Origin of the sequence: Brevibacterium sanguinis, assembly GCF_039528855.1 — a bacterium.
Classification (GTDB): domain Bacteria; phylum Actinomycetota; class Actinomycetes; order Actinomycetales; family Brevibacteriaceae; genus Brevibacterium; species Brevibacterium sanguinis.
On sequence record NZ_BAAAMB010000005.1, the window covers coordinates 250,651 to 307,021 of the forward strand.

The 56,371-nt window shown below is 69.1% G+C and carries 44 protein-coding genes; 17 read left to right on the plus strand and 27 right to left on the minus strand.

Features of this window, described 5'->3' with window-relative positions; all coding sequences use genetic code 11:
• Positions 1-155 precede the first annotated feature (155 nt).
• From holA to ABD154_RS06040, 5 genes are all read right to left on the minus strand, one after another.
• Entirely contained in the window at positions 156-1,139 is a 984-nt protein-coding gene (gene holA, locus ABD154_RS06020) for a DNA polymerase III subunit delta (protein ID WP_198498926.1), read from the minus strand.
• A 9-nt stretch (positions 1,140-1,148) separates the two neighbouring features.
• The gene (locus ABD154_RS06025; RefSeq protein WP_198498927.1) at positions 1,149-3,563 is read right to left on the minus strand and encodes a ComEC/Rec2 family competence protein; all 2,415 of its coding nucleotides are present in this window, start codon (positions 3,561-3,563) and stop codon (positions 1,149-1,151) included.
• Between the two features lie 196 nt (positions 3,564-3,759).
• A complete protein-coding gene (locus tag ABD154_RS06030; protein WP_198498928.1) occupies positions 3,760-4,623 on the minus strand; it encodes a ComEA family DNA-binding protein in 864 nt (287 codons plus the stop codon).
• A gap of 680 nt (positions 4,624-5,303) precedes the next feature.
• Complete coding sequence (locus ABD154_RS06035; RefSeq protein WP_198498929.1) at positions 5,304-6,179, minus strand: DegV family protein; 876 nt, start codon at positions 6,177-6,179, stop codon at positions 5,304-5,306.
• Entirely contained in the window at positions 6,176-7,483 is a 1,308-nt protein-coding gene (locus tag ABD154_RS06040; protein WP_198498930.1) for a UDP-glucose dehydrogenase family protein, read from the minus strand. The genes ABD154_RS06035 and ABD154_RS06040 overlap by 4 nt, the downstream gene beginning before the upstream one ends.
• Positions 7,484-7,589: 106 nt before the next feature.
• On the opposite strand from ABD154_RS06040, the gene ABD154_RS06045 reads away from it, so the two are divergent.
• Positions 7,590-8,285, plus strand: a complete 696-nt coding sequence (locus ABD154_RS06045; protein ID WP_198498931.1) for a hypothetical protein — start codon at positions 7,590-7,592, stop codon at positions 8,283-8,285.
• Between the two features lie 27 nt (positions 8,286-8,312).
• Here the strand turns inward: ABD154_RS06045 and nadE are convergent, their stop codons facing one another.
• Together nadE and leuS are read right to left on the minus strand one after the other, a co-directional pair.
• Entirely contained in the window at positions 8,313-9,149 is an 837-nt protein-coding gene (gene nadE, locus ABD154_RS06050) for an ammonia-dependent NAD(+) synthetase (protein ID WP_198498932.1), read from the minus strand.
• A gap of 46 nt (positions 9,150-9,195) precedes the next feature.
• On the minus strand, positions 9,196-12,144 hold the full coding sequence (gene leuS / locus ABD154_RS06055) for a leucine--tRNA ligase (protein ID WP_198498933.1): 2,949 nt from the start codon (positions 12,142-12,144) through the stop codon (positions 9,196-9,198).
• A gap of 195 nt (positions 12,145-12,339) precedes the next feature.
• Between leuS and ABD154_RS06060 the strand changes: the two genes are divergently transcribed.
• Both ABD154_RS06060 and ABD154_RS06065 read left to right on the plus strand, forming a co-directional pair.
• On the plus strand, positions 12,340-14,148 hold the full coding sequence (locus tag ABD154_RS06060; RefSeq protein WP_232623615.1) for an AMP-dependent synthetase/ligase: 1,809 nt from the start codon (positions 12,340-12,342) through the stop codon (positions 14,146-14,148).
• A gap of 130 nt (positions 14,149-14,278) precedes the next feature.
• Complete coding sequence (locus ABD154_RS06065) at positions 14,279-15,337, plus strand: glutathione S-transferase family protein (RefSeq protein WP_198498934.1); 1,059 nt, start codon at positions 14,279-14,281, stop codon at positions 15,335-15,337.
• Positions 15,338-15,413: 76 nt separating this feature from the next.
• Here ABD154_RS06065 and ABD154_RS06070 read toward each other — a convergent pair whose 3' ends face one another.
• Positions 15,414-16,151 (minus strand): DedA family protein, encoded by a 738-nt coding sequence (locus ABD154_RS06070; RefSeq protein ID WP_198498935.1) that lies wholly within the window; start codon positions 16,149-16,151, stop codon positions 15,414-15,416.
• 93 nt (positions 16,152-16,244) lie between these two features.
• Here ABD154_RS06070 and ABD154_RS06075 point away from each other — a divergent pair, with 93 nt between their 5' ends.
• Complete coding sequence (locus ABD154_RS06075) at positions 16,245-17,294, plus strand: YhjD/YihY/BrkB family envelope integrity protein (RefSeq protein ID WP_198498936.1); 1,050 nt, start codon at positions 16,245-16,247, stop codon at positions 17,292-17,294.
• A gap of 45 nt (positions 17,295-17,339) precedes the next feature.
• On the plus strand, positions 17,340-18,779 hold the full coding sequence (locus tag ABD154_RS06080; protein ID WP_198498937.1) for a glyceraldehyde-3-phosphate dehydrogenase: 1,440 nt from the start codon (positions 17,340-17,342) through the stop codon (positions 18,777-18,779).
• 153 nt (positions 18,780-18,932) lie between these two features.
• On the opposite strand, the gene ABD154_RS06085 is transcribed toward ABD154_RS06080, so the two are convergent.
• From ABD154_RS06085 to ABD154_RS06125, 9 genes are all read right to left on the minus strand, one after another.
• A complete protein-coding gene (locus ABD154_RS06085) occupies positions 18,933-19,529 on the minus strand; it encodes a hypothetical protein (RefSeq protein ID WP_198498938.1) in 597 nt (198 codons plus the stop codon).
• On the minus strand, positions 19,526-20,491 hold the full coding sequence (locus ABD154_RS06090; protein ID WP_198498939.1) for a D-2-hydroxyacid dehydrogenase: 966 nt from the start codon (positions 20,489-20,491) through the stop codon (positions 19,526-19,528). Before ABD154_RS06090 ends, ABD154_RS06085 begins: the two co-directional genes overlap by 4 nt.
• On the minus strand, positions 20,433-22,202 hold the full coding sequence (locus ABD154_RS06095) for an MDR family MFS transporter (RefSeq protein ID WP_198498940.1): 1,770 nt from the start codon (positions 22,200-22,202) through the stop codon (positions 20,433-20,435). The genes ABD154_RS06090 and ABD154_RS06095 overlap by 59 nt, the downstream gene beginning before the upstream one ends.
• A gap of 76 nt (positions 22,203-22,278) precedes the next feature.
• Positions 22,279-22,917 (minus strand): TetR/AcrR family transcriptional regulator, encoded by a 639-nt coding sequence (locus tag ABD154_RS06100; protein WP_198498941.1) that lies wholly within the window; start codon positions 22,915-22,917, stop codon positions 22,279-22,281.
• 113 nt (positions 22,918-23,030) lie between these two features.
• Entirely contained in the window at positions 23,031-25,121 is a 2,091-nt protein-coding gene (gene dnaG / locus ABD154_RS06105) for a DNA primase (RefSeq protein ID WP_344250585.1), read from the minus strand.
• Between the two features lie 3 nt (positions 25,122-25,124).
• Positions 25,125-26,432, minus strand: a complete 1,308-nt coding sequence (locus ABD154_RS06110) for a deoxyguanosinetriphosphate triphosphohydrolase (protein WP_344250587.1) — start codon at positions 26,430-26,432, stop codon at positions 25,125-25,127.
• A 2-nt stretch (positions 26,433-26,434) separates the two neighbouring features.
• Entirely contained in the window at positions 26,435-27,619 is a 1,185-nt protein-coding gene (gene dusB, locus ABD154_RS06115; RefSeq protein ID WP_344250589.1) for a tRNA dihydrouridine synthase DusB, read from the minus strand.
• 85 nt (positions 27,620-27,704) lie between these two features.
• On the minus strand, positions 27,705-29,384 hold the full coding sequence (locus tag ABD154_RS06120; protein ID WP_344250591.1) for an ATP-binding cassette domain-containing protein: 1,680 nt from the start codon (positions 29,382-29,384) through the stop codon (positions 27,705-27,707).
• 215 nt (positions 29,385-29,599) lie between these two features.
• Positions 29,600-30,148 carry a helix-turn-helix domain-containing protein gene (locus ABD154_RS06125; RefSeq protein ID WP_198498946.1) on the minus strand — a complete coding sequence of 183 codons (549 nt, stop codon included), beginning with the start codon at positions 30,146-30,148 and terminating at the stop codon, positions 29,600-29,602.
• Positions 30,149-30,202: 54 nt separating this feature from the next.
• On the opposite strand from ABD154_RS06125, the gene ABD154_RS06130 reads away from it, so the two are divergent.
• On the plus strand, positions 30,203-31,717 hold the full coding sequence (locus tag ABD154_RS06130) for an L-lactate permease (protein WP_344250593.1): 1,515 nt from the start codon (positions 30,203-30,205) through the stop codon (positions 31,715-31,717).
• A 498-nt stretch (positions 31,718-32,215) separates the two neighbouring features.
• On the opposite strand, the gene ABD154_RS06135 is transcribed toward ABD154_RS06130, so the two are convergent.
• Positions 32,216-33,544: a M24 family metallopeptidase gene (locus ABD154_RS06135; RefSeq protein WP_344250595.1), complete on the minus strand. Its 1,329-nt coding sequence runs from the start codon at positions 33,542-33,544 to the stop codon at positions 32,216-32,218.
• A gap of 293 nt (positions 33,545-33,837) precedes the next feature.
• On the opposite strand from ABD154_RS06135, the gene ABD154_RS06140 reads away from it, so the two are divergent.
• A complete protein-coding gene (locus tag ABD154_RS06140; RefSeq protein ID WP_137827067.1) occupies positions 33,838-34,323 on the plus strand; it encodes an Lrp/AsnC family transcriptional regulator in 486 nt (161 codons plus the stop codon).
• Entirely contained in the window at positions 34,320-35,711 is a 1,392-nt protein-coding gene (locus tag ABD154_RS06145) for an aspartate aminotransferase family protein (RefSeq protein ID WP_198498950.1), read from the plus strand. The genes ABD154_RS06140 and ABD154_RS06145 overlap by 4 nt, the downstream gene beginning before the upstream one ends.
• A gap of 189 nt (positions 35,712-35,900) precedes the next feature.
• On the opposite strand, the gene ABD154_RS06150 is transcribed toward ABD154_RS06145, so the two are convergent.
• Positions 35,901-37,283, minus strand: a complete 1,383-nt coding sequence (locus tag ABD154_RS06150; protein ID WP_198500985.1) for a glycine--tRNA ligase — start codon at positions 37,281-37,283, stop codon at positions 35,901-35,903.
• A gap of 340 nt (positions 37,284-37,623) precedes the next feature.
• Between ABD154_RS06150 and ABD154_RS06155 the strand changes: the two genes are divergently transcribed.
• Positions 37,624-39,417: a DEAD/DEAH box helicase gene (locus tag ABD154_RS06155; protein ID WP_198498951.1), complete on the plus strand. Its 1,794-nt coding sequence runs from the start codon at positions 37,624-37,626 to the stop codon at positions 39,415-39,417.
• Between the two features lie 562 nt (positions 39,418-39,979).
• Here ABD154_RS06155 and ABD154_RS06160 read toward each other — a convergent pair.
• Together ABD154_RS06160 and recO are read right to left on the minus strand one after the other, a co-directional pair.
• A complete protein-coding gene (locus tag ABD154_RS06160) occupies positions 39,980-40,768 on the minus strand; it encodes an isoprenyl transferase (RefSeq protein WP_198498952.1) in 789 nt (262 codons plus the stop codon).
• Positions 40,765-41,493, minus strand: coding sequence for a DNA repair protein RecO (gene recO / locus ABD154_RS06165; protein ID WP_198498953.1), 729 nt, complete (start codon positions 41,491-41,493; stop codon positions 40,765-40,767). Before recO ends, ABD154_RS06160 begins: the two co-directional genes overlap by 4 nt.
• On the opposite strand from recO, the gene ABD154_RS06170 reads away from it, so the two are divergent.
• Entirely contained in the window at positions 41,488-41,688 is a 201-nt protein-coding gene (locus ABD154_RS06170) for a hypothetical protein (protein WP_344250600.1), read from the plus strand. The genes recO and ABD154_RS06170 overlap by 6 nt on opposite strands.
• A 23-nt stretch (positions 41,689-41,711) precedes the next feature.
• Here the strand turns inward: ABD154_RS06170 and leuA are convergent, their stop codons facing one another.
• Together leuA and ABD154_RS06180 are read right to left on the minus strand one after the other, a co-directional pair.
• Positions 41,712-43,481 (minus strand): 2-isopropylmalate synthase, encoded by a 1,770-nt coding sequence (gene leuA, locus ABD154_RS06175; protein WP_198498955.1) that lies wholly within the window; start codon positions 43,479-43,481, stop codon positions 41,712-41,714.
• A 258-nt stretch (positions 43,482-43,739) separates the two neighbouring features.
• The gene (locus ABD154_RS06180) at positions 43,740-44,930 is read right to left on the minus strand and encodes a DUF6636 domain-containing protein (RefSeq protein WP_344250603.1); all 1,191 of its coding nucleotides are present in this window, start codon (positions 44,928-44,930) and stop codon (positions 43,740-43,742) included.
• A gap of 61 nt (positions 44,931-44,991) precedes the next feature.
• Here ABD154_RS06180 and ABD154_RS06185 point away from each other — a divergent pair, with 61 nt between their 5' ends.
• Both ABD154_RS06185 and ABD154_RS06190 read left to right on the plus strand, forming a co-directional pair.
• Positions 44,992-45,804, plus strand: coding sequence for a L,D-transpeptidase family protein (locus ABD154_RS06185; protein ID WP_344250605.1), 813 nt, complete (start codon positions 44,992-44,994; stop codon positions 45,802-45,804).
• A gap of 11 nt (positions 45,805-45,815) precedes the next feature.
• A complete protein-coding gene (locus tag ABD154_RS06190) occupies positions 45,816-46,364 on the plus strand; it encodes a dihydrofolate reductase family protein (protein WP_344250607.1) in 549 nt (182 codons plus the stop codon).
• A gap of 89 nt (positions 46,365-46,453) precedes the next feature.
• On the opposite strand, the gene ABD154_RS06195 is transcribed toward ABD154_RS06190, so the two are convergent.
• Together ABD154_RS06195 and ABD154_RS06200 are read right to left on the minus strand one after the other, a co-directional pair.
• Positions 46,454-47,161 (minus strand): NAD-dependent epimerase/dehydratase family protein, encoded by a 708-nt coding sequence (locus ABD154_RS06195; protein ID WP_344250609.1) that lies wholly within the window; start codon positions 47,159-47,161, stop codon positions 46,454-46,456.
• Positions 47,162-47,279: 118 nt separating this feature from the next.
• Positions 47,280-49,064, minus strand: a complete 1,785-nt coding sequence (locus ABD154_RS06200) for an N-acetylmuramoyl-L-alanine amidase (protein WP_344250611.1) — start codon at positions 49,062-49,064, stop codon at positions 47,280-47,282.
• 158 nt (positions 49,065-49,222) lie between these two features.
• Between ABD154_RS06200 and ABD154_RS06205 the strand changes: the two genes are divergently transcribed.
• Both ABD154_RS06205 and ABD154_RS06210 read left to right on the plus strand, forming a co-directional pair.
• The gene (locus ABD154_RS06205; protein ID WP_344250613.1) at positions 49,223-50,119 is read left to right on the plus strand and encodes a DUF817 domain-containing protein; all 897 of its coding nucleotides are present in this window, start codon (positions 49,223-49,225) and stop codon (positions 50,117-50,119) included.
• A gap of 60 nt (positions 50,120-50,179) precedes the next feature.
• Positions 50,180-52,999, plus strand: a complete 2,820-nt coding sequence (locus tag ABD154_RS06210; protein WP_344250615.1) for a penicillin acylase family protein — start codon at positions 50,180-50,182, stop codon at positions 52,997-52,999.
• 68 nt (positions 53,000-53,067) lie between these two features.
• Here the strand turns inward: ABD154_RS06210 and ABD154_RS06215 are convergent, their stop codons facing one another.
• Entirely contained in the window at positions 53,068-54,267 is a 1,200-nt protein-coding gene (locus ABD154_RS06215) for an alpha/beta hydrolase family protein (protein ID WP_344250617.1), read from the minus strand.
• Positions 54,268-54,413: 146 nt separating this feature from the next.
• Here ABD154_RS06215 and msrB point away from each other — a divergent pair, with 146 nt between their 5' ends.
• Positions 54,414-54,842, plus strand: a complete 429-nt coding sequence (msrB, locus tag ABD154_RS06220) for a peptide-methionine (R)-S-oxide reductase MsrB (protein ID WP_198498964.1) — start codon at positions 54,414-54,416, stop codon at positions 54,840-54,842.
• Positions 54,843-55,358 carry a GNAT family N-acetyltransferase gene (locus tag ABD154_RS06225; protein WP_344250619.1) on the plus strand — a complete coding sequence of 172 codons (516 nt, stop codon included), beginning with the start codon at positions 54,843-54,845 and terminating at the stop codon, positions 55,356-55,358.
• A gap of 86 nt (positions 55,359-55,444) precedes the next feature.
• Here the strand turns inward: ABD154_RS06225 and ABD154_RS06230 are convergent, their stop codons facing one another.
• The gene (locus tag ABD154_RS06230; RefSeq protein ID WP_344250621.1) at positions 55,445-55,909 is read right to left on the minus strand and encodes a MarR family winged helix-turn-helix transcriptional regulator; all 465 of its coding nucleotides are present in this window, start codon (positions 55,907-55,909) and stop codon (positions 55,445-55,447) included.
• Positions 55,910-56,021: 112 nt separating this feature from the next.
• Here ABD154_RS06230 and ABD154_RS06235 point away from each other — a divergent pair, with 112 nt between their 5' ends.
• A complete protein-coding gene (locus tag ABD154_RS06235; RefSeq protein WP_198498967.1) occupies positions 56,022-56,246 on the plus strand; it encodes a hypothetical protein in 225 nt (74 codons plus the stop codon).
• Positions 56,247-56,371: the final 125 nt, after the last annotated feature.

Below are 56,371 nucleotides of genomic sequence, written 5' to 3' on the forward strand. Positions count from 1 at the left end.
CGGGCCCTTTCGCTTGCCCGGGAACTTCGCTTGTCCGGGAACGGGCGCCGGGACGAGGTCCGCTCAGGTCACCGGAAGGGGACTCGCCTAGGACACCGGAGCGGGGTTCGCGCAGGACACCGTGACGGGGTTCGCTCAGGTCACCGCCTGGGGGCTCAGCGGGCGCGGGCGAGCCGACACACTTCGGAGACGAACGTCTCGACGGCGTAGACAGGGTCGCGGCCGCCGCCTTTGACGGCTTCGTCCGCCTCGGCTGCCGCGATGAGGGACTGTCCGAGGGCGACCTCGTTCCAGCGCCGCACCTCCCGCCGGGCCCGGTCGACCTGCCAGGGCGCCATCTTCAGTTCGGCGGCGAGCTCGCCGCTCGATCCCGAGAAGCCCTGGACCTTCGCCATGCCCCGCAGCTTCATCGCCACGGCCGCCACGAGCGGCACCGGATCCGATCCCGTCGACAGCGCGTGGCGGAGCAGGCTGAGCGCGCTCTTCGCATCGCCGGAGACCGCGGCATCGGCGACCTTGAAGCCGGTCGCCTCGACCCTGCCGCCGTAGTAGCGATCGACGACGGCGCTGGTGATCGTGCCCTCCGTGTCCTCGATGAGCTGGTCGACGCCGGCGTTGAGCTCCGAGAGGTCGGCACCGAGGGCGGACATGAGCGCTTCCATCCCGGATTCGTCGATCTGCCGCTTCGCCGACTTGAAGCGCGCCTGGGCGAACTTCGCCCGGTCGCTCTCGTTCTTCAGCACGGCGGCATCGATGCGCGGAAATCCGGCCGCGTCGATCTTCTTCACGAGCTTCGCACCGCGGTTGCCTCCGCCATGGAGCAAGAGGACGACGGCGTCGTCGTTCGGTTCGTCGAGATAGGACACCGCGTCCTCGAGAAACGGTTCGGAGCACTTCTCGACGGCGTCGACGACAATGAGCTTCGCACTCGAGAACAGCGACGGCGAGGCCGCCATCTCGAGTTCTCCGCCCTGGTACGCGGCGGCGTCGAACTCGACCTCCTCGGGGTCCTTCTTCCGGGCCGCGGAGACGATCCGATCCTTGGCCATCCGCACGAGCACCGATTCGCCGCCGGAGATCATGACGACGGGCGCGGGCTTCGCCGAACTCCAGGGGATCAGTGTCTTCTTCGCTGCCATGCCCCCAGCCTATCGTCCGCCCGGGACACGACCGTCGTCGTCCTCGCCGCCGGCACTGACGCAGCCGCGCGCCGTGCTGAAGCGGGGCCCGGAGTAGAGGGCAATCGTCCCGCACTCGTCGGTGCGCAGCACCCTGACCGGCCCGAACGCTTGGAGAGACCGGTCAGTCGGGTGTCCGTAGCGGTTCTCCCCCACGGAGACGATGCCGAGCTGCGCGCGAGCCGCCCGATAGAAGTCGACGGAGAGATCCGAGGACCCGTGGTGCGGGGCGAGCAGCACGTCGGTGGGCGTCAGGCTCTGCGCGAGGACGAACTGCTCCTCCTCGCCGACATCACCGGGGATGAGGACGGTGAGCCCGCCGACGTCGATGCGGAAGACGAGGGAGTCCTCATTGCGCGCGGCCGTCCCGGACTCGGACCCGCCGCTGCCCTGCCCGGACTCGGACCGGCCGTTGCCCTGCCCGGTCCCGCCCGCGTCGTCTCCCTCGGTTCCGCCTCTGCCCTCAACAGGTGGGCCGGCCCCAGCAGGCGGGACCGACGTCCTTCCGCTGGGCGGCACGCCCGTGCCCCCACCGGGCGGCCAGAGCACCTCGATGGCCACTCCGTCGATGTCGAGGCGACGTCCGCGGTCGAGGGGAACCACCTCGGCGCCGGTGTCCCGGACGAGCTGCGCGACGTCGGGACTGCCGATGACGTTGGCTGACACCCACACCTGACCCACCGTCCGCGACCACGCGGTGCCGGCCGCCCCGCCGCTGTGGTCGGCGTCGAAATGGGAGATCGCGAGGTCGACCTCAGCGATCCCGCTGTCGTCGAGGCACGCATCGATCGGCCCCGGCTCCTTCCCCGCATCGATGACGAGGCCCCGACCGTCGCCGAGGTTGACCACCGTCGCCGACCCCTGTCCGACGTCGCACACGAGGACGAGCCAATCCCGGGCAGGCGGACGCGGACTGCCCACGACGACGACCGCCGCCCCGAAAGCGATCGCGAGGACGACGACCGGCGCGCCCCAGAGCCGTTTGCGGATGAGCAGGACGACGCCGACGGTGAAGAGCGCGAGCACCGCAAGGGCGACCAGCGACCCCACCGGTGGATCCGGCCACGCGAGCGATGCCCCGGGCAAGCGGGCGCAGACCCGCGCGACGGCGACGATCCACCAGGCGCACAGCGAACCGAGCCAGGCAGTGAACTCGGCGATCCACGGCAGTCCGGGCAGGCCGATCCCGCCGGTCACCAGGGACACGAACCCGGCGATCGTCGCCGGGAGGACGGCCGGAGAGGCCAGCGCGTTCGCGACCACCGACCAGCCGCCCAGGCGCGGATCGATGGCGACGAGCACCGGGGTGCACGCGAGCTGCGCGACGAGCGGGACGACGAGCGCGCTGACGAGCACGGACGGGGCGAGCGGAAAGCGGACGAGGAGTCTGCGCAGCAGGAGCGGGACGACGAACATGATGACCGTCGTCGAGATGACCGAGAGGACGAATCCCACCGAGGTGGCGAGCACCGGCACACCGGTGAGGAGGAGCGCGACCGTGGCCGCGATGACGGCGACCGGGGCGATCCCGCCGCCGCGGAGGAAGACGAGGGCGACGGCGACTGCCATGCCGGCGGCGCGGATCGCGCTCGGTTCGAAGCCGACGACGAAGACGTAGCCGAGGCAGGTGAGCACGCCGACGGCGGCGCGGGTCCGCGGACCCGCTCGGCATGCCCCCGCGAGAAGGCCGGCGCCGAGGCTGACGATCGTCACGTTCGTCCCCGACACCGCGGACAGATGGGTGAGGGAGACGACGCGCATGTCATCGGTCATCTGCGCATCCTGCGGCTCAGTGTCCCCGACGACGAGGCCGGGCAGCAGCGCACCGCCGCTGGTGCCTGCGGCGAGCGAGTTCTCGCGCAGGGTCGCGCGCACCTCCGCCCGCCACCTCCACACGGCGTTCGGTGCGCGCGTCACGCGGGGCTCGTCTCGGGTGATGCGGATGTCGTCGAGGCGCTCGGTGCGCATCTCGACGTGCGCACCGGCGGGCGGGACGGCGGGGGCGAGCACCTCGGTGAAGCCACCGCCGGTGAGCAGAGTGAGGCGTGACCAGCCCGACGGACCCGGCGTCGAGGCCCCGACGACGATCCCGTTCGTCTCCGTGTTCTCCACAGGACCGCGCGCGGAAGTGAGCACGCAGATCTGGACTGCGGCGAGGCACGCGAAGACGACGAGTCCGACGCCGAGGTGGTGGAACCGGCGGCGATGGACGACGACGAAGCCGAGTCCGATGAGGACCGGGACGCCCACGAGCGCCCAGGGGCCAGGTGCGAGGAGGGCGAGTACCCAGAGCCCGCCGGCGCAGAGGACTAAGCGCACCGATGACGGCCACAGCGTGGCCGTCGTCCGCGCCCACTGCCAGCCTGCGCGAGTCTGCCTGCGCACCCAGTCCGCCGCCTGCTGGGGCCCAGGCTTCTGGGGCCCAGCCGCGCGTCGCTGCCGCGCCGCGGCGCGTCTCCGCGGCCGAGGTTGTCGTCGGGTGTGCGGCGCAGTGTGTGTTCGAGGCTCCGGTCCAGTCCGCGGCCTGATTCCCCACCGGGTCTGCGGCCCGGGCTGTGGTCGCTCGGCTCCGGCGGCCTCCTCATCCGACGGTGACAAGGTCCTTGAGACTCTCGAAGGTCTTCGGGCCGATGCCCTTGACGAGGAGGAGGTCCTCGATACTCGTGAACGGGGTCTGTTCGCGGTGGGCGATGATCGCCTGGGCGGTGACGGGGCCGACCCCGGGCAGGGTCTCCAGGGTCGCCGAGTCCGCCGTATTCAGGTCGATCTTCCCACCGGGCACCGCACCCGGCCCGCTGCCGGGAGGTGCTGGGGCGGTGGGCGCACCAGGCCCCTGGCCTCCTGGGGACTGGCCGTCCGGTGCAGGGCCCGGCGGCTGTCCGCCCGGGGCCTGACCAGCGGGTGTCTCGCCGACTGCCGGGATGCGGATCTGCTCGCCGTCGGCGACGAGCCGGGCGAGGTTGACCGCTTCCGCGTCGGCGTCGCCGGTCAGTCCCCCAGCCGCCTCGACGGCGTCGCTGACCCGTGAGCCGCCGGGCAGCGTGACGACGGACGGGTTGGCGACTTCGCCCGTGACATGGGCGACGACCTGCTGGTTCGCCGGCTGATCACCGGGTCCAGCGCTGTCCTCAGCCGACCCGGGTTCTCCGCTGCCGCCTTGACTGTCGGCCGCCTCGGCGGATGATCCTTCCGACACGACACCTCCTGCGGTCGGATCGGACGGGCTCTGCGTCTGCGTCGGCCGGAACACGTAGAACGCCAGGACGAGCACGGCGGTCGTCGCCACGGCGAGGGCGATGAGTATGGGCAGGCGGACGCGACGCGGCGGGACTGGTTCCTCCTCGCCCTCGGTGCCGGCGGTGTAGATGTCGCCGGGAACCCATCCGCCGCGTTCGGCGCTCGCGTTGACGAGGCCGGCGAACCTGTCATCGGGGGACACAGCCATGCGCGCACGCTACGACGGGCACGGCCACGGGCTCCACGCATTCGGCCGGCCCTGTGGACAGTGCGCGAGCGTCCACAGGCTCTCAGCACACGAGTCGCCGCGTCATCCACACCCGGCCGCACCCGAGTCCGTGGCGGGCTGGGAATTGTCCGGCGACGGTGCGGGGAAGCCGCGGTCAGACACCTCACGCGGACGCCCGACACGACTTTGCGCCAGTCTGCTCTGAGATGGCCTAGGCAGCCTTGGCCATCTCAGACTCAACTGGCGCACACTGGCCTTCCGGCTCACTTGGGTTTCGAGGGCTCACGTCATTGCCTGAGCCCTCCGGCCCCAACAGTGCCGCAGCCACCAGGCCGCGAGGGACACCAGTGCTTTCGGCGGGCGGGGGTAGGGCGGTTGAGCAACGGCTTGTCCTGCGCGGGAAGTCGCGGTCCGACACCTCACGTCGGCGCTCGACGCGACTTTGCGCCAGTCTGCTCTGAGATGGCCAAGGCTGCCTTGTCCATCTCAGACTCAACTGGCGCACACTGGTCTTCCGGCTCACCTGGGTTTCCAGGGCCCACGTCATTACCTGAGCCCTCCGGCCCCAACAGAGCCGCAACCGACCGTGCGAGCAGTCCAGACCGGCCTGCCGCACGAGGCCAGCCGCACCCCGACCAGCAGGCGCCCGGCCACCCCGACTACGGGGTGGTCTGGACCGTGATGCCGAGGGCGCCGGGGCCGACGTGGGCGGTGATGATCGGCGAGAGCGTGCGGAACGTCGGCGTCAGGCCCCGATCGACGAGCTTCTCGGTGAGGGTGACGACGTCGGGGGCGTCGGGGCTGCCGTCGGCGTGCTGGATCTCGACCTGCAGGGGCCGGTCTCCCCCGCCGAGGCTCTCCGCCGTCTCCCCGGCGATGACGCTCATCCGCTCGAGCGCCTTCGCCCGGGTGCGCACCCGGGCGACCGGGGTGACGACTCCGGCCCCGAGCCCGAGCACCGGCACGATCTGCAGCGCGCGCCCGAGCAGCGAGGACGCGGCCCCGATGCGACCGCCTCGGCGCAGGTGTTCGAGGTTCTGCGGAGCGAAGACGGTCATCGTCTCCCCCGCACACCAGTCGGCCACGGTGCCGGCGATCGATGCGACGTCCTCGCCGCGCCCGATCCCGGCAGCGGCGACCGCGACGGCCCCGGCGAGTCCCGCCGAGGTGGTGCGCGAGTCGACGACGTCGATGAGCACCGGCTGGTCGGTCGCCGCGGTGACGGCCGAATCGCGGGTGCCCGAGAGCTCCCCGGACATCGTGACGACGATGATCGCCTCGGCGCCGTGGTCGATGAGATCGGCGTACGCGGCGGCGAACCGAGCCGGTGTGGCCATCGAGGTGCTCACCTCGGAGCCGGCGTCCATCGCCGCACACAACCGGTCCGGATCGAGCTCCCCGTCGATGTAGGCGACCCCGTCGATGAGCACGGTGAGGGGGACGACCGCGAAGAGTCCGCCGGTGGTCTCGCGCAGCCGGGCCGCCTCGGCGTCATGGAGCTGGGCGGTCGAATCGGTGACGAGACCGATCCTCATGGCCGGCCCAGCGCCCGATACGTCCACCCCGCCGACCGCCACGTGTGCGGGTCGAGCACATTGCGCCCGTCGACGAGCACCCGCCCGGCCACGAGACCGCCCACGACCTCCGGGTCGAGGTCCCGGTACTCCTGCCACTCGGTCAGCAGCAGCACCGCATCCGCCCCGGTCAGCGCCTCTGTGGTGTCGGTGACGAAGCTGAGCTCGGGAAACGCGCGGGACGCATTCGCCACGGCCTCCGGGTCGGTGACCGTGACGACCCCGCCCTGCGTGCCGATGAGCCGGGCCACCGCCAGCGCCGGGGAGTCGCGGACATCATCGCTGTCGGGTTTGAACGCAGCCCCCAGGATCGTCACCCGCTTGCCGATGAACGACCCGCCGAGCGCATCCCGGGCGATGTCGACCATCCGCACCCGCCGGCGCATGTTGATCGAGTCGATCTCCTTGAGGAACGCCACCGCCTGATCGGCCCCGAGCTCCCCGGCCCGGGCCATGAACGCCCGGATGTCCTTGGGCAGACATCCCCCGCCGAACCCGAGCCCGGCGTTGAGGAACTTCCGCCCGATCCGATCGTCCATCCCGATCGCATCCGCGAGCAGCGTGACATCGGCCCCGGAGGCCTCACAGAGCTCGGCCATCGCGTTGATGAAGGAGATCTTCGTCGCGAGGAACGAGTTCGCCGCGGTCTTCACGAGCTCGGCGGTCGCGAAGTCGGCGACGAGCCGCGGCGTGTCGGCGGAGAGCATCGGCGCGTAGACCTCGTCGAGGGCCGCGGTCGCCGCGACCCCGGCCTCGCCCTCGGCGACCCCGTAGACGAGACGGTTGGGGTGGAGGGTGTCCTCGACGGCGTGTCCCTCACGGAGGAACTCGGGATTCCACATGAGCATCCCCCCGGCCGGTTCGACGAGGGCGGCCAACCGGGCCGCCGTGCCCACCGGCACCGTCGACTTCCCGACGACCACCGCGCCGGGCGCCAGATGCGGCAGGAGCGAGTCGACGGCAGCATCGACGTACGTGACGTCGGCGGCGAACTCCCCGCGCCGCTGCGGGGTGCCCACGCACACGAAGTGGACGCTCGCCTCGGCGGCCCGGGAGACATCCGTCGTGAAGTCGAGGCCGCCCTTCTCCTGCCCCTCGACGAGGAGGTCGGCGAGTCCCGGTTCGAAGAACGGCGGGCGTCCCTCACGCAGAGCCGCGATCTTCGCCTCGTCGACGTCGACGCCGACGACCTCGTGACCCAGCGACGCCATGGCCGCCGCATGCACGGCTCCCAGATACCCACAACCGATGACCGAAATCAACACCTGGCACTACCTCGTTTCGTCCGAGCATTTTCACGCACACTATATGCCACCTGCATGCACGATTGCCTACACGATTTACGGAGCCGGAAACAGTAGTCTTGTCCGTGTGAAGCGTTTCCTGGATTTCCTCACCAACTCGACCGCCGCGGTGGTTCTCGCCGTCCTCATCGTCGTCGGCATCGTGCTCTTCGCCATCCCCGCCCTCCACCCGTTCGCGTGGCTCATCGGGATCGTGCTCTGCCTCGGTGCCGCTGCCGCCCTGCTGATCTTCCACGGCGAATGGCGGCGCTCCCAGACCCAGATCGATGCCCTGCGCGGCAGCCTCGCGACCGAACGCGGGCGGATGGATGCGGTGGGCCTGACCCCCGTCGCCGAGGAGGTCGCGCAGATCCCCGACGAGACGCGGGCGCAGCGGATCCTGACTCTCATCCCCGACTCCGACGGCCTCATCCAGTCCCTGCGCCTCGATGCGACGTTCGGCACCCTCGCCGTCGACGAGCTCGCCCCGCTCCACACCTTCCGGGAGGAGTTCGCGAAGTCGAGCTTCGACAACCCGCGCTCCCACACCGCGTTCATGAACCTCTACCGCGCCGCCGAGGCGCTGTCGATCTGGGTGAACGAGGAGACCCGCGTCGTCGCCGACGACGAGACGAAGCGGGAGATCACCCCCGGCGACTCGCGCAAGGGCGGGTGGCGTGAGTACACGGAGGCGCGCAGCCGCGGGGAGAGCCTCGGCGACACGTTCATCACCGCCCGCTGGGAGTTCAAGCAGACCGCGCTCGAGCTCGGACTCACCGCCTGAGGCACGCGCGCGCGGCGCGCCACCCCGTCAGTGCCGGATCCACCAGTTGTCGGTCGGGGTCACCGGGGTGCGGCGCTTGTGCTCGGTCGCCCGGTAGCGGTCGATGAGCCGCTGGGCCGCCTCGGCGTCGATCTCGTTGCCCTCGAGGAAGTCGTCGATCTGCTCGTACGTCAGCCCCAGCGACGATTCGTCGGTCTGACCCGGGTCGTCGTCGAGGAGGTCCGCGGTCGGGGTCTTCGTCGTCAGGTGCTCCGGCGCGCCGAGGTGGCGCAGCAGTTCCCGTCCCTGCCGCTTGCTCAGTCCCGACAGCGGGATGACGTCGGCAGCGCCGTCGCCGAACTTCGTGAAGAAGCCGGTGACCGCCTCGGCGGCATGATCGGTGCCGACGACGAGGAGGCGCTTCTCCCCGGCGATCTCGAACTGCGCGGTCATCCGCATGCGCGCCTTGACGTTGCCCTTGCCGAAGTCGGAGATCGGCTCGCCCATCGCCTCGCGGTACTCCTCGGCGGCGGCGTCCGTGGCCGCGCCGATGTTGAAGACGATCTCGTGGTCGGCGGCAATGAACTTCAGCGCGTCCTGCGCATCGGATTCGTCGGCCTGGACGTGGTAGGGCAGGCGCACCGCGTAGAACTCGGCCTTCTCCCCGCGCCGCCGCAGGGTCTCGACGGCCAGCTGGCAGAGCCGGCCGGCCAGGGTCGAGTCCTGTCCCCCGCTGATGCCGAGGACCAGCCCGCGCACCCCGGTGGTGAGCACGTAGTCGACGAGGAATTCGACACGGCGGATCACCTCGGTGGCGGGATCGATCTGCGGACGCACACCGAGCGCAGTGCGGATCTCATCCTGGACGGCGGCGATGGAGCTCATGGGAGTCAGGGGTCCTTCTCTCAGGTGACCGGGGCCGGTCAGCGGTTCACGCGTCGGGAACGATGTTGACGAGCTTGGGGGCCTTGACGATGACCTTGCGCACCCCGGCGCCGTCGAGCGTACGCTGGACGTTCGGCGAGGCCAGCGCCAGGGCTTCGAGGTCGTCGGCGGTGATGTCGGGGGCGACATCGAGCCGGGCGCGCACCTTGCCTTTGATCTGGACGACCGCGGTGACGGTGTCGGCGACGAGGTAGGCGGGGTCGGCCTCAGGGAAGTCGACGTAGGTGATCGACGACTCGTGTCCGAGCCGCTGCCACAGCTCCTCCGCGAGGTGCGGGGCGAAGGGCGAGAGCATGATCGCCAGCGGCTCGAGGACGTCGACGGTCGCTCCGCCCTGCTTCGTCAGGTGGTTGGTGAGCACGATGAGTTTCGAGATCGCCGTGTTGAAGCGCAGGTGGTCCATGTCGTCGCGGACTCCGGCGATGACCTGGTGCGCGACCTTGAGGGTCTCGGGGTCGGCAGTGCCCGCGGCGACGACGGACTCACCGGTCGCCTCGTCGACGAAGAGGCGCCACACCCGTTGGAGGAAGCGCTGCGCGCCGACGACGGCTCGGGTCTCCCACGGCCGGTCCTGCTCGATCGGTCCCATCGACATCTCGTAGACGCGGAACGTGTCCGCGCCGTAGGCGTCGTACATCTCATCGGGCATGACGGAGTTCTTCAGCGACTTGCCGATCTTGCCGTACTCGCGGTTGACCTGCTCGCCTGCGTACCAGAACGTCGTCTCGCCCGCCTCGTCGGTGCGCTCCTCGACGTCGGCGGCCGGGACGTAGACGCCGCGGGCGTCGGTGTAGGCGTAGGCCTGGATGTAGCCCTGGTTGACGAGCCGGTGGAACGGCTCCGACGAGGAGATGTAGCCGAGGTCGAAGAGCACCTTGTGCCAGAAGCGCGCGTAGAGGAGGTGGAGCACGGCGTGCTCCTGACCGCCGACGTAGAGGTCGGCCCCACCGCGGGGCTTCGAGGCCCGCGGACCCAGCCAGTACTCCTCGTTGACCGGGTCGACGACGGCATCGGAGTTGTGCGGGTCGGCGTAGCGCAGCTGGTACCACGAGGACCCGGCCCAGTTGGGCATCGTGTTCGTCTCGCGGTAGTAGGTGCGCGGTCCGTCGCCGAGGTCGAGTTCGACCTCGACCCAGTCCCGATTGCGCGACAGGGCCGGCTCCGGCTGGGAGTCGGCGTCGTCGGGGGCATAGGTCCGCGGCGCGAAGTCGTCGACCTCGGGCAGCTGGACGGGCAGCTGCTCGTCGGGCAGCGCGATCGGGGTTCCGTGCTCGTCGTAGACGATCGGGAACGGCTCGCCCCAGTAGCGCTGGCGGGAGAACAGCCAGTCGCGCAGTCGGTACTGCGTCGTCTCCTCGGCCAGGCCCAGACCGGCCAGCCATGCGGTGACCGCGGCCTTCGCCTCGGCGATCGGCAGGCCGTTGACGTCGATCGACTCGTTCGCGGAGTTGATCATCACGCCCTCGCCCGTGTACGGCGAGTCCTCGTCGTGGTCCTCCGGGGGCTGCACCGTGCGGACGTAGGGCAGGCCGAACTCCTTCGCGAACTCCCAGTCGCGGGCGTCCTCGGCGGGCACCGCCATGATCGCCCCGGTGCCGTAGCCCATGAGGACGTAGTCGGCGACGAAGATCGGGATCTGCTCACCGGTCGCGGGGTTGAGCGCCGAGGAGCCGGTGAAGATGCCGGTCTTCTCCCGGCTCTGCTGCCGGTCGGCGTCGGTCTTGGCCGCAGCCGCGCGCTGGTAGGCGGCGATCGCCTCGGTGGGGGTGTCGGCTCCCCCGCGCCAGCGCTCGGGCGTGCCGTCCGGCCACGCGTCCGCGGTGAGGTCGGCAACGGCCGGGTGCTCGGGTGAGAGCACGAGGTAGGTCGCGCCGAAGAGCGTGTCCGGGCGCGTCGTGAAGACCTCGATGGACTCCTCGGTCGTCGAATCGGCGTCGGCGGCCGTGGCAGCGGTCGGCATGAGCGGCAGGCGCAGCAGCGCGCCCTTCGACCGTCCGATCCAGTTGACCTGCATCGCGCGGATCGCACTCGGCCAGTCGAGGCCGTCGAGGTCGTCGATGAGGCGGTCGGCGTAGGCCGTGATGCGCATGTTCCACTGGCGCAGGGTGCGCGTGTAGACGGGGAAGTTGCCGCGCTCGGACAGGCCCTCGGCGGTGACCTCCTCGTTCGCGAGCACCGTGCCCAGCCCCGGCGCCCAGTTGACCGGGGACTCCGAGACGTAGGCCAGCCGGTAGCCCTGGAGGACGTCCTCCTGCTCGGCGGTGCTCAGCTGCGCCCAGTCCCGCCCGTCGGGGGTCGGCCGCTGTCCGCTCGCGAACTGCTCGATGAGGGTGGAGATCGGACGGGCGGCACCGGCGGTGTCCTCCCCCGGTGCCTGCGCGTCGGGGTCGTACCACGAGTTGAAGATCTGGAGGAAGATCCACTGCGTCCACTTGACGAAGTCGTCGTCGGTCGTCGCGAAGCTGCGGCGCGCGTCGTGGGCGAGCCCGAGGCGTCGCAGCTGCGCGGTCATGTTCGTGATGTTCGCGTCCGTCGTGATCCGCGGATGCTGGCCCGTCTGCACCGCGTAGAGATCGGCGGGCAGTCCGAAGGCGTCATACGACAGCGCGTGCATGACATTGCGTCCGCGCATCCGCTGATAGCGGCCGAAGACGTCGGTGCCGAGATACCCGAGCGGGTGGCCGACGTGGAGGCCCGCACCCGAGGGGTACGGGAACATGTCCATGATGTAGAGGGACTCCCGCTCGCCGAGGTTGTCCGGCGGCCCGTACGAGGACTCCGCGGCGGAGGCGGCGAGGTCCTGGCTGAGGTCACCGGTCGGGTTGGGGGCGTGGTACGTTCCCGCCTGCTCCCAGGTGCGCTGCCATGACGTCTCGATCTTCTCCGCCAGCTCCGCGTCGTAGCGGAAACCGGTGTCCTCAGGGTTCGTCGACATTACCTTCCTTCGCCAGTGATCGGGTTTGATCCATCGTAGCCTGAACGTTCACGCGCTGAACTGGCTAGACTGCAGACGAGACATGATCACCGGGCAAACGTGATCGATTTCACGGCTGAAGGTTCGCACAGTAAAGTACTTAACGATCGCACAGTAAAGTAACTGGGCAGTAACTTATGTCCCGAAGGAGTACGCATGAGCCCACAGACAATGCCCCAGTCAGCCACTCCGGTCGTCGGGTACGAGGTGGACACGACGTCATCGACGACCGACATCCTTCTCAACCGCCTCGCGACCGCCCCCACCCATCCGGCGCTGGCCAAGGCCGTCGGCGACGACTGGGTCGAGGTGACGACGGCGGAGTTCGTCGATGAGGTCCGCGCCGTCGCCAAGGGTCTCATGGCCTCCGGGGTCGGGTTCGAGGACAAGGTCGGCATCTTCGGCCCCACCTCCTTCGACTGGACGCTGTCGGACTACGCCGTGTGGTTCGCCGGCGCGATCTCCGTGCCCTTCTACGACACCTCCTCGCAGGATCAGCTCGCCTGGATGCTCGAGAACGCCGAGGTCACCGCCGGCCTCGTCGCCACCGAGGAGCATGCCCAGCGCGTCCGCGACGCCGCGGCCGCCGCCGGACTGCCGACACCTGCGCTGTGGATCTGGGACGAGGGCGCCTTCCGCGAGCTCAGCGCCGCGGGCGCATCCGTCAGCGACGCCGACCTCGAGGCCCGCCGCAGCCAGGTCGGCAGCGAGTCGATCGCGACGATCATCTTCACCTCCGGAACGACGGGCAGGCCCAAGGGCTGCGTGCTCACGCATGCGAACTTCGTCCAGACCGCGCAGGCCGCCGAAGAGCAGATCAGCGAGGTCACCGGCGGTGACGCCCGCTGCCTCCTCTTCCTCCCCCAGGCCCACGTCTTCGCCCGCTTCATCGAGGTCCTCTGCGTGAGCACGGGCGGGCTGCTCGCCCACCAGGCCGACCTGACGAAGCTCACCGACGCCCTCGGCAGCTTCAAGCCGACGTTCATCCTCGGCGTGCCCCGGGTCTTCGAGAAGGTCTTCAACTCCGCGCTCGCGAAGGCGCAGGCCGGCGGCAAGGAGAAGATCTTCCGCCGGGCCGAGCAGGTCGCCGTCGCCTATTCGAAGGCCCTCGACGCCGGCAGGGTCCCGCTCACGCTCAAGGCCCAGCACGCGCTCTTCGACACCCTCGTCTACCGCAAGCTGCGGGAGATCATGGGCAACAACGTCAAGTGGGCGGTCTCCGGCGGCGGGCCGCTCGGCACGCACCTCGGCCACTTCTACCGCGGCATCGGCCTCGTCGTCCTCGAGGGCTACGGTCTCACCGAGACGACGGCCCCGATCACGGTCAACGTCCCCGAGAACTCGAAGATCGGCACCGTCGGCGTGCCCCTGCCCGGGGCGACCGTGGCGATCGCCCCCGACGGCGAGATCCTCGCCAAGGGCGTGCCCGTCTTCCGCGAGTACTGGAAGAACCCCGAGGCCACGGCCAAGGAGTTCCACGACGGCTGGTTCGCCACCGGCGACCTCGGGTCGCTCGACGAGGACGGCTACCTCAGCATCGTCGGGCGCAAGAAGGAGCTCATCGTCACCTCGAGCGGCAAGAACATCGCTCCCGCCCCGCTCGAGGACGCCCTGCGCCGCCATCCGATCATCGGCCAGCCGGTGCTCGTCGGCGACAACCGCAAGTACATCACCGCGCTGATCTTCCTCGACCCGGAGATGCTGCCGACGTGGCTTGCCAATCATGATCTGCCGGAGATGACCCTCGCCGAGGCGGCCGAGGACGAGACCGTGCGCCAGACCATCGAGAAGGCGATCGAACGCGTCAATCGGACCGTCTCCCGGGCCGAGGGCATCAAGAAGTTCCGCATCGTGCCCGTCGAGCTCAGCGAGGCCAACGGCTATCTCTCCGCGAAGCAGTCGGTCAAGCGCCACCTGCTCGGCAAGGACTTCGCCGACGAGATCGAAGCGCTCTACGCCGACTGAGGCCGGTGGGGAGACGCGGCGATGGCCGGCTGAGTAAGATGAAGTTTCAACCATCGTGACGACGGTCGGCCGCCCGTTCACCGCGGGCGGCCGACCCGCCGCACTCAGTCGCGTGAGAGAGGACATCCCCATGTCGAACGACACCGAGACGACCACGGACACTGACACCACCGGCTCCTATGTCGAGAAGGGCGCGGAGTTCAACCGCGACACGAACTACATCGAGGACCGCATCCTCGACGATCCCGACGCCCAGTGGCCCGTCGAACCCGGTCGCTACCGCCTCATCGCCGCGCGCGCCTGCCCGTGGGCCAACCGCACGGTCATCGTCCGGCGCCTCCTCGGTCTCGAGGACGTCATCTCCCTCGGGATGCCCGGGCCCACTCACGACAAGCGCTCGTGGACCTTCGACCTCGATCCCGAGGGCGTCGATCCGGTGCTCGGGATCGAGAGGCTCCAGGAGGCGTTCTTCAAGCGCTATCCCGACTACCCGCGCGGCATCACGGTGCCCGCGATCGTCGACATCCCCTCCGGTGAGGTCGTGACGAACGACTTCGCGCAGATCACCGAGGACTTCTCGACCCAGTGGACGGCTTACCACCGCGACGGTGCGCCGAACCTGTGGCCGGAGGAGTTGCGGGACGAGATGGAGTCCCTCATGCGGATGATCTACACGGAGATCAACAACGGGGTGTACCGGTCGGGCTTCGCCGGCTCGCAGGAGGCCTATGAGAAGGCCTTCGACCGCCTCTTCACCGCCCTCGACACCGTCGAGGAGCGACTGGCGACCCGGCGCTACCTCATGGGCGAGTCGATCACCGAGGCCGATGTCCGGCTCTTCACGACGCTCGCGCGCTTCGATCCCGTCTACTACGGGCACTTCAAGGCCAATCGCACCGCCCTGCGGGACTTCCCGAACCTCTGGGGCTACGCCCGCGACCTCTATCAGACGCCGGGATTCGGCGACACGATCGACTTCCCGCAGATCAAGGACCACTACTACATCGTCCACAAGGACGTGAATCCCACCGGCATCGTTCCCGTCGGGCCGGACCTCTCCGGGTGGCTGACCCCGCACGGCAGGGAGGAACTCGGCGGCTCGCCCTTCGGCGACGGCACCGCGCCCGGTCCCGTCGCCGCCGGCGAGGAGGTTCCGTTCGAGAGCACCGCGGCGGCCTGGGTGAAGTGAACCCTGCCGACGGTCCATCCCGCCGAGGCGGAGCAGCCGAAGCCCGACCATAGGTCGGGCTTCGGTCATTCACCGCTCAAGGCGTGCCGTCGGGCTCGGCGTCCTGCTCCCGCTCGAAGTCGGAGTCGTGGGTTCCCGTCGCGCGCTGCCGGCGCCGCTTGCGGACCTTGAGCACGACCCATGCGACGACGGCGACCGCGACGACGACGATGACGAGCGTCTGGAAGTACCCGGCGTAGGTTTCGACGATCGACCAGTTCTCACCGAGGTAGAAGCCTGCGACGATGAGGATCGTGTTCCAGATCGTGCTGCCGGCGGCGGTGAGGAGGAGGAACTTGAGCATCGGCATCGCCCGCATGCCCGCCGGGATGGAGATGAGGGAGCGGAAGATCGGGATCATCCGCCCGAAGAAGACGGCCTTGTCACCGTGGCGGTCGAACCACGCGATCGTCTTGTGGACGTCGGCGACGTCGACGAGCGGCATCTTCACGGCGATCCGCACGATCCGGTCGAGTCCGATCCAGCGGCCCACCGCGTAGAGCACGAGGGCTCCGACGACGGATCCGATCGTCGCGAAGACGATGGCGAGGACGAGGCTGAGCTGACCGCGACTCGCCGTGAAGCCGGCCAGCGGCAGCACGAGCTCGCTGGGGATCGGCGGGAAGATGTTGTCGAGGAAGACGAGGAATCCGACGCCGAGAGGTCCGAGCGTCTCCATGATCGCCACCGTCCACGCGGAGAAGCCGCTGAGGTTCTCAGCGGCACCGGAGGCGGAGACCGTGACCAGGGCGGAGGTCGAAGCGGTGAGCGGCATGCTCTGAAGTGTAGAGAACAGGTCGACCTTTCGCTCACAGAGCGCTCCCAGCGGATAGTCTGGGAGACGATCCCCAAGAAGGAGGAGCACCCAGTGACACCAGCGAAGATCCTGGCCTCACGCAGTCCCATGGCCGAAGCCGGTCACCAGGCCATCAACCAGCCGGGCCCGGCGCATCTCGTCCGCGCCGTCCAGCGCTTCATCACGCGTCTGGGCAACCAGTTCGGGGCCGCGATCACGTACTTCCTCGTTCTCGCGGTCATTCCGATCGCGATGTTCACCTTCGCGGGACTCGGCTTCGTCCTCGACGTCGTCCGGCCCGACCTCGTTCCCGTCATCACCCAGCAGATCGAGGACTTCTCCCCCGGCAATTCGACCCTGACCGATCAGCTCGAGGGCTTCCTCAACGACTGGCAGGCCGTCGGCATCTTCGGCATCCTCGCCGGTCTCTACACCGGCCAGGGATTCATCGGCAACCTCGGCGCCGCCGTCCGCGCCCAGCTCCACGACGACTTCGACGACGACGTCAACCAGCCGCTGGTCAAGAAGTTCTTCTCGAACACCGTGACCCTGCTCGGACTCATCGTCGGTCTTCTGCTCACCGCAGGTCTCACGGTCATCGGCACGGGGCTGCGCAGCTTCATCACCGATCTCTTCGACCTCTCCGGATGGATGTCGGGCCTCCTCGTCGTCGTCCCGATGATCATCACCTTCGGGGCATCGTGGCTGATCTTCATGTTCCTCTTCACGATGCTGCCCGAGCATCCGGTCAATCGGCAGGCGAAGGTGCGCGGTTCGCTCATCGGCGCCGTCGCCTTCACGATCCTGCTCAACCTCGCCACCGTCCTCGTCGACCTCTTCTCCGCCGGGAAGGCCGCGGGTGTGTTCGGGTCGATCATCGCGGTGATGCTGACGATGAACGTCTTCGCTCGCATCATCCTCTTCGTCGCCGCCTGGATCGGCACGGCCGTTCCGCCGCCGCTGCCCGAGGACACGACCCCGCACCGTCGGTTCGTCGCGCCCGAGCTTCAGGTCCAGAGCCTCGGCGCCCTCATCACCGGCGTCGGACTCGTCGCGCTCACGCTGCTGGGGTTCAAGCGCTACGACGAACGCCGGTCCAGGAGCGCGGAGTCGACACGGTAGACTTGGGCCGGGAATCGACCACGTGAATATAAGGGGACTCGACCTTTGACTCAAGCAACAGCCGCTCGTCTCGACGAGTGGGAGAAGAAGCAGACTGCCGCGGAAGAACTCATCCCGCTCGTCGGCCGCCTCCACCGCAACAACGACGTGCTGCTCACCCTGTTCGGGCGCTCGCTCCAGGGCAAGTCCGTGACCGGCATGATCAAGGCGCACCGCTACGCCCGCCACTTCCTCGGCGAAGAGCTCGACATCGAGACCACCCTCGAGGTCGTCCGGGCACTCGCCGAGCTCGACCTCAGCGCGGCGCGCATCGACCTCGGTCGCCTCATCGTCAAGCGCGATGAGCAGTCCGCATCGACCGCGGAGTTCCTCGCCGAGGAGCTCGCGTCGGTCATCGGCAGCGAGTCCTCCGCGGCGGAGCCGCGCGACGTCGTCCTCTACGGCTTCGGACGCATCGGACGTCTGCTCGCCCGCATCCTCATCGAGCGCTCCGGCGGCACCGGCATGCGCCTGCGCGCCATCGTCGTGCGCAAGGGCGGGGAGAACGACATCGTCAAGCGCGCCTCCCTGCTGCGCCGCGACTCAGTGCACGGGAAGTTCGACGGCAGCATCGTCGTCGACGAGGAGAACAACACGATCCTCGCCAACGGCACCCTCATCCAGGTCATCTACTCCGATGATCCCTCGACGGTCGACTACACCGAGTACGGCATCGACAACGCGATCATCGTCGACAACACCGGCAAGTGGCGCGACGAAGAGGGCCTGTCGAAGCACCTGCAGTCCAAGGGCGCCGCGAAGGTCATCCTCACCGCTCCCGGTAAGGGCGACATCAAGAACATCGTCTTCGGCGTCAACTCGCATGACATCACCGACGCCGACACGATCCTCTCGGCGGCCTCGTGCACGACGAACGCGATCACCCCGGTGCTCAAGGCGCTCAACGACCGCTTCGGCGTCCGCAACGGCCACGTCGAGACGGTGCACTCGTTCACCAACGATCAGAACCTCATCGACAACTTCCACAAGGGGTCGCGTCGCGGACGTGCGGCGGGTCTGAACATGGTGCTCACGGAGACGGGTGCGGCGAAGGCCGTGGCCAAGGCGCTGCCGGAACTCAAGGGCAAGCTGTCGGGCAACGCGATCCGCGTGCCCACCCCGAACGTGTCGATGGCGATCCTCAACCTCAACCTCGAGAATCCCACGACCGTCGACGAGCTCAACGGGTTCCTCCGCGAGACCTCGATGAACTCGCCGCTGCGCAACCAGGTCGACTACGTCGCCTCCCCCGAGCTCGTCTCGACCGACCTCGTCGGCTCGCGGCGCGCGGGTGTCGTCGACGGTCTGGCCACGATCGTCGACGAGGACCGCGTCGTCGTCTACGTGTGGTACGACAACGAGTTCGGCTACAGCCACCAGGTCATCCGCTGCGTGGCGGAGATGGCCGACGTCGACACCCCGTCGTTCCCCGCGGCAGCGAACTGATCCCGCTGCGCTGAGTCAGCGACCGGCAAGCGCCCCCGACCTCTCGGACGGGGGCGCTTCGTCGTCTGCGGTGCGCAGTGCGCACAGCGCGGTCCGCGGTGCTCAGTGCGCAGTGCGCAGTGGGATCGGGTCCGCGCCGAGGCGGTCGGTCCCTCAGCGGTCCTCGCGGGTTGCGCGTTCGGTCTCCATCGCGTCGTGGAGCCAGATCGGGGTGAATGTCGCGAACCGGGAGGCGAGGTCGTCGTCCTCGGCGAGCATGAACGCGAGACGGTCATCGCCGGTCGAGAGCTCATGGGCCCAGATCGGACCGAGGCACGCGAGCAGCAGGCAGGACAGGACGACGGCACCGGCGAGGATGGGCGTCTCGGGGACGAGCAGGAAGCCGAGCAGGATCCCGAGGACGACGAACGCGATCGCCACCGCCATGCCCCCGCCCTTCGACCGCGGGGCCCGGGTGCTCGCCGGCCGTCTCGCCGCCACGGAGTCGAGGATGTCGCGGCGCAGCCGGGTCCATGCGACGAGCGCGCCGAGGGCGCAGACGATGCCGATCATGATGAGGCTGAACGCCGAGAAGAGCAGCACGGCATCGACCCGCTCCCCCTGGGCCTGCAGAGCCGCGCCGAGGCCCGCGACGAGCATCGCCATCGCCAGCACGAGCATGCTCAGCAGGCGGGCCCGGCGGATCGCGACGAGGTCGGAGAGGGTGCGGGCGAGGAAGGCCCGGTCGTCGGGGACCTCAGCGGTGCTCATCGGACGTACCCTGCTTCCTTGTCGACGGTGTGGGCGAAGGGGCGGCCGGCCCGATAGGTCTCGAAGAGGTCGAGGAACTGATCGAGGAGCCGCTCGCGCCAGCCCTCGGTGTCACCGGACATGTGCGGGGTGATGATGACGCTCGGTGCCTCCCACAGCCGGTGGTCGGCCGGCAGCGGCTCGACATCGACGACGTCGATGCCGGCGCCGGCGATCGCCCCGGTCTCCAGCGCGGTGACGAGGGCATCGGTGTCGACGGTCGCCCCGCGGCCGACGTTGACGAAGAACGCGTGCGGCTCCATCGCCGCGAACACCTCGGCGTCGAAGAGACCCGCGGTGCGGTCGGTGAGCGGGGCGACGTCGATGACCCAGTCGACCCCGGTCAGATGCGCGGCGAGGTCGGCGGAGTCGATGACGTCGCCGAAGTCGGCATCTCCGGTGCGCGCACGACTGCCCGCCCCGCTGACGTCGACGCCGAGGGCGCGCAGCACGCGGGCGATCTCCCGACCGATCGACCCGGTGCCGACGATGAGGGCCCGCGTGCCGGCGAGGTCACGGGTCGAGCGCCGGTTCCACCGGTGCTCCCGCTGGTCGGCGAGCGAGCCGAGCGCCGACTTCGCGTGCATGAGGACGAAGCTGAGGACGAACTCGGCGATCGGCCGGTCGAAGACTCCGCGGGCGTTCGTGACGACGACCTCGGAGGCGATGAGCTCGTCGAAGAGGAGCGCATCGACACCGGCGGCCGCGACATGGATCCAGCGCAGCTCGTCGGCTGCGTCGAAGACCTCGGTGAGCGCGGTGGAGAAGTAGTCCCAGAGGAGGAGCACCTCGGTGCCGGGCAGGGCCTCGCCGAGGCGGTCGGCCGTGACGATGCGGACGTCGACGTCGTCACGGCGGCCGAGCTCAGTGAGCCGGTCGGGAACCGGGCTGCCTGGCGGGTTGAGAATCGTCAGTGTCGTCATCCGTGGAGTCCTTCGTGGTCAGCGGCACAGCCAGACTATCGGATGGCTCCCGCAGCGAGGAATCGGCGTCGACGGGCACCTCGGCGGCGTGTTCGTGGGTGACGACATGCTCACGGGCGGCGGCATCCTGGCTCTTCAGCGTCGACGCCAGCGGCGTGTTCGGCAGGAAGAGGAGGATGACGAAGCCGAGGAACGCCAGCGGCGCGACCCAGAGGAAGAGCGGGACGAGCGCGTCGTTGTACGCGGTGATGATGAGCGTGTGGATCGGTTCGGGCAGGTCGCCGACGATCTGCGGGGTCAGCCCGGTCGACGAGATCTGCGGCAGCTCGACGTTCGGGTTCGAGGCGGCGAGGCTGCGGATGCCGGACTCGATGTTCTCGAGCAGGCGCTGGGTGAACACCGAGCCGATGAACGCCATGCCGAGCGTCGCGCCCACCTGGCGGAAGTAGTTGTTCGACGCCGTCGCCGTGCCGACCATCTCGACGGGGAAGGCGTTCTGGACGACGAGGACGAGGATCTGCATGCTCAGTCCCAGACCGAGGCCGAGCAGGGCGAGTCCGACCATCGGCTCCCACACCGGGCTGTCGGCTTCGAGCGTCGAGAGCAGGATGAGCGAGACTCCGATGAGGAGGATGCCGGTGAGCGGGTAGCGCTTGTACTTGCCGGTGCGGGCGACGACGAAGCCGGTCAGCGTCGAGGAGATGAGCATCGTGCCCATCATCGGGACCATCATGAGTCCGGCGACGGTCGCGTCGATGCCGTGGACCATCTGCAGGTAGGTCGGCATGTAGGACAGGACGCCGAACATGCTCACGCCGATGAAGAGACCGGCGATCGTCGAGAGGAGGAAGTCGCGGTTCCTGAACAGCCACAGCGGGATGACCGGTTCGCTCACCTTCGCCTCGACGATGACGAACGCGATGATCGCGAGCGCCCCGACGACGATGAGGCCGTTGATCTGCCACGAGCCCCACGCGTAGTCGTGTCCGCCCCACGCGGAGACGAGGACGATGCACGAGGTGATGACGGAGATGAGCGCCATGCCGCCGACGTCGATCTTCGGCCGCGGACCGTGGGTCTGCTTGGGGATCTTGAGGAAGACGGCAGCGGCGATGAGGGCGATGATCCCGAGCGGGAAGTTGATCGCGAACGCCCAGCGCCAGCCGGGGCCCTCCGTCAGCCACCCGCCGATGAGGGGGCCGGCGACCGAGGACACCGCGAAGGCCGAGCCCATGATGCCCATGTACTTGCCGCGCTCGCGCGGAGGGACGACGGAGGCGATGATCGACTGCGAGAGGATCATCATGCCCCCGCCGCCGATGCCTTGGAGGACCCGGCCGAAGATCAGCAGCGACATGTCCTGGGCGAGGAGGGCGAAGACGGAGCCGGCGAGGAAGCAGCTGATCGCGAACATGAACAGCGGCTTGCGGCCGAAGAGGTCGCCGACCTTGCCGTAGATCGGCATCATGATCGTCGAGGCGAGCATGAAGGCCGTCGACACCCACAGCATCTGGTCGACGCCGTCGAGTTCGCCGACGATCGTCGGCAGGGCCGTGGCGAGCACGGTCTGGTTGAGGGAGAACATGAACATCGCGATCATCAATCCCACGAAGAGGAGAATGATCGCCGAGGTCGTCATCGGGGCGGCGTCATTGGTGTGGTTCTCAGGTTCTGCGGCTGTCTGTGTCATGTCCTGGCTCTCGGCCCTCATTCTTCCCTCATCTGTTCTCTCAGCGCAATGGTCTCCGTCGTCGGCGCCTCCGTGACCGCGGTGCGGCGTCATGCCCTCATCGCAGCCTCTCGAGCACCTTGAGGAAGAGCCCGAGGGAATCGTCGTAGATCCTCTGGGTGCTCTCCTCGTCGACGACGAGTTCCGGTGAGTGCTTGACGACGCGGATCGCATGGTGGAGCGGCACCATGCACATCTGGGTGAGCATCCGGGCGCTGCGCCATGCCGAGTCCTCGGTCGAGAACTCCTGTCCGAGGAACCGGAGCCGGGCGAGCACGTATTCGGACACCCGCTCCTCGAGCGCCTCGACCTGGTCGAAGCGTCGGCCCACGAGCTCCGGATAGGCGACGAAGAGCTCGCGCCTGCGACTCGAGAGTCCGGGTTCGGTGCCGATGAGGAGTGCTTCGCGCACGAAGTTCGCCGTGTCCTCGGCGAGCGTGTCGAAGCCGGAGTCGGATTCGACGTAGTCGGCGACGAGCTGGTCGTCGATGTTCGCGACGTCGAGGCCGACGATCGCGTCTTCCTTCGTCGCGTAGTAGTTGAAGAACGTCCGCGGGGACACGCCGGCGTCGGCGGCGATGTTCGCCACCGTCGTCGCTTCGAGTCCCTCGTCGAGGACGCGCGTGAGCGCCGCCTCATGGATGGCGGTGCGGGTCTCGCGCGCTTTCCGCGTCCGCAGCGATTCGTTCTCGGCCATGCGAATAATTCTGCACTAGATGCAACTTTTCATCAACTGCAAAATTGCATCTGTGCAGTATTTCACTCCCGAGGCTGACCCGCCAGGTTCCGCCGCCTCGGCGGGGCGGGACCTCAGGTCATGAGTTCGCGCAGCCGCACACGATGCTGCTCGAGGACCTGGAGCTGGCGCAGCAGCGCGGTCTGCGCCTCGGCATCGCCTGCGCTCTGACGCTGCAGGCGCGAGTGGAGCTCCTTGGCGATGCGCTCGAGGTCGTAGTCGAAGAGCTTCGCGACGATTCCCTGCGCGAACTTCTCCGCGCTCACCCCTTCGGACACCGGCAGCGGCGTGACGAGGAGGCGGGCGACGTCGGGTCCGAGGTCGTCGCCGGCGGCCTCCATGACGGTCTCGGCCCACCGGCCGGGGGCCGCGGCGGCCGCGCGCAGACCGCCGGCCTGCTTGAGCGCCGCCTGGATCTGACGGTGGCCGGGATGGTCGAAGGCCTTCTCCGACAGGGAGTCGAAGAGCTTGGCATTGACGAACTCGGGGTGCTGGAGAGCGACCATGAGGGCGCCCTTCTCCGTCTTCAGCCGCGTCGGGGTGATCGGTGCGGAGAGATCGGAGACGTCGGGACGCTCGTCGTAGACGTACTCGATGCCCGCATCGTCAGCGGTCGGGTTCGCCTGCTGCCGTCCACCGCCGGTGGGACGGCCCTCGCCGGCGGGCGGGGGCGCCTGCTCGCGCCGCTGCCCGGGGTGGGACGGGCGCCCTGGACCCGCACCCTGGCCGCGACCCGGGCTCGCACCCTGGCCGCGACCCGGGCCCGCTCCCTGACCCTGGCGCGGTCCGGCGGTCTGTCCGGGCCCCTGTGGCGAACGGCCGCGGTCGGCTCCGGTCGCGCGCGGATGCCTCCGGGCGGTCTTCACGGCCGCCTCGACCTCGTCGATGTCGACGCCGATGCGCCCGGCGACGAACCGGTGGTAGTGACTGAGACTGTTGCGATCGCGAATCCCCGCGAGCACCTCGGCGCTGGCCTTGACCGCAGCGATCCGCCCTTCGACAGTGTCGAGGTCGAACTGCGCGATCGCGGTGGTGATGACGAACTCGAAGAGCGGTTTGCGGCCCTCGATGAGCTCGCGGATCGCGCCGTCGCCCTTCTCCAGTCGCAGATCGTTGGGGTCGAGACCCGAGGGTTCGACGGCGACGAAGGTCTGCGCGGTGAACTCGGACTCGAACTCGAACGCCTTGAGCGCCGCCTTCTGCCCCGCCTCGTCGCCGTCGAAGGTGAAGATCACCTGCCCGCTGGGGTCATCGCCCAAGAGCCGGCGGACGATCTTGACGTGCTCGGCGCCGAAGGCGGTGCCGCACGTCGCCACCGCCTGGGTGACGCCGGAGAGCTGAGCGGCCATGACGTCGGTGTAGCCCTCGACGATGACGACGCGCTTGGTCTTCGCGATGTCGCGCTTGGCGAGATCGAGGCCGTAGAGAACCTGGTTCTTGTGGTAGAGCGCGGTCTCCGGGGTGTTGAGGTACTTCGGCCCCTGATCGTCGTCGAAGAGCCGGCGGGCCCCGAAGCCGATCGTCCGCCCCGTCATGTCCCTGATCGGCCACATCACGCGTCCGCGGAACCGGTCGTAGATGCCGCGACTGCCCTCGCTGGCCAGGCCCGCGGCGAGGATCTCCTCATCACTGAAGCCGGCCCGGCGCAGATGACCGGTCAGGGCATCCCACGACTTCGGGGCGAAGCCGACGCCGAAGCGGGGGTGCTCGCCGGGAGGGAAGCCCTTCGCGGCGAGGAAGTCGCGCGCGATCTGCCCGGGCTCCCCGGACAGCGCAGTGGCGAAGAAGCGCTCGGCGACCTCGTGCATCTCGAGGAGGCGCTGCCGCCTGCTCGCCTGCTCACGGTCGGGGCCCTTGCCGTCCTCGTAGCGCAGGTGCATGCCGATGCGGCCGGCGAGCATCTCGACGGCCTCGACGAAGCTGAGCTGCTCGACCTTCTGGAGGAACGTGAAGACGTCGCCGGATTCCCCGCAGCCGAAGCAGTGGTACATCCCGACCTGCGGGCGGACATGGAACGACGGGGTCTTCTCATCGTGGAACGGGCACAGGCCCTTGAGGGAGCCGATGCCCGCTGTCTTGAGCGTGACGAACTCTCCGACGACCTCGTCGATGCGCGAGCGCGAGCGCAGTTCGTCGATGTCCTCGCGCTTGATGAGTCCCGCCATGGTCTAGAGCCGGTCCCCCGCCCCCGCCTGGATCCGATGGTAGAGCGTCCACGCCGAATGGTCGGTCAGCGAGGCGATCTGGTCGGCGATGACCCGCAACCGGGCCGCGTCGTCGGCAGCCTCGGCGTGGTCGGCGGCGAACATCGGGTCGAGGCCGTCGGGGTGGGCGTCGTACCAGTCGGCGAGGCTCGTGATGACGGTGTCCTGGATGTCGTGGAGGCGCAGGCGGTCCTCGGCGACCATGACGGTCAGCGTCGCCATGCCCTTAAGCACGGCGATCTCGACGGCCGTGGACTCGGGCACGACGAGGGAGGCGGCGTAGCGGTTGAGCGGCTCCCAGCCGTACTCCTCACGGGTGGCGGCCTCCGCGGCCCCGACGAAGCGGCCGATGAGCTGGCTCGTCATGTGCTTGAGCGCCGCCTGGGCCCGGCGTGACCCGTCGAAGTCCTCGGCCGGCCAGTACGCGGCGGCCTGCAGTCGGGTGAGCGCCTTGTCCATCTCCGCGTCGTCGGTCTCGGGCAGGTACCACTGGCGGGTGATCTCGAAGAGCTCGAGGCGGCGGACCTCGTCGGCGAACTCGCCGAGGCGGAGGTGCCCGGCGACGACGGCGTCCTCGACGTCGTGAACGGAGTACGAGATGTCGTCGGCTAAGTCCATGACCTGGGCTTCGAGGCAGCGACGGCCGTTGTCGACCCCGTCCCGGTAGAAGTCGAAGACGGCGAGGTCGTCGTCGTAGACGCCGAACTTCCGCACCCCGGAGTCACGTCGCCCGGACGCGGCCTCGGCGCGCGGCCACGGGTACTTCGTCAGCGCATCGAGGCTGGCCCGGGTGAGGTTGAGCCCGGCAGGGCGGCCGTCGAGGGCGATGACCTTCGGTTCGATCCGGGTGACGAGGCGCAGGGTCTGCGCGTTGCCCTCGAACCCGCCGATGTCGGCGCAGAGCCGGTCGAGGATCGTCTCGCCGTGGTGGCCGAAGGGCGGATGCCCGAGGTCGTGGCTCAGGCAGGCGGTGTCGACGATGTCGGGATCGCAGCCGAGGTAGCGGGCGAGTTCGCGCCCGACCTGCGCGACTTCGAGTGAGTGCGTGAGCCGGGTGCGGACGAAGTCGTCGGTGCCGGGCGAGACGACCTGCGTCTTCGCTCCGAGACGGCGCAGCCCCGAGGAGTGGAGGACCCGCGCCCGATCACGCTGGAAGGCCGAGCGGCGCGGGTTCTTCGCGGGTTCGATGACCCAGCGCTCCTCGTCGCGCGGCGAGTAGTCCGCGACGCTGCCCGAGGCCCGGGCGATGCGTGCGGAGGTGTCGGTGGGCATCCTCATCCTCCCGAGACGTCGAGTTCGGCCTCGGCGAGGTCGGCGGAGCCGCTCTCGTCGAAGACGCGGGAGTCGAGCCAGCCCTCGGGCAGGTGGGGGCGCTTGGGGCGGGTGGTCCGCCCGCGCGAGCCCTCGGCGGCCTCGCCCGGGTACGGGGCGTCGCCGAGTTCGGCGAGCAGTGCGTCGAGTTCCGCGAGCGAGGAGACCATGGCCAGCCGGCTGCGCAGGTCGCCGCCGACGGGGTAGCCCTTGAAGTACCACGCGATGTGCTTGCGTAGGTCACGCACCCCGTAGAACTCCTCGCCGTAGTAGTCGACGAGGTATTCGCCGTGGAGACGGACCGCACGGGCCACCTCGGCGAGTCCGGGACGATGACGATCGGCACTGCCGTTCAGAGCGTTCGCGAGGTCGCCGAACAGCCACGGCCGGCCCTGGCAACCGCGGCCGATGACGACCCCGTCGCAGCCGGTCGTGCGCATCATCTTGAGCGCATCCTCGGCGGAGAAGATATCGCCGTTGCCGAGCACGGGAACGGTGTCGCCGAGGTGGTCCTTGAGTCGGGCGATCGCGTCCCAGTCCGCGGTTCCGGAGTAGAGGTCGGCGGTCGTGCGCCCGTGGAGGGCGATCGCTGCGACCCCGGCGTTGCGCGCGGTCTCCCCGGCGTCGAGGTAGGTGTGGTGGTCGGCGTCGATGCCCTTGCGCATCTTCACCGTCAGCGGGATGCCGCCGCGGTCGGCCTCCTCGACGGCGGTCGTGACGATCGCTTGGAAGAGGTCCTTCTTCCACGGCAGGGCCGAGCCGCCGCCCTTGCGGGTGACCTTGGGGACCGGGCAGCCGAAGTTGAGGTCGATGTGGTCGGCGCGGTCCTCGTCGACGAGCATCCGCACGGCCTGCCCGATCGTCACCGGGTCGACGCCGTAGAGCTGGACGGAGCGCGGGGTCTCGTACGGCTCGTGGTGGATGATGCGCATGCTCTTGGGGCTGCGCTCGACGAGCGCACGGGAGGTCACCATCTCGGTGACGTAGAGGCCTGCCCCGTACTCGCGGCACAGCCGCCGGAACGCGGTGTTCGTGATCCCCGCCATCGGGGCGAGCACGACCGGGGAGGACAGCTCGATGGGACCGATGCGCAGCGGCTTGACGGTCTGGGCGGTGGATTCTGGGCTGGGGCTGATGACACTCACCATGCCATTATCCCAAAGCCTGCCAAATCGGGCATCGTCCCCTTGCTCACAGACCCGAAACACCGAGGTGGTGCGGCATATTCCCTGGTCACCGGTCGTCCTCCCCGCGCAGGTCGCGCACGTCCCAGACGGCGTCGAGGCAGAGTTCGGCGGCGAGGCGGTCGTCGTGGGTGACGACGAGCATCGCTCCCCCGTATCCCTCGAGCGCCGAGGTGAGCGCCCGCTGCGAGGAGACGTCGAGGTTGTTGCCGGGTTCGTCGAGGATGAGCAGCTGCGGGGCCGGGTCGGAGAGCAGGGTCGCGGCCAGCGCGACGCGGAAGCGCTCCCCGCCCGAGAGCGTGCCGCACAGCTGGGCGGTCCGCTCGGCGCGCAGTCCCATGGCGGCGAGCACCTCGTGGACGCGGTGCTTGTCGAGGCCGGGGTTCGGCCGGCGCACCGCCTCCATGACACTGACCTCGGCGGGCAGGCGGTACTGCTGGTCGAGGTGGCCGATCGGCACGGACACCTGCAGCTCGAGGCCGGGGAAGAGGCCGTCGACCAGGCCGCCGCTCCCCGGGCCGCCGCTGCCCAGCCGGCCGCGGTCGCCGTGATCGCTCCCCACGCCACCGGCGGCGCTGCCACCGGTCCGCGCGGCACCGCGGACGGCGGCGAGGAGAGTCGACTTCCCCGCGCCGTTGGGCCCGGTCAGCCGGATCCGCTCCGGTCCGACGATCGTCTGCGGGCGTTCGAGAGCGCTCGTGCGCACCTCGAGGACGCGCCTGCTCGGATGGACCTCGGTCTCGGGCAGGTGGAGAGTGATCGAGGAGTCGCGGCGCAGCGCGTCCTTCGCGGTCTGCACGGCAGCGGCGGCCGCAGCCTCGTCGGCGGCCTTGTCCCCGCGCCGTTTGGCCGCCGACTTCTGCGCGAAGTCGGTGAGACCATTCATGACGATCTTCGGTCGGCGTTTGCTCGCCTTGTCCTTCGCGGCCTTCCGGTCCGAGCGCGCAAGGGTGGTCTCGAGGTCGATGCGCTGGCGCTTCTCGATCGCGTGGGCCTTCTTCGCGTCGGTCAGCCGCGCCTGTTTCGCCTCCTCCTCCGCGGCGACCATCTCCTCGTACGCGGTGTAGTTCCCGCCGTAGACGCGCAGCTGATCGGTCATCTCGACGATCGTCGTCATCGAGTCGAGGAGCTCACGGTCGTGGGAGATGACGAGGGTGGGCCCGGACCGCCGTGCGAGCAGCTCGGTGAGCAGGGCCCGGCCCGCCGCGTCGAGGTTGTTGCTCGGCTCGTCGAGGATGAGCCACGCGGACCCGACCATTGCCGCGCGGGCGAGACCGATCCGCATCGCCTCCCCGCCGGAGAACGTCGCAGCCTGCCGGTCGAGGTCGTCCGCGGTGAGGGTGAGCCCCACCTCGGCGAGGGCGGACAGGGCCCGCTCCTCGATGTCCCAGTCCTCCTCGATGATGTCGAAGTCGGCAGGTCCGGCCTCGCCGTGCAGGGCTCGATGCAGGCTCGTGCGGATGCCGGCGATGCCGAGGATCGCGTCGACCCGGTCGTCGGTGTGCGGCAGCAGCTGGTCGATGTGGACGGCGCCGGCGGCACCGGTGACGGTCCCCGTGGTGGGGGCGAGCGCGCCGGTGAGGAGCCGGGCGAGAGTGGATTTGCCGATCCCGTTGTCACCGACGAGGCCGGTGAGTCCCAGGGGGATCGTGGCGGTGAGGTGGGTGAGGATCTCGGTATCGTCGCCGAGGCGGTAGCCGAGTCCGGACAGGGTGATGGCAGAGGGCATCAGTGATCTCATTTCGTGCACGCGGTGCGGTGCGGGTCCGAATCACCCGCGGGTGCGGAAATGAGGTGTCACTTCATTCTCAGGCGCTGCCTTCGCTCGACTGTGGGACCTCATAAGGATGCCCGAATCGCCTCAGGTGCGTCAAGGTCGCCGAGGCGGTCGCCCGATCCCGGCCGACAGCTGCGGTGACGGCCCGGTGCGGCCGAGGACCCGGCTCAGGTGATGATGAGCATGAGCTCCGCCGACCGGTCGCTGGGGTTGGCGAGCTGGTGGGGCACATCGCCGGGGGCCTGTGCGCAGTCGCCGGCGCGCAGGATCGTGCGGCGGTCGATCGTGACGATCTCGACGGTGCCGGCGAGGACGAAGAAGGTCTCCCGGGATCCCGAGCGGTGGGCGGCGAACGGCGAGGTCTCGCTGCGGGGTTCGAGCGAGTAGTGGATGACCTCGATGTTCTCGCTCGGCGAGGGCAGGTCGCGGCGCCAGGTGCCGGGTCCGTACGTCGCATGCGGGACGATCGCGTCGGCCGGGGTGACGAGCACCTCGGGTTCGGCGAGGAGCTCGCCGACGTCGACGCCGAGCGCGCGGGAGAGCCCCATGGCATTGGACACCGAGGTGTCCTGCTCACCGCGTTCGATCTTCGACAGTGCGGCCCGGGAGATGCCGGCCCGGATCGCGAGCTCGTTGAGGGTGAGGTTGCTGTATTTGCGGCGAGCCCGGATGCGCGCCCCGAACACCCGCGCCCCGGGATCCTCTGACTTCGCCATGATGACATCCTAATGTAATCTCAGATAGTAGATCTCAATCCATTAAAAGTGATTATGACCGGTCTCCTCGCGTTCGTCCCCATTCTCCTCGCCGTCGCGCTCCTCGCCTTCCGCGCGCCGACGTGGGTCTCCGCGGTGGCCGGACTCGCCGGCGCAGTCCTCTGCGCGGTCCTCGCCTTCCCCACTCCCCTCCCCGTCATCTCCCAGGCCGCCGGCGACTACTTCCCCCTCATCGCCGAGGTGGTGCTCATCCTCCTCTTCGGGATGATGCTCGCCGGGATCCTCGAGGCCACGGGCGCGATGCGCACGATCTCCGCGAGTGTCGAGTCGATGGTTCCCAGCCGGTCTCTCGGCGTCGCCCTCGTCGTCTTCGGCCTCGTCCCCTTCGCCGAATCCGTCACGGGCTTCGGCATCGGCGTGACGATCGGGGTGCCGATCCTCCGGCATCTCGGCTGTTCGCTGCGGCATTCGGCGCTCCTCGGGCTCCTCGGGCTCGTCGCGGTCCCGTGGGGTGCGCTCGGACCGGGCACGACGGTGGCGGCGGCGCTCGCCGGCTTCGACGTCGATGCGCTCGGTCTGTCGACGGCCTGGGTGAACGCGATCTCGGTGGCCGTGGTTCTCTGCTCGGTTCTCGTCCTCATGCGTCCCCGCCTCGGCAGCGCACTCGGGATGATCGGCGCGGCCGGTCTGCTGTGGGGCGGGATCCTCCTCGCCAACCGTCTTCTCGGCATGGCGCCGGCCGGCATCATCGGGTCCCTCGTCGTCATCGTCGGCCTCGGCGTGCCCCTGGCGATCCGCGCCCGCTTCGCCGGGGTCACCGCGGCGCTCGGGCGCGCGGTCCTGCCCTACGGCGTTCTCACCCTCGGCATCCTCGTCGCGCGTGAGCTTCTCGCCGTGTTCCCGTCTCCGCTCATGGAGAGTCTCGCCTCTCCCCCGTTCTGGCTGGCCGTCGCCTGCCTCGTCGCTGCGCTCTCGCGGACCCGTGGGGAGAAGGATGTGCAGAAGGACGACGGGTCGACGGGGGTGCCCAGTGACGACGAATCGACGAGCGTCGGCAGCGGCGACGGATTGTCGGACGAACACAGGGGCGACGGTGCGTCGTCTCCCCCGCCGCTGCGTCCGGTCATCCTCCGCGCGGTCCGCGCATGGGTGCCGATCGGGGCGGCGACGGCGGCGTTCATGCTCATGGGCTGGGTGATGACGACCTCGGGGATGAGCACGGCGTTCGGGGACCTGCTGCCGACGGGGCTCCTCGTGCTCGCTCCGTGGCTGTCGACGATCGGCGCCGTGCTCACCGGGTCGAACACGGGCAGTAACGCGATGTTCGCGAGCACCCTCGCCGTCGCCGGTGAGGGTACGGCAGCGGGGCCGCTGACCGCCGTCGCCGCGGGCAACGCCGCGGGATCGCTGGCCGCGCTCGCCGCTCCGCCGCGGGTCGCGATGGCCGTCCAGCTCTCCGGCGCCGGCGCCGCGGATGCCCGGGACGGCTCGTGGGTGCTCAGCCGAGCGTTCCTCATCGTCGGCCTCAACACCCTCGCCATCGGCCTCTGGCTCCAGTTCCTCGCGTGAACGGGGCAACCGCCTCGGCGCCGGCTACCCGGGCCTGCCCAACTGCCACATCATCCCCGCGCCACCCTCAGCCCCACACACCACTCTGCGCCGCCCGCACCACCCTCAGCCGCACACACCACCCGAGGCGCCGACAGGCACCCGGAGCTGCGTATCCCCACCGCGGAGCGCCGAAAACTACCCGTGCACGGGTGGTCATTGTGGCTCAAGGGGCCGGTCGACTCCGCCGCTCGAGGTGCCGGTCGACGTTGAGGTGCCTGTCGGCAGCGAGCGATCGCGTGCGGGCATCGATGACCAGTGCACAACTCTCCGCCGAGGTGGTCCGCCAGTCCCCCGCCGAGGTGGTCCGACAGATCGTCGACCTCGCCGGTCCGATGCCCCCGCGGGATCGGCCGCCTCGGCGCCCTGGCAGTGAACCATCAGAGGGGCCCTGACCGATCAGGCGCGGCACTCACCCATCAGGTGCGCAACTGTCCGATCGGAGGCGGAGCTGACCGCTCAGAGGCGGATGAGCTCGCGTGGGAACGCGGTGAACGTGTCAGCGCCGGAGTCGGTGATGAGGATCGATTCGGAGAGTTCGTAGCCGTAGCCGTTCATCCACATGCCGCAGATGAGGTGAAAGGCCATCCCCGTTTCGAGGATCTGATCGTCCTCGGTGCGGATCGAGATCGTCCGCTCGCCCCAGTCCGGCGGGTAGCCGATGCCGATCGAATAGCCCAGGCGGCTCGGCTTCTCGAGTCCGTGCAGGGCCAGCGACCGATTCCAGGTCCGTGCGAGTTCCGCGGTGGGCACCCCGGGTCGGGCGGCCTCGAGGACGGCTGCCAGCGCCTCGGCGACGACCCCTTCGAGGCGGACGAGCTCCTGCTTCGGACGGCCGACGACCGCCGTCCGGGCCAGCGGGACATGGTAGCGGCGGTGGACTCCGGCGAGCTCGATGCTCACGGACTCATCCGTCGCGAACACCCTGTCGGTCCACGTCAGGTGCGGGGTGTCGGCGCTCTCTCCGGTGGGCATGAGGGGCACGATCGCCGGATAGTCACCCCAGGCGGCATCGTGGCCGCGGATCTGCGCGGCGGCGATCGCGGCGGCGACCTCGTGCTGGCCCACGCCCTCGGCGATCGACTCGAGGGCCGCGGTCATCGCCGCAGTCGTCACCTCGGCGGCCCGGTGCATGAGCGCGAGCTCGGCCGGGGATTTGATCGCCCGGATCCAGTTGACGAGTTCGAACGAATCGACGAGGCGCCATTCGGGCACCCCGTTGACGAGCGCGCGGAAGGCCCGCGGGGAGAAGAAGTGCGAATCCATCTCGACGCCGACGGGCGAGGTGGAAGCGCGCGCGACCTCCCACCGCTGGCGCAGGGCGAAGGCCACCCAGTCGAAGGGGTGGATGTGCGGGCGCTGCACATAGCGCTCGGGATAGCCGACGATGTCCTCCGGCGGCAGCCACGAGGTGTGCGTGGCCCCACGGGCGTCCATATCGCGCATGAAGAGCGTGAGCGGACCCGAGGAGGGGACGAAGAGCAGCTGCGGAGTGTAGAACGACCACGCGTTGTAGCCGGTGAGGTAGTAGATGTTCGCCGGATCGGTGACGATGAGCGCCGAAAGGCCCTGGTCGCTCATCCGCCCGCGCACCGCTGCGATGCGAGCGAGGTACTCCTCGGGGGCGAACCCGAGATGCTTCGCTCCGATCGTGTCGACCTCTCCGGGATAGGGCTGCGGACGCGACCGGACCTCGGCCCCCGCACCTCCCTGTTCGGCGCCCGGACGCATCCCCTGCACATCGGCGCGACGGTCGGCGCGACCGGAGAACAGCTCACCCTCATTCATGCGCCCAGTCTGGTGATCCGCCTCACACGGTGTCAATGAGGCGCGCGCAGACCGGCACCGAGGCGGCTGGAGCCCGGTCCCGCCGGCACTGCAGCCCGCGTGGGCCCGACGCGACCGTCTCGACCAGGCAGCCCCGACCGGCAACCAAACCCGTCACCACGCCCACCCGCTTCCCGTTCATGACGGATACAGAATGAAAGTTCAAGGAAATCAACTGAATCCGCAAACAGGACTACGCATTCCGACTGAATCGATGGTAGGTTGGTCTGAGACTCACATCACGGAGGTGAAGAATGACCCACTCGCTGCCGAGCGTCAGCAGTCACCGCCTGGGCAACCTCGACGAGAAGTCCAAGGCGATCATCGTCGAACTCCAGCACGACGGACGCAAGTCCTACTCTGCCATCGGCAAGTCCGTCGGACTCTCCGAGGCGGCCGTGCGGCAGCGGGTGTCACGGCTCATCGAATCCGGCGTGATGGAGATCGTGGCCGTGACCGACCCGCTCAGTCTCGGCTTCGCCCGACAGGCCATGGTGGGCGTGAAGGTCCGCGGGGACATCTCGAAGGTCGCCGACAGGCTGCACGGGTATGACGAGATCGACTATCTCGTCGTCACCGCGGGGTCGTTCGACCTCCTTGTGGAGATCGTCTGCGAATCGGACCGACACCTCATCGATTTCGTCAACCGAGAACTCCGGTCGATCGACGCCGTCGTCGACACGGAGCTCTTCATGTACCTCTCACTCGAAAAGCAAAAATACAATTGGGGGACACGATGACAGACAATGTCACCAGAGCCGGCACTCCGTATCAGGAAGCCGTGCGCAACAACGTGTGGATGCACATGGCACCGCACCAGGCCCTGTTCAACGGCGGACAGGCACCGATCATCACCCGCGGCGAAGGCCACCACATCTTCGACGACAAGGGCAAGAAGTACCTCGACGGCCTCGCCGGTCTCTTCACCGTCCAGGTCGGGCACGGTCGTGAGGAGATCGCCAAGGCGATGTACGACCAGACCATGCAGCTGCCCTTCATGCCGCTGTGGTCGTTCGCGCACCCGCAGGCCATCGAGCTCTCCGAGCGTCTCGCGAGCTACGCCCCCGGCGACCTCAACCGCGTCTTCCTCACCTCCGGCGGCGGCGACTCCGTCGAATCGGCGATGAAGCTCGCGAAGAACTACTTCAAGCTCACCGGCAAGCCCGGCAAGCACAAGATCATCTCCCGTGCCACCGCCTACCACGGCACCCCGCACGGCGCGCTGTCGGTGACGTCCCTGCCGGGCCTGCGCGAGCAGTTCGCCCCTCTCGTCCCCGGTGCCCACAAGGTCCCGAACACGAACTTCTACCGTGCGCCCGAACCGTACGCGCACGATGAGAAGGCCTTCGGCCGCTGGGCGGCCGACCGCATCGCCGAGGCGATCGAGTTCGAAGGCGCCGACTCCGTGGCAGCCGTCTTCCTCGAGCCCGTGCAGAACTCCGGCGGCTGCTTCCCGCCGCCTCCCGGATACTTCGAGCGGGTGCGCGAGATCTGCGACGAGAACGACGTCCTCCTCGTCTCCGACGAGACGATCTGCGCCTACGGCCGCATCGGCGACATGTTCGCGTGCAACGACTTCGGCTACGTCCCCGACATCATCACCTCGGCGAAGGGCATCACCTCCGGGTACGCCCCGCTCGGTGCGATGATCGCCTCGGACCGTCTCTTCGAGCCCTTCGGCCCCGACGGCGACGCGACGTTCTACCACGGCTACACCTTCGGCGGACACCCCGTCGCCTGTGCCGCCGCGATGGCGAACTTCGACGTGTTCGAGAAGGAGAAGCTCAACGACCACGTGCACGAGAACGCCGGTGCGTTCAAGTTCACGCTCGAGAAGCTCAAGGACCTCCCGATCGTCGGCGACGTCCGCGGTGAGGGCTTCTTCTACGGCATCGAACTCGTCAAGGACAAGGACACGAAGGAGTCCTTCACCGAAGAGGAGTCCGAGCGCATCCTCAAGAACTTCGTCTCGGCGAAGATGTACGAGAACGGCCTCTACTGCCGTGCCGACGACCGCGGCGACCCGGTCATCCAGCTCTCGCCCCCGCTGACCGTCGGTCAGAAGGAGTTCGACGAGATGGAATCGATCATCCGCAGCGTCCTCAAGGAAGCGTGGACGATGTTCTGATCGCCCACCTCGGCGCGTGACGCAACGACAGCGGCCCCGACACCTGAACATGGTGTCGGGGCCGCTGTCGTTGCCGGTGGGGCGGGTGAGATCATCGATCGCCGAGGCGGACGGGCAGGGGCCTGGGACCGTGCCCGTCCGCTGACGCTGAAGTCTCAGTCGCCGTTGGGTCTCAGACGCCGATGGGTCTCAGACGCCGAGGTGCTCAGCGAGGTAGGCCTCGACCTGGTCGAGGCTCACGCGCTCCTGGCTCATGTCGTCGCGTTTGCGGATCGTCACCGCGCCGTCGTCGAGGGAGTCGAAGTCGTACGTGATGCACAGGGGCGTGCCGATCTCGTCCTGGCGACGGTAGCGGCGGCCGATGGCCCCGGCGTCGTCGAAGTCGATGTTCCAGCGCTTGCGCAGCTGTGCGGCGAGCTCCTTGGCCTGCGGGGTGAGCTTCTCGTTGCGGCTCAGCGGCAGCACCGCCGCCTTGACCGGGGCCAGGCGCGGGTCGAGGCGGAGGACGATGCGGGTGTCCGTGCCGCCCTTCGTGTTCGGCGCCTCGTCCTCGGTGTAGGCGTCGACGAGGAACGCCATCATCGACCGGGTGAGACCGAACGCGGGTTCGATGACGTACGGGGTGTAGCGCTCCCCGCTGGCCTGATCGAAGTACTGCAGCTTCGCGCCCGAGGCCTCGGAATGGGTGCCGAGGTCGTAGTCGGTGCGGTTGGCCACGCCCATGAGCTCGCCCCATTCCGACCCCTGGAAGCCGAAGCGGTACTCGATGTCGATCGTGCCCGCCGAGTAGTGGGCGCGCTCGTCCTCGGGGACGTCGAACCGGCGCATGTTCGCCTCGTCGATGCCGAGCCCGATGAACCAGTTCCAGCAGTCCTCGACCCAGGTGGAGAAGAACGAGTCGGCCTCGTCGGGGTGGACGAAGTACTCGAGTTCCATCTGCTCGAACTCGCGGGTGCGGAAGATGAAGTTGCCGGGCGTGATCTCGTTGCGGAAGGACTTGCCGATCTGGCCGATGCCGAACGGCGGCTTCTTCCGGGCAGCGGTGACGACGTTGTTGAAGTTGACGAAGATGCCCTGCGCGGTCTCCGGGCGCAGGTAGTGGAGGCCCGCCTCGGACTCGACGGGACCGAGGTAGGTCTTGACGAGCCCGGAGAACTGCTGCGGCTCGGTCCACTGACCGCGGGTGCCGCAGTCGGGGCAGACGATGTCGGCCATGCCGTTGGCCGGTGCCTTGCCGTGTTTGGCCTCGTAGGCCTCGACGAGGTGGTCCTCCCGGTGCCGGTGGTGGCAGTGGAGGCATTCGACGAGGGGGTCGACGAAGGTCTCGACGTGGCCCGAGGCCTCCCACACGCGCTTGGGCAGGATGATCGAGGAGTCGAGGCCGACGACGTCCTCACGTCCGCGGACGAAGGTCTGCCACCACTGCGACTTGATGTTGTCCTTGAGTTCGACACCGAGCGGACCGTAGTCCCATGACGACCGGGTACCGCCGTAGATCTCTCCGGCTTGGAAGACGAAGCCCCGGCGCTTGGCGAGGGCGATGACGGCATCCAGCTTGGACTGTGCCACGATTGACTCTCCTTGGTCTCCTTGCCGCCGACGGCCGGCTGCCGTGGCGCACGACTCCCCAGCCTATCGGTTCGCGCCCCGCCGCGGACACAGGCCGCTGGCGATGGAACTCACACTTTCTCTGCCCACTGGGGACCGCCTCGGCGCGGGACGGCAAGGTAGACTGGGGGCACACCCAAACCTATCTTCCGTACCGACGGCTGTGCATCGGCACAAGCCCTGGAGAATGACGCGTACGGTTCCGGCCCGGATTGCCAGACATGATCGCACAAGCGGCCGCAGGGTAGATCGCCACTTCAGTCATCTGCGATCAAGTGTGTGCCGCAAGTGAGAGTGAGACCTCATGTCCGAACAGTCCGCCGAATCCACCCCGACCTTCTCCGAACTCGGCCTCCACCCGGAGGTGCTGCGCGCCGTCGATGCGCTCGGCTACGAGTCCCCCTCCCCCATCCAGGCCGCGACCATCCCCGCCCTCGTCGACGGCCGCGACGTCATCGGCCTCGCCCAGACCGGAACGGGCAAGACCGCGGCGTTCGCGCTGCCGGTCCTCTCCCACCTCGCCGAGGCGGGGCGCGCCGAGGACGGCCCGTTCGCCCTCGTGCTCACCCCCACCCGTGAGCTCGCGCTCCAGGTCGCCGAGGCGTTCACCTCGTATGCGACGAACCTCGACGACTTCTCCGTGCTCCCGATCTACGGCGGGCAGTCCTACGGCCCCCAGCTGGCCGGGCTCAAGCGCGGTGCGCAGGTCGTCGTCGGCACGCCCGGGCGCGTCATCGACCACCTCAAGCGGGGTTCCCTCAAGCTCCAGAACCTCCAGCACCTCGTGCTCGACGAGGCCGATGAGATGCTCAAGATGGGCTTCGCCGAGGACATCGAGGAGATCTTCAACGCCACCGGCGACTCCCGCCAGGTCGCCCTCTTCTCCGCGACGATGCCGACCTCGATCCACCGCCTCACCGGCAAGTACCTCAACGATCCCGAAGAAGTCAGGGTCGCGGCGAAGTCGCAGACCGGGTCGAACATCCGCCAGCGCTACCTCATGGTCCAGCACTCCCACAAGCTCGACGCCCTCACCCGGATCCTCGAGGTCGAGGAGTACGACGGCATCATCATGTTCGTGCGCACGAAGCAGGCCACCGAGGAGCTCGCGGAGAAGCTGCGGGCCCGCGGGTTCAAGGCCTCGGCGATCAACGGCGACATCCCGCAACAGGCACGTGAGCGCACCGTCGAGATGCTGCGCGAGGGCAAGATCGACATCCTCGTCGCCACCGACGTCGCCGCGCGCGGTCTCGACGTCGAGCGCATCTCGCTCGTCGTCAACTACGACATCCCGCACGACACGGAGTCCTACGTCCACCGCATCGGCCGCACCGGTCGTGCCGGCCGCTCCGGCGAGGCGATCCTCTTCATCACCCCGCGTGAGCAGCGTCTGCTCGGTTCGATCGAGCGCGCGACGAAGCAGAAGGTCGAACCGCTGACGCTGCCAAGCGTCGAGGAGCTGACGAACACGCGCGTCGAGAAGTTCACCAAGCGCATCGACGACGCCCTGGCGACGACCGAGCTCAGCGAGCTCGCGACCGTCATCGAGCAGTACGAGCTCAGCCGCAACGTGCCGGCCACGGACATCGCGGCCGCGCTGGCCGCGCTCCTCCTCGAGTCGAACTCGCTCAAGGCCGAGCCGATGCCCGAGCCCACCCGCGGCAAGCAGGGCCGTGACCGCGATCGCGACGGCAAGCCCGGCCGGGAGCGCGGGGCGCGCAGCCGCGAGGGCATGGTCACCTACCGTCTCGCAGTCGGGCGCAACGAGCGCGTGCAGCCGGGGTCGATCGTCGGTGCGATCGCGAACGAGGGCGGCATCACCTCGAAGCAGATCGGCCACATCGACATCCGGTCGAACCACACGCTCGTCGACCTGCCGCAGGATCTCGATCCGGGCGTGCTCAAGAAGCTCGCGCACACCGAGATCCAGGGTCGGCCGATCGACATCCGTCCCGATTCGGGTCGTCCGGGCCGCCCGTTCAAGAAGCGCAACTTCGACAAGCAGCCCGGCGACAACCGCAACTTCCGCGGCGACCGTCGTGGCGGCGGCAAGAAGTTCGGCGGGCGTGACCGCGATCGTTCGCGCGACCGCTACTGAGATTCGACCTCGAAGGGCCCGCAGCAACTGTGCTGCGGGCCCTTCGGGCATTCTGGAGGCGATTGCCTCGTCGACCGTCCGTTCGACATTCCGGCCCAACCGCCGTCCGTCCGACGCTCCGGCCCGAACGCCGTCCTCGCACTATCGGTTGCAGCACAGGTGAGTTTCGGGGGCTCAGTTCGTGAACAGGGCCCTCGACACCAGGGTGAGCCCGAACGGCCGGCCGGCAGCGAGCACCGGCCCGAGTCGACTCCCAGCACCGTCCCGACCGGGTTTGCGCCAGTCTGATCCGAGATGGCCAATGCAGGAACTGGCCATCTCGGCTCGAACTGGCGCAAAACGCAGAACCGCTGGTCTATGACGCGCCGGGTGCCTCGTAGCACCTCGGCCCGAACGCCGTCCGCGCACTATTGGTTGCGGCTCAGGTGAGTTTCGAGGGCTCAGCTCGTAAACAGAGCCGTGGAAACCAGGGTGAGCCCGAAACGTCGGCCGGCAGCGAGCACCTGCCCGAGTCGACTGTTCGAGTCCCCACAACGCCCTCCAAGCAGGATACGCCCCGCCCTCAGGCTCCCGCGGCCCCTCCTGGGCGGTCGATGGCGCCGCCGAAGCGCCGGTCGCGTCGTGCGTACTCCTCGATCGCCGTCCACAGGGTGCGCCGGTCGACATCAGGCCAGAGCACGTCCTGGAACACCATCTCGGCGTAGGCGGACTGCCAGAGGAGGAAGTTCGAGGTCCGCTGCTCCCCCGACGACCGGACGAAGAGGTCGACGTCGGGCACCTGCGGCGCGTAGAGCCGGGCGCGCAGGGTCTTCTCGCTCACCTTGCCGGGCTTGAGCCGGCCGGCGGCCACCTCGGCGGTGATCTCGTTGACGGCGTCGACGATCTCCGAGCGTCCGCCGTAATTCACGCAGAACTGGAGGGTCAGGCCCGTGTTGTGCTTCGTCATCTCGGCGGCGGTCTCGAGTTCGTCGATGACCGAGCGCCACAGACGCCCCCGCCGCCCCGACCACACGATGCGCACGCCCAGGGCGTTGAGCTCGTCCCGGCGCCGGCGGATGACATCGCGGTTGAAGCCCATGAGGAAGCGCACCTCCTCGGGTGAGCGCTTCCAGTTCTCCGTCGAGAACGCGTACGCCGACAGGTAGTCGACGCCGATCTCGATGGCGCCGTGGATGACGTCGAGGAGGGACGCCTCGCCGGCCTTGTGTCCCTCGGTCCGCGGCAGTCCGCGCTCGTTGGCCCAACGGCCGTTGCCGTCCATGACGACGGCGACGTGGCGGGGAACGAACTTCTCGTCGAGGCGCGGCGGCGTCGCCCCGCTCGGATGGGCGGGTGGGGCGGGATAGCTCACGTGCGCTCCAGGACTCTCAAGGATCGGATGTTGCGTTCGAGGTGCCACGACACCCAGTCGGAGACGAGCTTCGACCCGTCCATCTGGTCGTGGAGGTCTGAGGCCTCGGCGTGCGCCCAGTCCCCGGTGAGGAGGGCCGCGAGGTGGTCGAGGGCGTCGGTGTCGGGCAGCGCGGCACCGCTGGGCCGGCAGCCCGAGCAGACGGCCCCGCCGAGGGCCGCGGAGAACGCCCGGTGCGGTCCGGGCGCCCCGCACTGGGCGCAGTCGGCGAGGCTCGGGGCCCACCCGGCCACCGACATCGCCCGCAGCAGGTAGGCGTCGAGGGCCAGGCGCGGCGGGTGCTCGCCCTTGCACAGGGAGCGGATCGCTGCGACGAGGAGGAGGAACTGCGCCCGGGAGACGGGTTCGGCTTCCGTGATCCTGCTCGCCGTCTCCGCCATCACCGAGGCGGCCGAATAGGCATCGTAGTCCGCGCCGATGCCGCGGGCGAAGGGTTCGATGAGCTCGACCTGGGTGACGATGTCGAGGTTGCGCCCGACGTGGCATTGGACGTCGATGAGCATGAACGGCTCGAGGCGGGAGCCGAACCGGGACTTCGTGCGCCGCACCCCCTTGGCCACCGCGCGGACGAGTCCGTGGCTGCGGGTGAGCACGGTGACGATGCGGTCGGCTTCACCGAGCTTGTGGCCCGAGAGGACGATGCCCTCATCACGATAGTTGTGCACCGCACCATTATCGCAGAGCGCACCGTCAACCGCGCCGAGGCGGCCCGTGTCGCCCGCACTCCCGTGCCCGAGGCGGCCCGTGTCGCCCGTACTCCCGTGCCCGAGGCGGCCCGGCCGAATGCGAGGGGCACAGCCCACCACGCCCCACCGACCGGCCTGACCAGCCGGTCGGCTGACGGTCAGTCGACCAGCTGACGGTCAGCAGATCGGCGAAAGGGTCAGCGGTCGGACTCGGCGTCGCGCGCGGCGCGGTTGACCGCGGAGATGACGGCCTTGAGCGAGGCCTTCGTGATGTTCGGGTGGAGACCCGCGCCCCAGCGCACCCGGTCCTCGATGGCGAGTTCGACGTAGGCGGCGGCCATCGTGTCCGCGCCCGAGCCGATCGCGTGCTCCGTGTAGTCCTGGAGGCGCATGTCGATGTCGAAGTTGTCGTTGAGAACGCGGACGAGGGCGTCGATCGGGCCCTTGCCGCGGCCTTCGTAGGTCCGCTCCTGACCGTCGACGATGAGGTCGACCTCGATGCGCTCGGAGGCGCTCGTGTCGTCGACGGCACCGGATTCGGTCCGCAGACCCACGATCTGGAAGCGACCCCACGTGGCGTCGGGGTCGTCGCTCGGCAGGTACTCGTGGTTGAAGATGCGGCGGATCTCCTCGGCGGTGACCTCACCGCCGGCCTCAGTGTGCTGCTGGACGGCCTTGGAGAACTCGACCTGCATGCGGCGCGGCAGATCGAGACCGTACTCGCTCTTGAGCAGATACGTCACTCCGCCCTTTCCCGACTGCGAGTTGACGCGGATGATCGCCTCGTAGGAGCGTCCCAGGTCCTTCGGGTCGACGGGCAGGTAGGGCATGTCCCATTCCATGAGGTCGACGGGCACGCCGTCGGCTTTGGCGTTGCGCTCCCGGTCGGCGAAGGCCTTGTTGATCGCATCCTGATGCGAACCGGAGAACGAGGTGAACACGAGGTCCCCGCCGTAGGGGTGGCGCTCGTGGACGCCGATCTGGTTGCATTCGGTGACGGTGTGGATGACCTCGTCGATGTCGGAGAAGTCGAGTTCGGGGTCGACGCCCTGCGTGTAGAGGTTGAGGGCGACGGTGACGAGGTCGAGGTTGCCGGTGCGCTCACCGTTGCCGAAGAGGCAGCCCTCGATCCGGTCGGCCCCGGCCATGATGCCGAGTTCGGCGGCGGCGACGCCGGTGCCGCGGTCATTGTGCGGGTGGAGGGAGACGGCCACCTCGTCGCGGTAGGGCATGTTGCGGCAGAACCATTCGATCTGGTCCGCGTACGTGTTCGGGGTGCCGCGCTCGACGGTGGCGGGGAGGTTGACGACGGTTTCGCGACCCGCGCCGGGCTGCCACATGTCGAGGACGCTGCCGACGATGTCGAGGGCGAACTCCGGTTCGGTGTCGACGAAGATCTCCGGCGAGTACTGGTACCCGAAGTCCGAGCCGGACAGCAGCGTCTCGGCGTGCTTCATCACCGCCTGCGTGCCCTGCAGGGCGATGTCGCGGGTCTGGTCGAAGCCGTCGCCGTCGAATCCGAAGACGACCTTGCGGAAGACGGGGGCGGTCGCGTTGTAGAGGTGGACGGTCGGCATCTTCGCCCCGACGAGGGACTCGACGGTCCGCTCGATGAGATCCTCACGGGCCTGCGTGAGCACGGAGATGCGCACGTCGTCGGGGATCGCGTCGTCCTCGATGATCGAGCGCACGAAGTCGAAGTCGACCTGGCTGGCGGCGGGGAAGCCCACCTCGATCTCCTTGAAGCCGAGCTTGACGAGGAGATCGAACATCCGCCGCTTGCGGTCGGGGGTCATCGGGTCGATGAGCGCCTGGTTGCCGTCGCGCAGGTCGGTGCTCAGCCAGCGCGGGGCCTTCCGGATGACCTGGTCAGGCCAGGTGCGATCGTGCATGTCGAGCACGATCCGATCCTGGAACGACTTGTACTTCGTGAATGGCATGGGGGTCGGCTGCTGCAGGTTCATCATTCCTCATCATCTGTCGTCGGGGTTTACAGCATGAGAGCCTCCGCGACGAGGGCGCTGTCCGAATCAGGACTCGTCGCGGCACGGAAGGAGGAGGAACCTGTGAGCCACGCCTCCACCGTAGACCGTGATGAGCCGCAGGCGGACACGTTGTCCACATCTCAAGACAGGTACCGGGCGGTCGCGGACAGCGGAGACCACCCCGCGCAGGCGGTGGGCTCAGTCGCCGAGGCGGTGCGCTCAGTCGCCGAGGCGGTGCGCTCAGTCGCCGAGGAAGTCGACCGAGGCCCGTCGCATCGTGAAGCCGACACCGGTGTCGTCGGCCGTGCACGTCATGCCGTCCTCGGCCGAGGTGCACGTCATCCCCGAAGCGGAGATCGACTCACCGTAGCCGAGCACGCGCGCCGGGCCCGAGCTCGCCGGGGCCTCCCGGCACGAGAAGCCCGCGCCCTCGCCGTTGGCGACGACGACCGAGCCCCAATTGTCCATCTGACAGTCCTCGGGCCTCTCCGGGGGCGTGTAGTCGAACGAGGCGATGACGCACCGGGCCCGGTCGGCGTCGATCGTGCATTCGATGTTGCCCGACGGCGACGCGAACGTCTCGACGGCCGCCGGCGGGCTCGAGGTCTCCGACCCCTGGCTCTCCGTCGGCGCGGGCGTGGGCTGGAGGGAGGGTGATTCCGGCGCCGAGGCGGTCTCCTCCGTGCCCTGCATCGAATCCCAGACGATGTAGCCGACGATTCCGATGGCGAGCACGAGGGCGATCGACGCGAGCACCCACAGCCAGGCGGGGACCTTCGCCGTCTCCGGTTCGCGCCGGTACGGTCCGCCCGGCCCGCCCGCGGAACCGGGACCGCCGGGTCCTCCCGGTCCGGTCGGCCCGCCGGGTCCGGTCGGTCCACCGGGTCCCGGGTATCCGCCGTTCTGGTATCCCGCGGCGTACGCGGCTCCGGCCGGTGCCGGAGTCCCCCCGCGCGGAGCCCCGCCGCTCGGCCGACCCTGCCCGCTCACCTGCGGGGAGAACTGGCCGGGCGCCGCGGCGCCGAAGCCCTCGGCGGGGCGCGACACGCCTTCGGCACCGCCGTAGTGCGGGGTGCCCTGCGGGTTCCACTGGCGGGGTGCCGCCGCTGCCTCGGCTTCGGCGAGGTCCGAGGAGTTGACCTTCCGGGGTGCCGCTGCGGGCTCATCGACCTCCGGGTCACCGCCTTCGGCGGCCGCGATGGCGCGGAGCTCCTCGAGACTGAGGACCTCGGTCGCCGCGGCGCCGTCGGCGGAGACCATCGACTTCAACCGGTCGATCTCCTCGGCGCTGAGCGCCTGCGTCGAGCCGTCGGCCTGCGGCGACTTGTCCTGGCCGATGAAGAGCTGCGTGGTGATCGAATCCGGAGTCTCCTCGGCCGGTTTCCGGCGCCCGGGGCGCGGAGGATGATTCGGCACGGGTGGAATACTCATGAGCGCCATTTTCTCACAGCCCCCGGCCTCCCCCTTTTCAGGTTCGTGAGAGGATGACCTCATGTTCAGTCGTCGCACCCGCGCAGGCGCGGGCCTCGTCGGACTCGCCGTCACCGTCTCCCTGGCGTCGTGCGGGCCCGCAGACGACTCCCCCGACCGCGCGATCGCGGCACCCGCCCAACAGGGTCCGAGCGGTGACTTCGCCGTTCCGGTCCAGCACGAGCCCGGGACCGCCTCGGCGACGAAATCCGGGGAACGGGAAGGGGAGGCATCCGGACAGGACCCGGCTCCGGCACTGCCCGGGCTCGGACCGGAGACCTCGGCCCAGATCCCGTCCGAGACGACTCAGGCGCTCGTCGTCTCGAGCCCGGACGCGGACTCCGAGTCCGGGGAGCTGCGCGTCTACCGGCGCACCGGCGACGAATGGGAGAAGGAGAAGACCTTCGCCACGCACAACGGGTCGGCGGGATGGCTGGCCGACCGCCGCGAAGGCGACAAGACGAGCCCGATCGGCGTCTTCACCCTCAGCGATGCCGGCGGCTATGCCGAGAATCCCGGCACCAAGCTGCCGTACACGCGGGACAAGGGCCTCTCCGCCTCGGCGAGCGTCGCGTACGGACCCGAGTACGAACGGGTCTTCGACTACGTCATCGCCATCGACTACAACCGCGCGCCCGGCACTCCCCCGACCGACCGCACGCGTCCGCTGGGCAAGGACCGGGGCGGCGGGATCTGGCTCCATCTCGACCATGATTCGGGGACGAACGGCTGCGTCACCCTGCAGAAGGACGATCTCGTGTGGCTGCTGGAGAACCTCGACCCGAAGGCGCATCCGCGGATCGCGATGGGCCCGGCCGCAGAACTGGCGAAATAGGAGGCGAGCGCATGCGAGAGGTCATCATCTCCCTCGTGCAGTCGATCAACGGCGCATATGCCCAGGACGGGTGGTCGACGGGGGTGTCGACGCCCACGGACTTCACGTACTTCGTCGGCCTGCGGAGGCGGGCCGGGGCGATCCTCATCGATCGCCGCACGGCACTCAACCCGCAGCTGCCGATGATCAACGCGCCCGGCAAGGTGCTCGAGCACACCCCCGTCTACGTGCTCACGGAATCCGACGCTGAGGTCCTGTCTCAGCAGCTCGCGGAGCGCGGCCTCGACTATCGTGCCGTCCACTTCACCCCCGACAGCCTGCCCGAGGTGATCGCGGGACTCGAGACGACCGGCGACATGCTCCTCTGCGAATCCGGCCCCAACCTCGCCTACCGTCTCCTCGACCACGGCCCCGGCGTCGAACTGCATCTGAGCATCTCCCCGCGCTACCTCAAGGATCCCGGCACGCACTTCTCCGCCCTCGACGCCGACATCCCGCTGCGCGTCCGCGGCGTCGAACAGCGCGACGACCAGGTCATCATCCGCTACGTGCGCGCGTGACCTCAGCGTCGTCCATGGAGTGACCCCGCCGAGGCGGTCGGTCGTCCCGTCCGCGCCGACGCAGTCGACACACGCCACCGGGCGCGCGATCACCGCCCCGGTGAGAGGAAGGTGACGATCTCCTCGCCACCCGACGAATCCGCGCTTGCCGACGAGCCCTCTCCTCCCGGCGAACCCGTGCGCCCGGACTCATCGGAGGCGATCCCGCCACGCTCGAGGATCGCTGCCGCGGCGGCGCTCACCTCGGCGATGTCGATCGTCTCCACTCCCCCGGTGAGGTCGTTGCGGTCATCACCGGAGACGGGGGCGAGGATCGTCAGCTCCCGGAACCGGACGTCGGCGGTCTCGGCATCGGCGACGCGGATGAGCATCGACTGGGCGGCGCCGAAGACGCTGATCGCCCCCGATCCGCTCAGGGCCTCGATGCTCGCGACCCCGTTGAGGGCGAGATGCGTCCCCACGCCCAGGTCGGCCGAGATCTTCGCAGCGGTGAAGTGTCCGCGCAGGTGAGAGGCATAATCCTCGTCGAACGCGGTCAGCCCGCGGGTGAGCACCGGGTCACCGACGGACCAGCCACCGATCGCGGCGATCACGGCGTCCGCCTCGGCGCCGAGGTCGGCCAACCCCGCCTTGACGGTCTCGGGATGATCGACCCAGTCCGGGCACACGAGCGGGGTGTAGGCGACGGGACCGTCGGGCAGTGCACGGACGACGCCGATGATCTCGTGCGCGGTGCCGAGGTGGGCGGACAGATGCGTGCCGACCCAACCGGAGGCACCGAAGAGGAGGATGCGCATCGGCCCAGTCTATGACCCCGGCGTACCGAGACGACTGCGCAGACACGACCGCCCTGACACGACTGTCCAGCGACGATCGCGCAGGCCGCCCCGAATCGGAGACCCGACCGCGCCCCGCTCAGTTCGAGTAGAAGACGCGCACGCCCTCGCTCGCGGTGAACGTCATGTAGCCGCCTTCGAAGTTCTGGCGGGTCTTGCCGCCGGAGGAGAACTCGCCGGTCGTCGGCAGTCCGAGCCGACTGCGCTCCCACCCGAGCTCCTTCCACTTGCTCAGCATCCCGTAGCTGAGCGGCTGGCCCTTCGTCGCCGCCGAGTACGTGATGATGCCGTGCTCGAACCCCTGGTAGACGGCATCGGAGCGGTACCTGAACGTCACCTCGTCGGTCGTGGGGAATCCGAGCAGCCCCTTCTCGTACTTCAGCGCCGCATACGCGGAGCGGATGCCGCCCTTGTTGAGGTGGGCGCCGGTCGACTTCGACCAGTAGACGACGCCCTTCTGGAAGAACTGGTACGCCCCGTCGGGGTTCGACAGGGACCGCTCGGGGCCCGTGGGCTCACCGGTGGCGGCCTTGTTGGCGCGGTAGTACGACCCGATCGCCCCGCCGACGGAGTAGCCGAGGTCGTCCTGGAGCGCCGCGGCATTCGTTCTCATCGCCCCGAGCCGGGAGTAGAACGCCCCGCCCGGACAGTCCGTGTAGCTCGTGTCCCGATGCCCGGAGACGGTCTTGAGCGTGACCTTCTGCCCTGCCGGGTACTTCGACGTCCCGCCTCCGCCGGAGGTCAGGGTCATCGATCCGGTCGGGGAGAATCCGTACGTGTTCGCCTTCCACGCGATGACGCGCTCGACGGCCTTCTGCGCGGCCGAGCTCGGCGCCGATCCCGTGTACGTGCCGAGCACGCTCACCCCGATCGTCGAGGAGTTGAACCCGGACGCGTGCGCCCCGGTGATCGCCTTGTCGATGCTGCCGGCCCGGCCTTCGTAGATGTTGCCGAACCGGTCGACGAGGAAGTTGTAGCCGATGTCGCACCAGCCCCGCGACTGCGTGTGGTAGGCGAGGTAGCCGCGGATGATGCCCGGCGCCTCGGCCTCGGAGTACGAGTTCGACCCGGCGGTGTGGTGGACGAAGACGCCCTTCGCGCTCGACGTCTGATCCGACTGGCAGCGCACGAGGCTCTCATCGGCACCCCATTCGGCGCGGGTGATGATGTTGGCCTTGGGCCCCTCGTTGTACTTCTGCGGGGACAGGCCCGACGGCGTTCCCGGATCGGGTCGCTTGGCGAGTGACTCGTCGGCGTCGGTGACCGGGGTCGCGGCGGTCGTGATCGTCAGGTCCGTCGTTGCCGCACCGGCGGCGGAGGCGCGGACTTCGACCGCGGTCGCGTCGAGGACGGGTACGGCCTCGGACTCCCCGGCCGCGTCGGTGGACTGTGCGGCCTCCGGCGAGGACTCATCGGGGCCCGGGTCGTCTGCGGCCGGCAGGTCCTCCCAGCCTGTCCAGGCTCCGTTCGTCTCCGAGCGGAATTCGAGTTCGGGATCCTCACCGTTCCAGCGGGCGCCGAGGATCGTCACCTCGGCGGGGTCGAGGTCGATCCGTTCGACGTCGCTGACGGCAGCGGAGTACGTGTCGACGGCCGTTCCCCCGCCCGCCGTGGAGCCGGTGGAGGAGTCCGGGGAGGACGCATCCGGCGCCGAGGCGGGCGCTGAGGACGGCGCAGATGTGGGGTCGGGAGATGGCGTGGAGTCGTCCTCGCCGCCCGCCGGAGCACTGCTCGGCGGCGCACTGCTCGACGGCGCGGAGCCGAGTCCGGGCTCGGGGGCGTCGGCGGCGAGCGCCGGCACGCCGATCGACGCGGCGATGAGGGTGGTGGTCACGGCGGTCACGGTCAGGGAGAGAGCTCTCATGGGCATCCTGCTTCCTCGCTCGGTCACGGCTGCGACGATACCTCAGCTGAGAGTGACTTGTGAACCCTCTCACACCGAATCCGCGCAGGTTCGCCGCCCGAAATGACCGCGCGGTAGGCTTCTGTGGTCCCCTCCCGCCCGATCCGTGAGAGTCCTCCATGCCCCAGCCCAGCGACCTTCAGCGCAGTCGTGAGCTCACGCGGCTCGAAGTGCTCCTCGACACCGTCGCCAACCGCTGGCTCACCCGTGTCCCCGCGGGGCTGCGGGAATTCCTCGCCTTCGGGATCAAGCAGGCCTGGGCGTGTCTCTTCGGGGCGCTCATGCTGACCGCCATCATCCTCACCTCGTGGTGGTATCCCGCCGATGCGCCGGTCGCCCGCAATGACGTCCTCGTCATCATCGCCGTGCTCATCCAGATCGGGATGCTCGCCTTCCGGCTCGAGACCGGTCGCGAGTTCCTCGTCATCGTCCTCTTCCACATCGTCGGCACGGTCATGGAGCTCTTCAAGACCGCGGTGGGCTCGTGGAACTACGCCCCCGGCGGCGTCCTCCACATCGGCGCGGTGCCCCTGTTCACAGGGTTCATGTACGCGGCCGTCGGCTCCTACATCGTCCGCGTGTACCGGCTCTTCGACCTCCGCTTCAGCCACTACCCGCCGAGGTGGATCACCGCCCTCATCGCCGTGGCCATCTACGTCAACTTCTTCGCCCACCACTTCGTCATCGACATCCGCCTGTTCCTCGTCGCGGCCACCGTCGTCGTCTACTTCCGCTGCGTCATGCACTTCCGCGTCCACACCCGTACCCTGCGCATGCCGATCCTCCTCGCCTTCGTCCTCGTCGCGTTCTTCATCTGGATCGCGGAGAACATCGGCACCGCGGCCGGCGCGTGGCTCTACCCCTCGCAGGCCGAGGGCTGGGAGCTCGTGCCCGTGACGAAGCTCGTCGCGTGGTTCCTCCTCATGATGATCTCCGTCGTCCTCGTCACGTTCGTCTACCCGCCCCGGCCCCCGGAGACGACGGCGCACCGCGGTTCCGCCGACCGCCCCTCCTGATCAGCGCCACCGGCCCGGTGAGCACCTATACTCGGGACCAACGACGTCGAAGGGGACTTCATGGCTGCCGCGGAACCGGACGCGCCGAGCGCACTCGAATCGGCCATGCGCCCGCCGTCGGGCACCTATCTCCACCTGAGCAGGAGAATCGTCCTCCGCGTCCTCGCCGGTCTCGTCGTCCTCGTCCTCCTCGCCGTCCTCCTCGGCATCGTCGTCGTCCGCCGCTCCTTTCCCACGACCGACGGGGAGATCAGCCTGCCGGGACTCGACGCGCAGGTCACCGTGACCCGGGACGGCAGCGGCATCCCGATGATCGAGGCCTCGACCGCGCACGACCTCTTCCTCGCCCAGGGCTTCGTCCACGCCCAGGACCGGTTCTGGGAGATGGACTTCCGACGCAAGGTCACTGCGGGGCGACTCTCGGAGTACTTCGGTCCCTCGCAGTACGGCACGGATGCCTTCATCCGCACCCTCGGCTGGCGCAGGGTCGCCGAGGAGGAGGTCGCCCAGCTCGATCAGACGACGCTCGGCTATTACGAGGCTTACGCCGAGGGTGTCAACGCCTACCTCAAGGATCGCTCCCCCACCGAGGTCTCCCTCGAATACGGGATCCTCGGCCTCCAGGCCGGACCGATCGAGATCGAGGAGTGGACGCCGGCCGACAGCGTCGCCTGGCTCAAGGCGATGGCGTGGGACCTGCGGTCGAACCTCGAGGACGAGATCGACCGGGCGATCACCAGCGCGGCGCTCACCGAGGAGCAGATGGCCGACATCTACCCCGACTATCCGTACGACGAGCGACCGACGATCATCGACGGCCCGCCCGGTGACGCCCCGCCGGCCCCCGCCGACGATCCCCCCGACGGCCAGTCCGCGACCGGTGGCGACTCAACCACCTCCGGGAGCTCAGCCACCGCCGACGACCCAGGCCCCACCTCGGCGGGGAGCTCCGGCGACCCGACCACCACCTCGGCGGGGAGCTCCGGCGACCCGAACACCACCTCGGCGGGAGATGACAGCGCCCCGCAGGCCGGCGGATCCGTCACCCCTGACAGCGGGCCCACCGCCGGGCCCACCGCCGGTCCCGCGTCTGACGGCACCCTGCCGGAGGACCTCGGCGAACTCGATGCCCGCCTGCGGGAGATCCCGGGCCTGCTGGGGATGAACAGCCGCGATATCGGATCGAACTCGTGGGTGGTCTCCGGTGCGCTCACGGACACGGGTGCGCCCCTGCTCGCCAACGATCCGCACCTGTCCCCGGCGATGCCCTCGGTCTGGTATCAGGTCGGGCTGCGGTGCTCCCAGGTCACGCCTGAGTGCCCGTTCGACGTTTCGGGATTCTCGTTCTCGGGTCTGCCCGGGGTCGTCATCGGACACAATCAGTCGATCGCGTGGGGCATGACGAACCTCGGTCCCGATGTCACGGACCTCGTCGTCGAGCGGATCGACGACGCCGATGCGATCTACGACGATGAGAGGGAACGCGTCGTCACACGGCAGGAGACGATCCGGATCGCGAAGGAGGAGCCGCGGACGATGACGATCTGGGAGACGAAGCACGGCCCGATCGTCTCCGGCCTCGACGACACGTATCGCACGGTCCTCGACTCGACGACCGGAGCGGAGTCCCCGTCGGCCGACAGCGGGTTGGCCGGTGCTCGCTACCAGCTCGCCCTCGAATGGACGGCGCTCACCCCCGGCCGCACCGCCTCGGCGATCTTCGCGCTCAACAAGGCGACGAACTGGGAGGAGTTCCGAGCCGCCGCCGAACTCTTTGACGTGCCCTCCCAGAACCTCGTCTACGCCGACGTCGAAGGCAACATCGGCTACCAGGCGCCGGGGAAGATCCCCCGCCGCGGCACCGCCGACGGCATGCTCCCCCGCCAGGGGTGGGACTCGGACCAGGACTGGCAGGGGTGGATCGGCTTCGACGAGCTGCCCTCGGCCCTCAATCCCGAGCGCGGGTGGATCGTCACCGCGAACAACCCCGTCACCCGGCCGGGCGAGTCCGTGCGCCTCGGCGACGACTACGACGATGGGGACCGGGCGACCCGGATCACCGACCTCCTCACCGAGGCGATCGCGGCGGGCCCGGTGAGCGCCGACGACTTCGCGGCGATCCAGGGCGATGATCGCAATCCCCTGGCCGACACGCTCGTGCCCCGGCTGCTCGCGCTCGAGGCGAACGGCGACCCCGACATCGAAGCCGCCCAGGAGATGCTGCGGACCTGGGACGGCCGGGATTCCGCGGACAGCGCGGGGGCCGCATACTTCAACGTCGTCGTCTCGACGATCCTCGCCGAGGTGTTCGCCCCGAAGCTGCCGGCGGAGGTCCGTCCCTCCGGGGGCAGCCGCTGGTATCTCGTCATCGACGATCTGCTCACCGAACCGGAGTCGCCGTGGTGGTCGGACGCCGACGTCACCGGCCGGGACGAAGCGCTCACCCGCGCGCTCGGGTCGGCGTGGACCCGGACCGCCGACCTTCTCGGGCCCGAACCGGTGACCTGGCGGTGGGGCACCCTGCACGAGCTGACGATCAGGAACGCGAGCCTCGGCGAATCGGGGATCACCGCTGTGGAGAAGCTCTTCAACCGCGGGCCGTTCGAGGTCTCCGGCGGCTCGGGCGTCGTCAACGCCACCGGCTGGGACGCCGCGGTCGGCTTCAAGACGGACTGGGTGCCGTCGATGCGGCAGATCATCGACGTCGGGGACTTCGACCGCTCGCGGTGGATCAACCTCACCGGGGCCTCGGGTCATGCGTTCAACCCGAACTACGCCGATCAGACGGAGGACTGGGCGGCGAATCGGACCCGGCCGTGGGCGTACTCACCGGCGGCGGTGGCCGCAGCCGCCGAGGACACGCTCGTCCTCACGCCGTGACGGGTGCCGTGCCGCACCTCGGCGCGGACCGCGGGGCCACCGGACACCGGCGGCAGGGCGCCGGACCCTCAGTCGTGCGGGAGGACCTTCGTCTCGAGGAAGTTCGCGACATCGTCCTCCCATCGGACGGGGTCGACGTTCCATTCCTTCGTGTGCCGGGCCTTGACGTACGGGGGCATCGTCACGAGGTCGCGACGGACCGAGGCGAGGGCGTGCGAGGGTGAGGACGGAACGAACTCGTCGTCGTCGGAGTGGATGAGGAGGACGGGCACATCGAGTTCCGCGGCCCGGGTCACCCAGTCCATCCGCCCGAGGTCGAGCGGGGTCTCGAGGCCGGTGATCGGGCGCGCCCACGGCTGCGTGATCATCTCGAGCGTGAGCTTCGCGACCGGGGTCGGGAGCATGTTCTTCTTCGCCTGGCCGTCGAGGACGTTGATCCAGTCGACGACGGGGCCGTCGAGGACGAGGGCGGCGATGTGCTCGCGGTTGCGTCCGCGCGAGGCCGCCTGGAAGGCGATCGCCCCGCCCATCGACCAGCCGAAGAGGACGACATTGCGGGCGCCGTGGGCGAGCGCGAAGTCGATCGCGGCGTCGACGTCGATCCATTCGGTGTCGCCGAGGCCGTAGCGCGAGGAGGACTCGATGCGCACCTCGGCGTCGTTGCGGTAGGACATCGCGATCGCCGGCACGCCGAGCGTGTTGAGCACGGGGGCCGCCCGCAGACCCTCGGCGCGCGTGCTCGCGCGTCCGTGGATGAGGATCGCCCACGTGTCGCGGGGTTCGGGATGGTCGGTGGGCAGGTACCAGGCCGGCAGCATCCCGGCGTCGGATTCGAGGTCGATGTCCTCGAACTTCACTCCCGCCGCGAGCGGGTCCGGGTAGACGACGCCCGTCCAGCGGCCGTGCCGGGCGCGGCGGATGTCGCCCTTGGTCACGCTGACGACCTCACGGGAGACGGTGCGCGAGCGCGGATCGTATTCGACGATGTCGCCGATCACCGCGTGCCCGGCCCCCTGGTTGAAGTAGAGGCCGTAGAGGCCCGGCACCGTCGTCTCCTCGTCGGCCGGGAGGTGGATGCGCATGTTCGGGGAGAAGCCGTCGATGTGGAGGATGTCGAGCTCTTCTGGGGCGTTCTCGGGAACGACGATGCGACGGGCGAAGTACGCGGCGAGTCCCGAGGAAGCCACTGAGATCACAGCGCCGATGCCGGCGCCGACGCCGACTGCGGCCAGCAGCAGGCGTGTGGGGAACTGAGAGTCGCGTGCCATGGTGTCATTCTCTCCCACGGAATGAGATCTCTCCAAACGCTGTTGACCTCATGGAAGAGTCGTGGGCGCCGCAGCGTCGGGCCCGTGCCGTCCCGGTGGTGGGACAATGGACACCACCGCACCGAGCAATGAGACCGGAGGTCACCATGAGCCATACTCCCACCCCCGCCGCTGACGGCACCGAGGAGGTCCGCTGGCAGGACGTGCTCACCCCGGAGGAGTTCGCCGTCCTCCGTCAGGGTGCCACGGAGCGTCCGTTCACCGGCGAGTACAACGACACGACGACGGTGGGCATGTACCAGTGTCGGGCGTGCGGGGCCGACCTGTTCCCCTCGGACACGAAGTTCGCCTCTCACTGCGGGTGGCCCTCGTTCTACGCTCCGCTCGCCGAGGATCGGGTCCGCTACATCAGGGACACCTCGATGGGCATGGAGCGGGTCGAGGTCCGCTGCGCGAACTGCGACTCCCACTTGGGCCACGTGTTCTCCGGTGAGGGCTACGACACCCCCACCGATCAGCGCTACTGCATCAACTCGATCTCGCTGCGGCTCAACGAGGACGCGCAGGATGCGTAAGTGAGCGGGCTCGTCATCAAGCCGTTCGCAGAGCTGACGACGGCCGAGCTCTACGGCATCCTCCAGCTGCGCTCCCAGGTCTTCGTCGTCGAGCAGGACTGCGTGTTCCTCGACCTCGACGGGGTCGACACCCTGCCGGGCACGCTCCATGCGTTCCATCCCGGCGACGGCGGGACGATCCCCGACTCCCACGGCGCCGAGGCGGGGGTGAGCCTGATGCCGCGCGCGTACGCCCGCATCCTCCCGGAGGGCTTCGCCGACGGGCCGGCCGCGGTGCCGGGGGCCCGCAGCATCGGCCGGGTCGTCACGGATCCGGCCGCCCGCGGTCAGGGGTGGGGCAGGCGGCTCATCGCCGAGGTGGTCGCCGAGTTCGCGCATCTGCCGCTCACGCTCAACGCCCAGTCCCATCTCGAGGGGTTCTACACCGGGTTCGGCTTCGCCTCGAACGGTCCCCGCTTCGACGAGGACGGCATCGAGCACACGCCGATGTCGCGGCCTGCGACCCCGGCCGGCTGAGCATCTGTCGCCCCGGGCACTTGAGATATGGACGGTTCCGGGGGCATCCGAGGTCTGGACGGCTCCGGGTGCCCGGGCCGAAAGGTCTACGAGGCCGCTGAGGAATCCCTCGCGTTCGAGGCGTCGACGGCGGCGATGATCCGGGTCATCGTCGCATGGAGATCGCGCACCCCCGCCTCGTCGATGTCGAGCTTGGCCATCATCTGGCCGGGAATCGCCTCGGCGGCCCGGCGCAGATCGGCACCGGTCGGGGTGAGCGTGACCTCGACGACGCGCTCGTCGCTGGCGCTGCGCTCACGCGTGACGTAGTCGAGGGCCTCGAGCCGCTTGACGAGCGGTGAGACCGTCGCCGGTTCGAGGCGGAGCAGCTCGGCGATGCGGCGGACCGGCAGGCTGCCGTGCTGCCAGAGGGCGAGCATGACGAGGTACTGCGGGTGGGTGAGGCGCAGCGGCTCGAGCACCGACCGATACGCGGAGATCACCCCGCGCGAGGCGACGGCGAGTGCGAAGCAGATCTGGCTCTCGAGAGCCAGCGGATCATCCAGGTCCATGAGTGTCCTCCCACGATTAGTTAGTGCACTAATCTTCAGTGTACTATTGAGTCATCAGTTTCGTCGCATCCACCGGGACCGTCCCGGCGCGATCCCGTCGAGGAGGACCTCCATGACCGAGCACCACGATCCCCAGCGCCGCGTCGCCTGGCTCAACTCCTTCTTCCGCCGCATCGTCGGCCCCGCGCAGGTCGACAGCTCGCGCCCCGGCGGGTACTTCGAGGACGAGCACCTGCGCCATGAGCGCCTCGACGCCCTCGGCCTCGAGATGCGCACCGATGCCGCCGGTCACTCCTACGTCGTCGCGAAGACCCCGCAGCCGCCGACCGACGACTGAGGCCCGGCTCCCCCGCCAACCCGGCGCGCACACGGCGCCGCTCCCCGCCTGCCCCCGCGCCAACGCTCCCCCGCACCGACGCGCAGAAGCGCACAAGCACACAAGCACCGACGCGCATGAGGCCG

Bases quoted from the DNA above. Each gene is read 5' to 3' on its own strand.
- ABD154_RS06035 (WP_198498929.1), bottom strand. From the start codon at position 6,179: ATGAGGATCGGTCTCGTCACCGATTCGACCGCCCAGCTCCATGACGCC.
- ABD154_RS06200 (WP_344250611.1), bottom strand. From the start codon at position 49,064: ATGAGAGCTCTCTCCCTGACCGTGACCGCCGTGACCACCACCCTCATC.
- ABD154_RS06095 (WP_198498940.1), bottom strand. From the start codon at position 22,202: ATGAGGGCCGAGAGCCAGGACATGACACAGACAGCCGCAGAACCTGAG.
- ABD154_RS06235 (WP_198498967.1), top strand. From the start codon at position 56,022: ATGACCGAGCACCACGATCCCCAGCGCCGCGTCGCCTGGCTCAACTCC.
- ABD154_RS06205 (WP_344250613.1), top strand. From the start codon at position 49,223: ATGCCCCAGCCCAGCGACCTTCAGCGCAGTCGTGAGCTCACGCGGCTC.
- ABD154_RS06110 (WP_344250587.1), bottom strand. From the start codon at position 26,432: ATGCCCACCGACACCTCCGCACGCATCGCCCGGGCCTCGGGCAGCGTC.
- ABD154_RS06230 (WP_344250621.1), bottom strand. From the start codon at position 55,909: ATGGACCTGGATGATCCGCTGGCTCTCGAGAGCCAGATCTGCTTCGCA.
- ABD154_RS06070 (WP_198498935.1), bottom strand. From the start codon at position 16,151: ATGCCGCTCACCGCTTCGACCTCCGCCCTGGTCACGGTCTCCGCCTCC.
- dnaG (WP_344250585.1), bottom strand. From the start codon at position 25,121: ATGGCGGGACTCATCAAGCGCGAGGACATCGACGAACTGCGCTCGCGC.
- ABD154_RS06195 (WP_344250609.1), bottom strand. From the start codon at position 47,161: ATGCGCATCCTCCTCTTCGGTGCCTCCGGTTGGGTCGGCACGCATCTG.
- ABD154_RS06125 (WP_198498946.1), bottom strand. From the start codon at position 30,148: ATGGCGAAGTCAGAGGATCCCGGGGCGCGGGTGTTCGGGGCGCGCATC.
- ABD154_RS06085 (WP_198498938.1), bottom strand. From the start codon at position 19,529: ATGAGCACCGCTGAGGTCCCCGACGACCGGGCCTTCCTCGCCCGCACC.
- ABD154_RS06030 (WP_198498928.1), bottom strand. From the start codon at position 4,623: ATGGCTGTGTCCCCCGATGACAGGTTCGCCGGCCTCGTCAACGCGAGC.
- holA (WP_198498926.1), bottom strand. From the start codon at position 1,139: ATGGCAGCGAAGAAGACACTGATCCCCTGGAGTTCGGCGAAGCCCGCG.
- ABD154_RS06210 (WP_344250615.1), top strand. From the start codon at position 50,180: ATGGCTGCCGCGGAACCGGACGCGCCGAGCGCACTCGAATCGGCCATG.
- ABD154_RS06130 (WP_344250593.1), top strand. From the start codon at position 30,203: ATGACCGGTCTCCTCGCGTTCGTCCCCATTCTCCTCGCCGTCGCGCTC.
- ABD154_RS06120 (WP_344250591.1), bottom strand. From the start codon at position 29,384: ATGCCCTCTGCCATCACCCTGTCCGGACTCGGCTACCGCCTCGGCGAC.
- ABD154_RS06140 (WP_137827067.1), top strand. From the start codon at position 33,838: ATGACCCACTCGCTGCCGAGCGTCAGCAGTCACCGCCTGGGCAACCTC.
- ABD154_RS06180 (WP_344250603.1), bottom strand. From the start codon at position 44,930: ATGAGTATTCCACCCGTGCCGAATCATCCTCCGCGCCCCGGGCGCCGG.
- nadE (WP_198498932.1), bottom strand. From the start codon at position 9,149: ATGAGCTCCATCGCCGCCGTCCAGGATGAGATCCGCACTGCGCTCGGT.
- ABD154_RS06185 (WP_344250605.1), top strand. From the start codon at position 44,992: ATGTTCAGTCGTCGCACCCGCGCAGGCGCGGGCCTCGTCGGACTCGCC.
- ABD154_RS06060 (WP_232623615.1), top strand. From the start codon at position 12,340: ATGAGCCCACAGACAATGCCCCAGTCAGCCACTCCGGTCGTCGGGTAC.
- ABD154_RS06190 (WP_344250607.1), top strand. From the start codon at position 45,816: ATGCGAGAGGTCATCATCTCCCTCGTGCAGTCGATCAACGGCGCATAT.
- ABD154_RS06145 (WP_198498950.1), top strand. From the start codon at position 34,320: ATGACAGACAATGTCACCAGAGCCGGCACTCCGTATCAGGAAGCCGTG.
- msrB (WP_198498964.1), top strand. From the start codon at position 54,414: ATGAGCCATACTCCCACCCCCGCCGCTGACGGCACCGAGGAGGTCCGC.
- ABD154_RS06065 (WP_198498934.1), top strand. From the start codon at position 14,279: ATGTCGAACGACACCGAGACGACCACGGACACTGACACCACCGGCTCC.
- leuS (WP_198498933.1), bottom strand. From the start codon at position 12,144: ATGTCGACGAACCCTGAGGACACCGGTTTCCGCTACGACGCGGAGCTG.
- ABD154_RS06155 (WP_198498951.1), top strand. From the start codon at position 37,624: ATGTCCGAACAGTCCGCCGAATCCACCCCGACCTTCTCCGAACTCGGC.
- ABD154_RS06100 (WP_198498941.1), bottom strand. From the start codon at position 22,917: ATGGCCGAGAACGAATCGCTGCGGACGCGGAAAGCGCGCGAGACCCGC.
- ABD154_RS06090 (WP_198498939.1), bottom strand. From the start codon at position 20,491: ATGACGACACTGACGATTCTCAACCCGCCAGGCAGCCCGGTTCCCGAC.
- leuA (WP_198498955.1), bottom strand. From the start codon at position 43,481: ATGATGAACCTGCAGCAGCCGACCCCCATGCCATTCACGAAGTACAAG.
- ABD154_RS06215 (WP_344250617.1), bottom strand. From the start codon at position 54,267: ATGGCACGCGACTCTCAGTTCCCCACACGCCTGCTGCTGGCCGCAGTC.
- dusB (WP_344250589.1), bottom strand. From the start codon at position 27,619: ATGGTGAGTGTCATCAGCCCCAGCCCAGAATCCACCGCCCAGACCGTC.
- ABD154_RS06135 (WP_344250595.1), bottom strand. From the start codon at position 33,544: ATGAATGAGGGTGAGCTGTTCTCCGGTCGCGCCGACCGTCGCGCCGAT.